Source organism: Pseudomonas sp. NFXW11, from assembly GCF_049887815.1.
Taxonomy (GTDB): Bacteria; Pseudomonadota; Gammaproteobacteria; order Pseudomonadales; family Pseudomonadaceae; genus Aquipseudomonas.
Genome location: NZ_JAGEKI010000031.1, coordinates 1 through 44,765, shown reverse-complemented (window position 1 = coordinate 44,765; position 44,765 = coordinate 1). Strand labels below are relative to the sequence as shown.

General features: G+C 64.1%; 42 protein-coding genes. 17 read left to right on the top strand and 25 right to left on the bottom strand.

Translation table 11 applies throughout. The features are described from left to right. Positions 1–140: 140 nt before the first annotated feature. The 9 genes from tssE to J4P02_RS29925 all read left to right on the top strand — a co-directional run bounded on the left by tssE (position 141) and on the right by J4P02_RS29925 (position 14,341). Positions 141–656 (top strand): type VI secretion system baseplate subunit TssE, encoded by a 516-nt coding sequence (tssE, locus tag J4P02_RS29965; RefSeq protein WP_426197256.1) that lies wholly within the window; start codon positions 141–143, stop codon positions 654–656. Beyond that, positions 653–2,512, top strand: a complete 1,860-nt coding sequence (gene tssF / locus J4P02_RS29960) for a type VI secretion system baseplate subunit TssF (RefSeq protein ID WP_426197254.1) — start codon at positions 653–655, stop codon at positions 2,510–2,512. The genes tssE and tssF overlap by 4 nt, the downstream gene beginning before the upstream one ends. Continuing rightward, entirely contained in the window at positions 2,476–3,528 is a 1,053-nt protein-coding gene (gene tssG, locus J4P02_RS29955; protein ID WP_426197252.1) for a type VI secretion system baseplate subunit TssG, read from the top strand. Before tssF ends, tssG begins: the two co-directional genes overlap by 37 nt. After that, positions 3,521–6,196: a type VI secretion system ATPase TssH gene (gene tssH / locus J4P02_RS29950; protein ID WP_426197250.1), complete on the top strand. Its 2,676-nt coding sequence runs from the start codon at positions 3,521–3,523 to the stop codon at positions 6,194–6,196. Before tssG ends, tssH begins: the two co-directional genes overlap by 8 nt. A 70-nt stretch (positions 6,197–6,266) precedes the next feature. Then, on the top strand, positions 6,267–8,204 hold the full coding sequence (locus tag J4P02_RS29945) for a type VI secretion system Vgr family protein (RefSeq protein WP_426197247.1): 1,938 nt from the start codon (positions 6,267–6,269) through the stop codon (positions 8,202–8,204). A gap of 18 nt (positions 8,205–8,222) precedes the next feature. Next, entirely contained in the window at positions 8,223–8,645 is a 423-nt protein-coding gene (locus J4P02_RS29940; RefSeq protein ID WP_426197245.1) for a DcrB-related protein, read from the top strand. Between the two features lie 9 nt (positions 8,646–8,654). Then, entirely contained in the window at positions 8,655–13,088 is a 4,434-nt protein-coding gene (locus J4P02_RS29935; RefSeq protein ID WP_426197243.1) for an RHS repeat-associated core domain-containing protein, read from the top strand. Positions 13,089–13,103: 15 nt separating this feature from the next. Beyond that, positions 13,104–13,730 carry a hypothetical protein gene (locus J4P02_RS29930; protein WP_426197241.1) on the top strand — a complete coding sequence of 209 codons (627 nt, stop codon included), beginning with the start codon at positions 13,104–13,106 and terminating at the stop codon, positions 13,728–13,730. Between the two features lie 5 nt (positions 13,731–13,735). Continuing rightward, positions 13,736–14,341 (top strand): imm11 family protein, encoded by a 606-nt coding sequence (locus tag J4P02_RS29925; RefSeq protein ID WP_426197239.1) that lies wholly within the window; start codon positions 13,736–13,738, stop codon positions 14,339–14,341. An 18-nt stretch (positions 14,342–14,359) separates the two neighbouring features. Here the strand turns inward: J4P02_RS29925 and J4P02_RS29920 are convergent, their stop codons facing one another. The 9 genes from J4P02_RS29920 to J4P02_RS29880 form a co-directional block, all read right to left on the bottom strand. Continuing rightward, positions 14,360–14,623, bottom strand: a complete 264-nt coding sequence (locus tag J4P02_RS29920; RefSeq protein ID WP_426197237.1) for a hypothetical protein — start codon at positions 14,621–14,623, stop codon at positions 14,360–14,362. A 54-nt stretch (positions 14,624–14,677) separates the two neighbouring features. Then, positions 14,678–15,010 carry a hypothetical protein gene (locus J4P02_RS29915; RefSeq protein ID WP_426197235.1) on the bottom strand — a complete coding sequence of 111 codons (333 nt, stop codon included), beginning with the start codon at positions 15,008–15,010 and terminating at the stop codon, positions 14,678–14,680. Continuing rightward, entirely contained in the window at positions 15,003–16,214 is a 1,212-nt protein-coding gene (locus J4P02_RS29910; RefSeq protein WP_426197233.1) for a PAAR domain-containing protein, read from the bottom strand. Before J4P02_RS29910 ends, J4P02_RS29915 begins: the two co-directional genes overlap by 8 nt. A 21-nt stretch (positions 16,215–16,235) precedes the next feature. Next, complete coding sequence (locus J4P02_RS29905) at positions 16,236–16,670, bottom strand: DcrB-related protein (RefSeq protein WP_426197231.1); 435 nt, start codon at positions 16,668–16,670, stop codon at positions 16,236–16,238. A gap of 124 nt (positions 16,671–16,794) precedes the next feature. Further along, entirely contained in the window at positions 16,795–17,172 is a 378-nt protein-coding gene (locus J4P02_RS29900) for a hypothetical protein (protein ID WP_426197229.1), read from the bottom strand. After that, positions 17,160–17,663 carry a hypothetical protein gene (locus J4P02_RS29895; RefSeq protein ID WP_426197227.1) on the bottom strand — a complete coding sequence of 168 codons (504 nt, stop codon included), beginning with the start codon at positions 17,661–17,663 and terminating at the stop codon, positions 17,160–17,162. The genes J4P02_RS29900 and J4P02_RS29895 overlap by 13 nt, the downstream gene beginning before the upstream one ends. A gap of 164 nt (positions 17,664–17,827) precedes the next feature. Beyond that, complete coding sequence (locus tag J4P02_RS29890; RefSeq protein WP_068577601.1) at positions 17,828–18,103, bottom strand: HU family DNA-binding protein; 276 nt, start codon at positions 18,101–18,103, stop codon at positions 17,828–17,830. Positions 18,104–18,292: 189 nt separating this feature from the next. Next, positions 18,293–19,441 carry an NAD(P)/FAD-dependent oxidoreductase gene (locus tag J4P02_RS29885; RefSeq protein ID WP_426197224.1) on the bottom strand — a complete coding sequence of 383 codons (1,149 nt, stop codon included), beginning with the start codon at positions 19,439–19,441 and terminating at the stop codon, positions 18,293–18,295. 43 nt (positions 19,442–19,484) lie between these two features. Next, on the bottom strand, positions 19,485–19,652 hold the full coding sequence (locus tag J4P02_RS29880) for a rubredoxin (RefSeq protein WP_426197222.1): 168 nt from the start codon (positions 19,650–19,652) through the stop codon (positions 19,485–19,487). Positions 19,653–19,868: 216 nt separating this feature from the next. On the opposite strand from J4P02_RS29880, the gene J4P02_RS29875 reads away from it, so the two are divergent. Both J4P02_RS29875 and ubiA read left to right on the top strand, forming a co-directional pair. Then, complete coding sequence (locus J4P02_RS29875; protein ID WP_426197220.1) at positions 19,869–20,432, top strand: chorismate--pyruvate lyase family protein; 564 nt, start codon at positions 19,869–19,871, stop codon at positions 20,430–20,432. Beyond that, entirely contained in the window at positions 20,432–21,322 is an 891-nt protein-coding gene (gene ubiA, locus J4P02_RS29870; RefSeq protein ID WP_426197218.1) for a 4-hydroxybenzoate octaprenyltransferase, read from the top strand. Before J4P02_RS29875 ends, ubiA begins: the two co-directional genes overlap by 1 nt. A gap of 54 nt (positions 21,323–21,376) precedes the next feature. Here ubiA and J4P02_RS29865 read toward each other — a convergent pair whose 3' ends face one another. Beyond that, positions 21,377–21,760: a COG4315 family predicted lipoprotein gene (locus J4P02_RS29865; protein WP_426197216.1), complete on the bottom strand. Its 384-nt coding sequence runs from the start codon at positions 21,758–21,760 to the stop codon at positions 21,377–21,379. A gap of 151 nt (positions 21,761–21,911) precedes the next feature. On the opposite strand from J4P02_RS29865, the gene phoB reads away from it, so the two are divergent. From phoB to J4P02_RS29850, 3 genes are all read left to right on the top strand, one after another. Further along, the gene (phoB, locus tag J4P02_RS29860) at positions 21,912–22,601 is read left to right on the top strand and encodes a phosphate regulon transcriptional regulator PhoB (RefSeq protein ID WP_003177195.1); all 690 of its coding nucleotides are present in this window, start codon (positions 21,912–21,914) and stop codon (positions 22,599–22,601) included. 143 nt (positions 22,602–22,744) lie between these two features. Next, the gene (gene phoR, locus J4P02_RS29855; protein WP_426197260.1) at positions 22,745–24,037 is read left to right on the top strand and encodes a phosphate regulon sensor histidine kinase PhoR; all 1,293 of its coding nucleotides are present in this window, start codon (positions 22,745–22,747) and stop codon (positions 24,035–24,037) included. Between the two features lie 106 nt (positions 24,038–24,143). After that, positions 24,144–25,484: a hemolysin family protein gene (locus J4P02_RS29850; protein ID WP_426197213.1), complete on the top strand. Its 1,341-nt coding sequence runs from the start codon at positions 24,144–24,146 to the stop codon at positions 25,482–25,484. A gap of 71 nt (positions 25,485–25,555) precedes the next feature. Here the strand turns inward: J4P02_RS29850 and J4P02_RS29845 are convergent, their stop codons facing one another. The 10 genes from J4P02_RS29845 to J4P02_RS29800 form a co-directional block, all read right to left on the bottom strand. Continuing rightward, on the bottom strand, positions 25,556–26,452 hold the full coding sequence (locus J4P02_RS29845) for a peptidoglycan DD-metalloendopeptidase family protein (protein WP_426197211.1): 897 nt from the start codon (positions 26,450–26,452) through the stop codon (positions 25,556–25,558). A 61-nt stretch (positions 26,453–26,513) separates the two neighbouring features. Beyond that, positions 26,514–26,831 carry a helix-turn-helix domain-containing protein gene (locus tag J4P02_RS29840; protein WP_426197209.1) on the bottom strand — a complete coding sequence of 106 codons (318 nt, stop codon included), beginning with the start codon at positions 26,829–26,831 and terminating at the stop codon, positions 26,514–26,516. Next, positions 26,821–27,159, bottom strand: coding sequence for a type II toxin-antitoxin system RelE/ParE family toxin (locus J4P02_RS29835; RefSeq protein ID WP_426197207.1), 339 nt, complete (start codon positions 27,157–27,159; stop codon positions 26,821–26,823). The genes J4P02_RS29840 and J4P02_RS29835 overlap by 11 nt, the downstream gene beginning before the upstream one ends. Before the next feature lie 404 nt (positions 27,160–27,563). Beyond that, entirely contained in the window at positions 27,564–28,520 is a 957-nt protein-coding gene (locus tag J4P02_RS29830; protein WP_426197205.1) for a response regulator, read from the bottom strand. A gap of 166 nt (positions 28,521–28,686) precedes the next feature. Next, entirely contained in the window at positions 28,687–29,448 is a 762-nt protein-coding gene (gene phoU / locus J4P02_RS29825; protein ID WP_426197203.1) for a phosphate signaling complex protein PhoU, read from the bottom strand. 121 nt (positions 29,449–29,569) lie between these two features. After that, on the bottom strand, positions 29,570–30,403 hold the full coding sequence (pstB, locus tag J4P02_RS29820; RefSeq protein WP_016964959.1) for a phosphate ABC transporter ATP-binding protein PstB: 834 nt from the start codon (positions 30,401–30,403) through the stop codon (positions 29,570–29,572). A gap of 170 nt (positions 30,404–30,573) precedes the next feature. After that, positions 30,574–32,244 (bottom strand): phosphate ABC transporter permease PstA, encoded by a 1,671-nt coding sequence (gene pstA, locus J4P02_RS29815; RefSeq protein ID WP_426197200.1) that lies wholly within the window; start codon positions 32,242–32,244, stop codon positions 30,574–30,576. A 14-nt stretch (positions 32,245–32,258) separates the two neighbouring features. Next, a complete protein-coding gene (locus J4P02_RS29810) occupies positions 32,259–34,292 on the bottom strand; it encodes an ABC transporter permease subunit (RefSeq protein WP_426197258.1) in 2,034 nt (677 codons plus the stop codon). 472 nt (positions 34,293–34,764) lie between these two features. Further along, a complete protein-coding gene (locus J4P02_RS29805) occupies positions 34,765–35,763 on the bottom strand; it encodes a phosphate ABC transporter substrate-binding protein PstS (protein WP_426197198.1) in 999 nt (332 codons plus the stop codon). Between the two features lie 164 nt (positions 35,764–35,927). Further along, entirely contained in the window at positions 35,928–37,226 is a 1,299-nt protein-coding gene (locus J4P02_RS29800) for an MFS transporter (RefSeq protein ID WP_426197196.1), read from the bottom strand. A 349-nt stretch (positions 37,227–37,575) separates the two neighbouring features. On the opposite strand from J4P02_RS29800, the gene J4P02_RS29795 reads away from it, so the two are divergent. Together J4P02_RS29795 and J4P02_RS29790 are read left to right on the top strand one after the other, a co-directional pair. Next, entirely contained in the window at positions 37,576–37,980 is a 405-nt protein-coding gene (locus J4P02_RS29795; protein WP_003229628.1) for an acyl-CoA thioesterase, read from the top strand. A gap of 43 nt (positions 37,981–38,023) precedes the next feature. Then, the gene (locus J4P02_RS29790) at positions 38,024–38,923 is read left to right on the top strand and encodes a D-hexose-6-phosphate mutarotase (RefSeq protein ID WP_426197194.1); all 900 of its coding nucleotides are present in this window, start codon (positions 38,024–38,026) and stop codon (positions 38,921–38,923) included. A 180-nt stretch (positions 38,924–39,103) separates the two neighbouring features. Here J4P02_RS29790 and J4P02_RS29785 read toward each other — a convergent pair whose 3' ends face one another. The 5 genes from J4P02_RS29785 to J4P02_RS29765 all read right to left on the bottom strand — a co-directional run bounded on the left by J4P02_RS29785 (position 39,104) and on the right by J4P02_RS29765 (position 42,931). Then, positions 39,104–39,640, bottom strand: coding sequence for a DUF3299 domain-containing protein (locus J4P02_RS29785; protein ID WP_426197192.1), 537 nt, complete (start codon positions 39,638–39,640; stop codon positions 39,104–39,106). 137 nt (positions 39,641–39,777) lie between these two features. Next, on the bottom strand, positions 39,778–40,023 hold the full coding sequence (locus J4P02_RS29780; RefSeq protein ID WP_426197190.1) for a GlsB/YeaQ/YmgE family stress response membrane protein: 246 nt from the start codon (positions 40,021–40,023) through the stop codon (positions 39,778–39,780). 108 nt (positions 40,024–40,131) lie between these two features. Next, the gene (locus tag J4P02_RS29775; protein WP_426197188.1) at positions 40,132–41,214 is read right to left on the bottom strand and encodes a 5-(carboxyamino)imidazole ribonucleotide synthase; all 1,083 of its coding nucleotides are present in this window, start codon (positions 41,212–41,214) and stop codon (positions 40,132–40,134) included. 11 nt (positions 41,215–41,225) lie between these two features. Beyond that, positions 41,226–41,717, bottom strand: a complete 492-nt coding sequence (gene purE / locus J4P02_RS29770) for a 5-(carboxyamino)imidazole ribonucleotide mutase (protein ID WP_426197185.1) — start codon at positions 41,715–41,717, stop codon at positions 41,226–41,228. 296 nt (positions 41,718–42,013) lie between these two features. Continuing rightward, positions 42,014–42,931: a LysR substrate-binding domain-containing protein gene (locus tag J4P02_RS29765; protein WP_426197182.1), complete on the bottom strand. Its 918-nt coding sequence runs from the start codon at positions 42,929–42,931 to the stop codon at positions 42,014–42,016. Between the two features lie 181 nt (positions 42,932–43,112). Here J4P02_RS29765 and aspA point away from each other — a divergent pair, with 181 nt between their 5' ends. After that, the gene (gene aspA / locus J4P02_RS29760) at positions 43,113–44,537 is read left to right on the top strand and encodes an aspartate ammonia-lyase (RefSeq protein WP_426197180.1); all 1,425 of its coding nucleotides are present in this window, start codon (positions 43,113–43,115) and stop codon (positions 44,535–44,537) included. The last annotated feature ends 228 nt before the right edge of the window (positions 44,538–44,765 follow it).

The following is a 44,765-nucleotide window of genomic DNA, read 5'->3' as shown; positions in this document are numbered from 1 at the left end:
GCGGGGCGCGGGGCCGCCCACCGACCCGCCCCGCGCGCCGAGCGTGGGGACGGGTGGCGAGGAATCCGTCCTCGCAAGTCTTTGGTTGTGCCCCTTTTCGTGACGTCACGCCTGCGCCATTCGATCCTGGAGCGAACCCTTTGGTCACCGACATCGCCGCCCGCGATCGCTTGCAACCTTCACTGCTGGATCGTCTGACCGACGATGAACCCGGCAACCTGAAAGAAAGCCCGGACAAACGCGTACTCTCCCTGAGCCAGCTCAAGGCCTCGGTACTGCGGGACCTGGCCTGGCTGCTCAACACCACTTCCCTGCTCGAAGCCGATGCCACCCTGCACACTGCCGCCGGCACCTCGGTGGTCAACTACGGCCTACCGGCCCTGGCCGGGTACAGCGCTTCGAGCATCGATATACCGGCCCTGGAGGCGCTGATCCACCAGGCCATCGCCACCTTCGAACCGCGCATCCTGCGCAGCAGCCTGCGGGTTCGCGCGCGCACCGCGCCCGGCGAGATGAACCACAACGCCCTGAGCTTCGAGATCGAGGGTGACCTGTGGGCCCAGCCGATGCCCCTGCGCCTGCTGCTGCAAACCGACATGGACCTGGAATCCGGCCATGTGCGGGTGGTGCATGCCGATTCCCGGAGGCGCGCATGAACCCGCGCCTGCTGGAGCTGTACAACCAGGAACTGCACCACGTGCGCGAAAGCGCCGCGGAGTTCGCCAAGGAATACCCGAAGATCGCCAGCCGCCTGACCCTGTCGGGCATGGACTGCGCCGACCCCTATGTCGAGCGCCTGCTGGAAGGCTTCGCCTACCTCACCGCGCGGGTGCAGCTGAAACTCGACGCCGAGTACCCGACCTTCACCCATAACCTGCTGGAGATCGCCTACCCGCACTACCTGGCGCCGACCCCGTCGATGACCGTGGTGCAGTTGCAGGCCGATCCCGACGAAGGTTCCCTGAGCAGCGGCTTCACCCTGGAGCGCGACACCAGCCTGCGCGCCGCCCTCGGTCGCGACACCCAGACCTGCTGCGAATACCGCACCGCGCACCCGGTCACCCTGTGGCCGCTGCAAGTGGCCCAGGCCGAATACTTCGGCAACCCGGCGGCGGTGCTCGGGCGCCTGGCCGCCAGCGAGCCCAAGGCCAAGGCAGGGCTGCGCCTGACCTTGCGCACCGGCGCCGAGCTGCCGTTCAACAGCCTGGCGCTGAACGAGCTGCCGCTGTACCTGAATGGCAATGACGAGCTGCCGTTTCGCCTCTACGAACAACTGCTGGGCAATGCCTGCGCAGTGTTCGCCCGGGCCCCGGGTGGCGACTGGGTCGAGCGCCTGCCCCAGGACGCCCTGCGCTCCCGGGGTTTCGATGACCGCGACGCCGCGCTGCCGGTGGTGCCCCAGGCCTTCCAGGGCTATCGCCTGTTGCAGGAATACTTCGCCCTGCCCAACCGCTTCCTGTTCGTCGAATTCGCCCAGCTGGGCCGCGCGGTGCAGCGCTGCTCCGGACAGGAACTGGAGCTGATCGTGCTGTTCGAGCGCTTCGAGCAGAGCCTGGAAGGCAGCGTGGGCGCGGCCCAGTTCGTGCCCTTCTGCACCCCGGCGATCAACCTGTTTCCCAAACGCCTGGACCGCATCCACCTGTCCGACCGGGTCAACGAGCACCATGTGATCGCCGACCGCACCCGGCCGATGGATTTCGAGGTGCACTCGCTGACCAGCCTCAGCGGCCACGGCACCGGGCCGGAACAGCCGTTCCTGCCGTTCTACGCGGTGCGCGATCCGTCGCGCTACGGCCGCGACCAGGCCTACTACATGGTCCGGCGCGAGCCGCGGGTGCTGTCCAGCGACCAGCGCCGCAATGGCCCGCGCTCCACCTATATCGGCAGCGAGTCGTTCGTCAGCCTGGTGGACAGCCAGCAGGCGCCCTATCGCCACGACCTGCGCCAGCTCGGGGTCAGCGCCCTGTGCACCAACCGCGACCTGCCGCTGTTCATGAATACCGGCAACGGCAAGACCGACTTCACCCTGGCCGACAGCGCCCCGGTGCAGGCCATCCGCTGCCTGGCCGGCCCCAGCCGACCGCGGCCCAGCCATGCCCACGACGGCAAGGCCTGGCGCCTGATCAGCCAGCTGTCGCTGAACTACCTGTCGCTCAGCGAACAGGGCCAGGGCGCGGCGGCCCTGCGCGAGCTGCTGCGGTTGTACGGCGACAGCAACGACGCGGCCCTGCAGTTGCAGATCGAGGGCCTGCGGGAAGTCAGCAGCAAGGCGGTGACCCGGCGCCTGCCGATGCCCGGGCCGATCGTCTTCGGCCGCGGCCTGGAGATCACCCTGGAATTCGATGAAAACGCGTTTCGCGGTACCGGGGTGTTCCTCCTCGGCGCCGTGTTCGAGCGCTTCCTGGCACGCTACGTGTCGATCAACAGTTTTACCGAGACGGTGGTGCGCACCACCGAGCGCGGCGAGATCATGCGATGGAAAGCCAAGCCCGGACGGCGTCCGACTCTTTGAATACGCTGGCGGCGATGCACGCCGAGCCCTGGGAGTACGACTTCTTCCAGGCCTTGCGGCGCATCGAATGCCTGTCGCCACAACTGCCGCGCTTCGGCCACTCGCTGCGCCTGGCAGACGACCCGTTGCGCCTTGGCCAGCAGGCCGACTGCAGCTTCGCCCCGGCCACCCTGGCCGCAGTCACCCCCGGCAGCGACGGCGCCGCCAGCCGCCTGGAGCAGTTCTTCTTCGGCCTCGGCGGGCCCAACGGCCCGCTGCCGCTGCACCTCACCGAATACGTGCGCGAGCGCCAGCGCAACAATGCCGACAGCACCAGCAAGCGCTTTCTCGATGTGTTCCATCACCGTCTGCTGAGCCTGTTCTACCGGGCCTGGGCCGAAGCCCGGCCCACCGTGAGCCACGACCGCCCGAACGACGACTACTGGTCGGCGCGGCTGGCGGCCTTGAGTGGCCGGGGTATGCCCAGCCTGCTCAAGCAGGGGTTGATAGCCGACACCGCCAAGCTCCACTACAGCGGCCACCTGGCGGCCCAGACCCGCTACCCCGACGGCCTGCGGGCGATCATCAGCGAGTATTTCGGCCTGCCGGTGGAGATCGAGGAATACGTCGGCCAGTGGCTGGAACTGCCGGAGCGCAGCCGCCTCGGGGTGCGCTCGCACCAGCTGGGGGTGGACTTCTGCCTGGGCAGCCATGTCTGGGACCGCCAGCACAAATTCCGCATCCGCCTCGGCCCGCTGAAGCTCGACGCCTACCTGGGCATGCTGCCCGATGGCCCGCAGTTCAAGGAACTGGTGGCCTGGGTCGCCGAGTACCTGGGCCATGAACTGGACTGGGACCTGAACCTGGTCCTGCAGCAGGACGAAGTGCCCAAGCTGCAACTCAACGGCCGCCAGCGCCTGGGTTTCAACACCTGGCTCGGCCAACCCGGCAGCGATGCCAAGGACCTAATACTGGCCCGGCATTACGCCGATCAGGCCACTACCGCACAAACACCAAGGAGCACAGAGCATGGGTGAAATCAGTCGCGCGGCGCTGTTCGGCAAACTCAACAGCGTTGCCTACAAGGCCATCGAAGCCGCCACGGTCTTCTGCAAGTTGCGGGGCAATCCCTATGTGGAGCTGGCCCACTGGCTGCACCAGTTGCTGCAGCTGCAAGACTCGGACCTGCACCGCATCATCCGCCAGTTCAACCTGGAGCCGGCGCGCCTGGCCAAGGACCTGACGGAAACCCTGGACCGCCTGCCCCGGGGCTCGACCTCGATCACCGACCTGTCGTCCCACGTCGAGGAAGCGGTGGAGCGCGGCTGGGTCTACGGCAGCCTGATGTTCGGCGAAAGCCAGGTGCGCACCGGCTACCTGGTGATCGGCATTCTCAAGACCCCAAGCCTGCGCCATGCGCTGCTGGGGCTGTCCCGGGAGTTCGACAAGGTCAAGGTCGAGACCCTGTGCGAGCGCTTTGACGAGTACGTCGGCGACTCGCCGGAAAACGCCCTGGCCGCCAGCGACGGCTTCAATGCCGGCGCGGTGCCCGGCGAGGCCAGCGGCGCCATGGCCCCCAGTGCCCTGGGCAAGCAGGAAGCCCTCAAGCGCTTCACCGTCGACCTCACCGAGCAGGCCCGCAGCGGCAAGCTCGACCCCATAGTCGGCCGTGACGAAGAGATCCGGCAGTTGGTGGACATCCTCATGCGCCGCCGGCAGAACAACCCGATCCTCACCGGCGAGGCCGGGGTGGGCAAGACCGCGGTGGTGGAAGGCTTCGCCCTGCGCATCGTCGCCGGCGACGTGCCGCCGGCGCTCAAGGACGTGGAACTGCGCAGCCTGGACGTGGGCCTGCTACAGGCCGGCGCCAGCATGAAGGGCGAGTTCGAACAGCGCCTGCGCCAGGTCATCGAGGACGTCCAGGCCTCGCCCAAGCCGATCATCCTGTTTATCGACGAAGCCCACACCCTGGTGGGTGCCGGTGGCGCCGCCGGCACCGGCGACGCGGCCAACCTGCTGAAACCCGCCCTGGCCCGCGGCACCCTGCGCACCGTGGCCGCCACCACCTGGGCCGAGTACAAGAAGCACATCGAGAAAGACCCGGCCCTGACCCGGCGCTTCCAGGTGGTGCAAGTGGCCGAGCCGTCGGAAGACAAGGCCCTGCTGATGATGCGTGGCGTGGCCTCGACCATGGAGCAGCATCACCAGGTGCAGATCCTCGACGAAGCCCTGGAGGCGGCGGTCAAGCTGTCCCATCGCTACATTCCGGCGCGCCAGTTGCCGGACAAATCCGTCAGCCTGCTGGACACCGCCTGCGCCCGCGTGGCCATCAGCCTGCACGCGGTGCCGGCCGAAGTGGACGACAGCCGCCGGCGCATCGAAGCTCTGGAAACCGAGTTGCAGATCATTGCCCGGGAACAGGCGATCGGCGTGGCCATCGGCCAACGCCAGGTCAACAGCGACAACCTGCTGGCCGCCGAGCGTGAGCGCCTGGCCGAACTGGAAAGCCGCTGGGCGCAAGAGAAGACCCTGGTGGACGAGCTGCTGGCGACCCGTGCCCAACTGCGGGAAAACGTCGGCCTGGTGGACAGCGACGTGGGCGATGAAAGCCACGGCCTGCGGGAAAAACTGGTGGACCTGCAACAGCGCCTCAGCGCCCTGCAAGGCGAAAGCCCGCTGATCCTGCCCACCGTGGACTACCAGGCAGTGGCCTCGGTGGTGGCCGACTGGACCGGCATCCCGGTGGGCCGCATGGCCCGCAACGAACTGGAAACCGTGCTCAACCTCGACCAGCACCTGAAGAAGCGCATCATCGGCCAGGACCACGCCCTGCAGATGATCGCCAAGCGCATCCAGACTTCCCGCGCCGGCCTCGACAACCCCAACAAGCCGATCGGCGTGTTCATGCTGGCGGGCACCTCCGGGGTGGGCAAGACCGAAACCGCCCTGGCCCTGGCCGAAGCCATGTACGGCGGCGAGCAGAACGTCATCACCATCAACATGAGCGAGTTCCAGGAAGCCCATACCGTGTCCACCCTCAAGGGTGCCCCGCCAGGCTACGTGGGTTACGGCGAAGGCGGAGTGCTGACCGAGGCGGTACGGCGCAAGCCCTACAGCGTGGTGCTGCTGGACGAGGTGGAAAAAGCCCACCCGGACGTGCACGAGATGTTCTTCCAGGTGTTCGACAAGGGCGTCATGGAAGACGGCGAAGGGCGCATGATCGACTTCAAGAACACCCTGATCCTGCTTACCACCAACGCCGGTACCGAGTTGATCGCCAACGTCTGCAAGAACCCCCAGGACGTGCCCGAACCCGAGGAAATCGCCAAGGCCCTGCGCCAGCCGCTGCTGGAGATCTTCCCGCCGGCGCTGCTCGGGCGCCTGGTGACCATCCCCTACTACCCGCTGAGCGACGAGATGCTCAAGGCCATCACCCGCCTGCAACTGGGGCGGATCAAGAAGCGCGTGGAGAGCACCCACAAGGTGCCGTTCGACTTCGACGACGGGGTGATCGACCTGATCGTTTCGCGCTGCACCGAAACCGAGAGCGGTGGCCGCATGATCGACGCCATCCTCACCAACAGCCTGTTGCCGGACATGAGCCGCGAGTTCCTCACCCGCATGCTCGAAGGCCAGGCCCTAGCCGGGGTGCGCATCAGCCAGCGGGACAACGAACTGCACTACGACTTCAGCGAGCAGGCCTGAGAGTCAGCGGCAAGCTTGTAGCTAGAAACTTGCAGCTTGCCACTGCCTTTATCCTTTAACGAGACTGACGATGTTATTTCAGCAATCCACACGACTGGCACAGGTCAATTGCCCCCTGGGCCCGGATGTCCTGCTGCTCAAGAACATGGGCGGCGGCGAGGAACTGGGGCGCCTGTTCGACTATCAGCTGCAACTGACTTCCACCGACGCCAACATCGATCTCAACCAACTGCTGGGCAAGCCCATGGGCCTCAGCGTGCAGTTGGACGGCGGCGGCCAGCGCTATTTCCACGGCATAGTCGCGCGCTGCAGCCAGAACGTCGACAGCGGCCAGTTCGCCAGCTACCAGGTCACCCTGCGGCCCTGGCTGTGGCTGCTGAGCCGCACCTCCGACTGCCGGATTTTCCAGAACCTGAGCATTCCGCAGATCATCAAGCAGGTGTTCCGCGACCTGGGCTTTTCCGATTTCGAAGACGCCCTGAGCCGCCCCTACCGCGAGTGGGAATACTGCGTGCAGTACCGCGAGACCAGCTTCGATTTCGTCAGCCGGCTGATGGAACAGGAAGGCATCTACTACTTCTTCCGCCACGAGAAAGACCGCCACGTGCTGGTGCTGGCCGACGCCTATGGCGCCCACAGCAGCGTGCCGGGCTACGCCTCGGTGCCCTACTACCCGCGGGACGAACAGCAGCGCGAACGCGACCACATGTTCGACTGGCACCTGGCCCAGGAGGTGCAGCCCGGGTCGCTGGAGCTCAATGACTACGACTTCCAGCGCCCCAGCGCGCGCATCGATGTGCGCTCGGCCATGCCGCGCCCGCATACGGCCGGCGACTACCCGCTCTACGACTACCCCGGCACCTACGTGCAGAGCAGCGATGGCGAGCACTATGCGCAAACCCGTATCGAGGCCCTGCAAAGCCTGCATGAGCGTATCGAGCTCAGCGGCAACGCCCGTGGCCTCGGGGCCGGTAACCTGTTCAGCCTTACCGGCTTCAGCCGCCGTGACCAGAACCGCGAGTACCTGATCGTCGGCATCCGCTACTACCTGGTCCAGGAAAGCCTGGAAAGCGGCGCCGGTGGCGGCTCGGCACAGTTCGAGAGCCAGCTGACCTGCATCGATGCGCAGCAGAGCTTCCGGCCCCTGCCCAGCACCCACAAGCCGCTGGTCCAGGGCCCGCAGACCGCGCGGGTGGTGGGCCCGGCCGGGGAAGAGATCTGGACCGACCAGTACGGCCGGGTCAAGGTGCACTTCCATTGGGACCGGCATGACCAGTCCAACGAAAACAGCTCCTGCTGGATTCGCGTGTCCCAGGCCTGGGCCGGCAAGAACTGGGGTTCGATGCAGATCCCGCGGATCGGCCAGGAAGTCATCGTCAGCTTCCTGGAAGGCGATCCCGACCGCCCGATCATCACCGGCCGGGTGTACAACGCCGAGCAGACCGTGCCCTACGACCTGCCGGCCAATGCCACCCAGAGCGGCATGAAGAGCCGTTCGAGCAAGGGCGGCAGCCCGGCCAACTTCAACGAAATCCGCATGGAGGACAAGAAGGGCGCCGAGCAGCTGTACATCCACGCCGAGCGCAACCAGGACATTGTGGTGGAGGTGAATGAAAGCCACTCGGTGGGCAACAACCGGGTGAAAAGCATCGGCCACGACGAGTACGTGACCATCGGCAACAAGCGCACGCGCTTCGTCCAGCATGTGGATGAACTGAATGTGGGCGAGAAGAAAACCGACAGCATCGGCCAGAGCTATGTGATCGAGGTCGGCGAGCGCCTGCGCCTGGTGTGCGGCGCCAGCATCCTGGAGCTCAACGCCAGCGGCCAGATCAACCTGTGCGGGGTCAATATCAGCGTGCATGCCTCGGGCGATGCCGAGATCAATACCGGCGGCGTGCTGCACCTGAACAACGGCGGCGGCCCGGGCACCACCACCGAGGGCCAGGGCGTGCAGGGCGCCATCAGCGCCAAGGCCAAGGCCCCTTTCTCCGCGCCCAAGGGCTAATGCAAGGATTCTGACCCCATGACCTATCGCCTCAATGAATTGCAGTTCCAACTGCCGGCCAGCGAACTGCAGGACGCTTCGATCAATATCCTCAAGTTCCCCAAGCTTGGCACTTCGCTGATCGTCAGCCGCAGCCTGCTGGCCGAGGGCGAAACCCTGGACAGCAGCCTGGAAAGCCAGCTGCAACGGCTGCAGCAGCAGGTGCAGGAACTGCGCTTCCAGGCCCCGCAGCCGGTGCTGCTGGGCCCGGCGCAGGTGCCGGGCCTGGAGCTGCGCAGCCAGTTCCACAAGGGCAGCGAGCAAGTGTTCCAGTTCCAGCTGGCGCTGGTGCTGCCAGGCACTCGGCAGATGCTCGCCATGAGCTACGTCAAGGCGCAGAAGCTCGGCGCCGCCGAGGCCGCGCACTGGACCCAGATCAAGAACAGCCTGGCCCTGGGCTGAGGACCGCGCATGTCTGACGCACTCTGGGCCGCCCGCCTGGGCGACGGGCTGGAACACACCTCGATGATGGCCGACATCCTTGGCGGGGTGCTGGAAGTAGCAGCGACCATCGCCATCGGCACCCTGGCCACCATGGCGGTGGCCGCGGCGGTGGGCATCAGCCTGGCCACCGGCGGCCTCGGTGCCTGCGTGCTGGGGCTGGTGGTGAGCATTGCGGTCGGCGTGGCGATGAGCAAGACCGGAGCCGACAAGGGCCTGAGCAGTTTATGCGAGGGCCTGGCCAATGCCCTGTTCCCGCCCTCGATCCAGGCCACCATTGCCAGTGGCTCGACCAAGGTGCTGACCAACAACAAACCGGCCGCCCGCGCCGCCGGCACCGCGCCGCCCTCGCACATCAGCGGCGACGGCGCCGAGGAAGGCGAAGCCACCGATACGCCTTCGGCGACCCCCGAGGAAGAGTCCGGCTTTATCGACATGGCCAAGGAGTTCTTTGCCCAGATGTGGCGGCCCACCGTGGCCTCCCCCGCGCCGGGAAGCACCCCCAAGGAACTGGACCTGGTGACCTGCACCAAGCACCCGCCGATGCCGCCGCAGTACCTGGCCGAGGGCTCGGAGAAGGTCAGCATCGACGGCCAGCCGGCGGTGCGCAGCGGCGACCGCAGCACTTGCGACGCCAAGGTGGTGTCCGCCGGGCCGATCTCCGCCAACGTAACCATTGGCGGCGGTTCGGTGGTGGTGCGCGAGATCCGCAGCGGCAAGACCCCCGGCGTGGGCCTGGCGATGACCGCGCTGTTGATGCTCAAGGGCGGCAAGGGCAAGTTCTGGAGCAACCTGCCGTGCATGCTGATGTCGGGGGTCAATGCCTTTGTCGTCGGCCAGGCCACCGGCGCCCTGACCCAGGCCATCGCCGGTTCGCCCAACCCGGTGCATGCCGCCACCGGGGCCAAGGTACTGGGGGATGACGATGACCGGGACTTCACCCTGCCAGGGCTGATGCCCATCGAATGGCAACGGGTCTACAACAGTCGCGACGAACGCCGGGACGGCCTGTTTGGGGCCGGCTGGAGCCTGCCTTACGAAGTTGCCGTGGAAATCCAGCCACACCCCGAAGGGGGTGAACGCCTGCTCTACATCGACGAACAGGCACGCCGCATCGACATGGGGGCCATTGCCCTGGGCGGCGCGGTGTTCAGCCCCGGTGAAGGCTTGAGCGTGCGGCGCAATCACAACGGGCAGTTGCTGATCGAAAGCCACGACGGTCTCTACCGTCTGTTCGAACCGCTGCCGGCCGACCCTGCGCGGCTGCGCCTGAGCCAGCTGGGCGACCGCAACGACAACCGGCTGCACCTGGACTACGACGAGTCCGGGCGACTTTCGCGGCTGCGCGACAGCTTTGACCGGGTGCAAGTGGAATTGACCTACAGCGTGCAATGGCCTGGCCGGCTGGCCGAGGTCGAGCGCCTGTACCCCGATCAGCAACGGGAAGTGCTGGTCAGCTACAGCTACGATGCCGCGGGGGACCTGGCCCAGGTGCGGGATGCCGCCGGCCAGGTACAACGTCGCTTCGCCTATGACCCGGGCCGCCGCATGAGCGAGCACCAGTTGGCCAGCGGCCTGCGCTGCTTCTACCAGTGGGCGCAGTTCGCCGATCAGCAATGGCGGGTCATCCGTCACTGGACCGACGAGGGCGACGCCTACCAGTTCGACTATGACCTGGACGCCGGCATCACCCGGATCACCGACAGCCTGCAACGGCTCAGCAGCCGGCGCTGGAACAGTCAGCAGCAGATCGTCGAGTACCGCGACAACCTCGACCAGGCATGGGCTTTCGAGTGGAATGACGAGCGCCAGTTGCTCAGCGCCACCGACCCGCTGGGAGGGCGCTACACATACAGCTACGACGAGGCCGGCAACCTGATCGGCGAAACCGATCCACTGGGGCGCAACCACTCGACCTTGTGGCTGGAGCATTGGTCGCTGCCCCTGGTACAGACCGATGCCGCCGGCAATAGCTGGCGCATGCGCTACGACCCACGGGGCAATTGCATTGCCGAAACCGACCCGCTGGGCCATGTCACCCAGTATCGCCATGACGCTCACGGCCAGGTGGTGGAAATCATCGATGCCGCCGGCAGAAGCCGCAAACTGCGCTGGAACGCGTTCGGGCAACTGCTCGAGCATCTGGACTGCTCGGGCTATCCGACCCGATTCAGCTACGACCGACGGGGCAACGTTGCGGCCATCATCGATGCCCTCGGCGAGCACACGCGATTCGATTACGACGTCCAGGGACGGCTGCTCAGCAGCCAGTTGCCCGACGGCCGTACCGAGCAGTATCAACGGGGCGCCAGCGGCCAGCTGCTGGGCTACACCGACCCGGCCGGCTACACCACGCACTATCAGTACGACCGCCGCGGCCAGGTTCGTCAGCGCACCGATGCGCGCGGTCGCAACGTGCTGTTCAACTACGACGCCTACGGGCGCCTGCAGACGCTGACCAACGAAAACGGCGAAAGCTACCGCTTCGCCTGGGACCTCGCGGACCGCCTGAGCGAGCAGCAGGGCCTGGATGGCAGTGCCAGGCGCTATCGCTATGACCCACTGAACAACGTCGTCGAACTCCAGGCCATCGCCCGGCCGAACGTGGCGCCAGCAGCGCCTGCGGCCTCGATCGTCCACAGGTTCGAGCGCGATGCCATGGGCCGACTACTGGCCAAGGTCACCGACGATGGCCGCACGCAGTATGCCTACGACCCACTGGACCAATTGACCGCCGCGAGCTTCACCGACCACCTCGGCAACCCGCAGACGCTGGGGTTCGCCTATGACGCCCTGGGCCAGTTGCTGGAGGAGCGCAGCGCTGCCGGCAGCCTGAAGCACCTGTACGACGAACTGGGCAACCTGACCCAGAGCCAGCTACCGGACGGACGCTGGCTCAACCGCCTCTACTACGGCAGTGGCCACTTGCACCAGTTGAACCTCGACGGCCAGGTGATCAGCGACTTCGAGCGTGACCGCCTGCACCGCGAAGTGCTGCGCACCCAGGGGCAGATCAGCACCCGCAGCGAATACGACCGTTGCGGCCGCCTGCGCACGGCCAGCCAAGCATCGAGCAGGCTGCCGACAACGGTGGAAAAACACCTGGAGTACGACAACAGCGACAACCTGGTGGGCCTGGTCGATCGACATGAGCAAGGCCAGCATCGGCAACTGTTCCACTACGACGCAACGGGGCGCATCCTCGCCAGCCAGGACGGCCTGCAAGGCCAGAAAGAAACCTTCGCCTACGACGCCGCCGCCAATCTGCTTGATGGACCGCCCAACGGCGCCGGCCTGGTACAGCACAACCAACTGCTGACCTACCAGGACAAGCGCTACCGCTACGACGGCTTCGGCCGGATGATTGAAAAACGCAGCAGCCGGCACGGCGTCCAGCACTTTGCCTACGATGCCGAGCACCGCTTGATCGAAGTCCGCAAGCAGACGGCCAACGGTGAAACGCTGGTCCGCATGAGCTATGACGCCCTGGGACGGCGGGTCGGCAAAAGCCAGCACGACAGCCAAGGCAAGCTGTTGAGCGAAACCCGCTTTGCCTGGGATGGCTTGCGACTGTTGCAGGAACAGTGCAACCAACAGGTCAGCGTCTACATCTATGAAGACGAGGGCCACGCACCGCTGGCTCGAGTGGACGGTTCGGGAGCGGCACAGAAAATCCGCTACTACCACAGCGACCTCAACGGCCTGCCTCAGCAACTGTCCGAACACGATGGGCACAGGGTCTGGCAGGCTCGTTATCAGGTCTGGGGCAACAGTGTCGAAGAAGTGCGCGAGCCCTACTACATCGAAGAACAGAACCTCAGGTTCCAGGGCCAATACCTGGACCGCGAGACCGGCCTGCACTTCAATACCTTCCGTTTCTACGATCCGGATATCGGTCGCTTCACCACCCCGGACCCCATAGGCCTGGCCGGCGGCCTGAACCTCTACCAGTACGCGGTCAATCCGATCGGCTGGATCGACCCCCTGGGCTGGATCTGCAAGTCGGCCTACAGCGGCAGGCGGGGCACGATCAAGGCCAAGGCCGACCTCAAGCGCAACGGCTTCACCGTGGTCGGGGAAGAGTTGACCATGAAGGTGAAAAACCCGCTGACCAACAAGTCCTACCGGATCAGGGCCGATATCGTGGCCAAGGACAAGGCCGGCAACTACCACATTTTCGAGGTCAAGAACGGCAGCGGGAAACTCACCAAGAACCAACAAGGCACCGGGATGTTCGACATGAACAATCCGGCCAACACCAACGGCGGGTTTGGCGGCGGCCTGATCAGGCCTTCGGCCACCACCCAAGGCCAATTCGAAGTAGCGACCAAGGGCGCCAGGGGCACCCAGTTCGGTGGCAACGGGGCACAGCACCCGGCAAACTTCTGGCTGCTTCGCTATTGAATGAGTAATCGAGAAATGACGGACAACAGCAAAGAACTGCGCAGCAACTTTGAAAAGCAACTCCAGGCTTTTCTCAAGGACGGGCTCTCGGGTCGGCCCGGAATAAAAGTCACCAAGAACAAGGTGACCATCAGTCAAAAAGAGTCGGGGGCGGTGGCGACCCTGAACTTTGCCTACCTGAGCAACAGCCGCGCCTACGAAACGATCATTCTCGTCGAGGCCCCGTCATTGCAGGCCGAGCTCGAGCGCATCAAACCGCCCTATCCGTCGAACCTGCCAAACCCGAAGTTCGTCTACAGCATGTCGACCGTCAGCGAACAGGATGCCTGCCCACTCCTGCCCGTCACGGAGCAGGGCATTGCTACAACCTGCCAGTTGATCCTGAAGCGGATCGTGGATGTCTACCTGCCGCTGATCAACAAACTCCTGAGTCTCCACCCTGGATTGGTCGAGGATGTGCTAAGCCGTCCCCAGTACTATTGCTACCCGGTTCCGCTGATCTTTCTGGCCTTGAATCACAGCGGCGCGCGACCGGACCAGGCGACCCTGGCCAGGATTCTCAGCGAGCAGACCCTGGGCTATACCAATCACCTGGAACTGAAGACGTCGTTCAACCAGCAACTGCTGGCAACGCTTGCTTGATGATCTTGAGCTGGAAACCCCCGGTCCAATACAACCCGAAGCTGATCGGTTCCTACGACGTCGAGAGCGGCGCCTACGAAACCCCGGGCTCCAGTTTCGACTACCTGGCCCTGCTCGCCGGGCAGCCGTATCCGAAGGCGATGGACACGCCGCCGGTGTTTTTCCAGTGCAAGGCGAAGAAGCTGCTGGAGCACGATTGCCTGTGGCTGCTGGGGGGCATTCCCCTGGTTTCGGCGCGCCTGGCGGACTTTCTCCGCCAGCAGGCGCCGGCCGACGTCGAGCTGATCCAGCCCTTGCGCCTGGTGGCCGATCACCAGGAGGTCAGCCAGCCGTACTACATCGTCAACGCCATCCAGCCCGTCAAGGCCATCGACCACACGCGCTCCGAAGCGGAACGGACGGACGACGGCACCCTTCTCTACTTCAACAAGACCTGGTTCCTCGACAGCGCCACCGGGATGGAGCAGATCGCCAGGGAACCGGATTCGGGGGACCTGCTGATCTCGGGAGCCCTGGCCGATGGCCTGATCGACACAGGCTTCAAGGGCGATAAAGGCCTGGGCCTCTACCGGGCCGAAGGTCGCTTCATGCCTTACCGCTACCAGGCCTGATGCCAAGGCAAGCCCGGGTCAGATCGCCGTGCCGCGATTCGGGCCCGGCTGGATGATCAGCAACCGATCCAGCTCGCGCTTTCTGGCGCGGGTGACAAACTCCAGCGCGGCTTGCAGGTCCTGCTCGAACCACTCGAAGGTCGCCTGGTCGATGGCGTAGTACTCCTCGTAATCCACCACTCCAATGCTGACCGGGAAGGCCAGGTAATACTGGCCGGAGATGGCCTCGACCCCCATCGAAAACATCTCTTCACGGCTGACGAACAGGTCGTTGAATTTCATCTTGGCCCCGTCTAAGGCCGCATCTGGCGAGTCGCGGCCTGCTGACGCAATCGATCAGACCTCAACCAGGTGATAACGCCCTGGTTCTTTCCAGGACACCCTGATGAACTTGCCGCCCAGCAGGTTCATGTCGCGCAGGTATTCGAAGACCTCGGCCGGGCACCATTCCCTACCGTCGGAAAACGCCACTCCGAGCGTGCGCAGGGCATCGAACAGCACCGCCTTTTGCCCATCGTCCGCCACATCCATGGCGTATACATCCGGCTCGAAGGTTGCCACGAACCCCAGTGCGGTCACGGCCGCAGCCAGCGTGGCATCCAGGACGCGCAGGCGCACGGTGTCGCCATCGGCCTTTGCCACATAGGCTTTCAATTGTTGATCAATCACTTACAAACACCTCAGTTAAGGTTCTGACCCCATCCATATCTTTGGTCGGGATCGATTCGACCACCATCTCCGGCGCACCTCCCGGCAAGTGCTTGCCCGGGCCGAGGAAGTAGTCGTTGCCCTCCATGGGACTGCGCGGCATGCGCTCCGCGATGTTGTCGACCTGACGGATCTTGAAGCCGTCCTTCAACGACCCCTCCTCCAGACCGAAGGCGCGTTCCATTTTTGCCGCCTTCTCGCTGCTGATGGTGACTTTGGAACGCCCGGAAAAATCGCCAATCACATCGGTGACGCCTCGTTTATCGGAAACATAGGTGCCATTGCGGCCGATGGCCGGGTATTTGTCCCAGCCTACCGGACTGACGTTGAAGCCTCGATTGTCCTTGAGCATCTGCGCCTGTCGCCGCTGGGCGATCAGGGTTCGCTGCGAGACCGTCAGCGGAGTGCGCGCCAGTTTCGGGCCCAGGCCCAGCAAGGCCATGCCGGCCACGCCCTGCAGCAGGTCACGATAGCCTGGGCCCAGGCGATCGCCCAGGTCACCCAGCAGGGACATTCCCCCATACATCGCCCCACCGATGGCCAGGGCGCCGAAAAATGCCGCCGCTCCGGCGCAGGCCGCCAATACCAGGGCGCCGCCGGCCGCCAGCAGCCCCAGGGCCTCGAGCCCGGTGTGCATCCAGCCTTCGATATCCAGGACGAAGGCCACCTGCACCGTGGGCCCGCCGATAAAGGTGTTTTCACTGCCGGTCTTGATATGCGCGCCGCAGACCATCTTGCTTTGCAGGCGGGCCGCCGGCTTGCCGTTGATGGTGACTTTGGCGCTGCCCTCAGCGATCAACACCGGGAACGGCCAGATCGGGTGGTTCAGCGGCAGGCCGCTGCACGAGGACGAATGATCCTGCCCCGCGCGCATGGCGTTGCGCAGGTTGATACGGACATTGAAACTGCCCTCCACCAGCACCCCCGTGCTGGGCTCGGGCAGGTTGAAGATGGTGCTCAGGCCCTTGACGATCTGGAACATCGACAGGCCGCCAGCAGCCACCGAGCCGGCGATAATGGCAATCGCCACGCCGCCCGTGGCCACAGTCGCCGCCACCACCGCGGCGCCGATCAAGGCACCGACAACGGCCCCCGCCACCATCGCCGCGACGCCGAAACCATGGGCGATCTCATCCCCCAGGCGCGCTGCTGCCAACATATCCATGATGGTTACCCGAGCGGCGGATCAGCCCTGGGAAGGCTGGGGCTTGAGGCTTTGCATGGCCTGTTTCCAGGCCGGCTCGTGCTGTGCCAGGTCGTTGGCGGTGGTGGTCAGGGTGGTGATCAGCACCGCCGGCTTGCGCTCGACAAACACCTGGCGCAGCAGCAGTTCGCGGCCTTCGCGCTTCCAGCTGTAGTCCAGCAGCACTGCAGCGTGGCCGTGCATGTCGAAGTCCCAGCGCTTGATCAGCTTGAACTCCGGCAACTGCTGTTCGGCGGCATTCAGTTGATTGGCCACATAGTCGGCAAAGGGCGTGTCGCCCTGGCTACGGTCGCGACTGATGACGAAGCTGGCTTCCTGGGCGCCATTGACCGCCGGCAGCTTGAAGATATTGATGCTCTGGTCCTGCCAGGCGTCAGGAATATCGAGGTCGGCTTCTTGAATGCGATAAGAGGACAAGAGGTTCGCGTTCCATGCAGAAAAGGGGGGTCGGGCAGCGGCAGATCTTCAGGCAACGGCGGGCAACAATCAAGGAACCCGTCGGCAATTTCGCAACGCGGTCGAGCGCTGCGGGGGCTGGAATTCAGCCGGCCTTTTTCTTCAGGCAGCTGGCGTAGTCCTGGGCAAAACGCCGGTCGAACTTCAGCGCCTCGGGCTCCTCGGGATCGATGCTGACATTCCACAGCGCCTGTTCGGCCACGTCATAGCGGACCCAGCCAATACTTCCGCTACCGGAGGTTTCATAGAAGAGTTGCAGGCTCAGCTGGTCGCCATCGTCCCGGTCGATCAACAGCTTGAGGCGCTTGGCGGTGGTGAATTCACGGTAGGGAAAGTCGCTGCTCCTGACCATTTCGGTGAGGTAGCCGTAGCAGCCTTCGCCCGGGGCCGGTTCGTCGGCCTGGACGTTGAGCGTGGCACAGCCGAGCAGCAAGCCCAGGCCGGCAAGTTTCAGGTTCCGCATGATTGCCCCTTGAGGGTCAGGGTTTCGATCTGGTCGGCGATCTCGACATGTGCCAGCACCTGGCGGTCGTGAGATTCCTGGTATTCGCTGAAGTTGTTGCGCTTGAGTATGTCCAGGGTCACCCGGATACGGGCGCCGGCGTTCTGATACTCGCTGCGCTTGGGGCCCTGGGTGCCGCCGGTGAGCTCCACCAGCTGGCCGCCGGTCTTGAGGTAGAGGTAGCGTTCATCCACTTCCACCAGCAGGCGCGGGGCCTTGGAGGCCACGCTGTAGTCCTCACGGGCCAGGGAATAGCCGCAGAGCCAAGCGCCGGAGCTGGCGTAATTCTGGCTGTGGAACCAGTTGAGGGCCTCGCGATAGCCGATCTGGGCGAGCCGCGAATCACTCCCCAGCGCAGTCGACGACCAGCCCAGGGCAAGCATGCAACCCATGGCCAGGATGGCGCTGAGCAGGGCTACCAATGCCGGCGGTTTGTCTGTGGGGTGGGTCATCCTTGGCCTTAGATCGCGTGTCGAACAAGCGCGCATCCTAGCCACGGGGCCACGCCTGCGCAAGCGGCTACAACAGCAAACGGCGGGCAAAAAAATAGGCACCCGATGCGCTCGGCGTGCCTATTTTCCCCTGCGCGCCCCCGAGGCGGGAGCCCGCGTAATGCTTATGGGTTGACGCTGTCTTTCAGCGACTTGCCCGGTTTGAATGCCACGGTGTTGCTGGCCTTGATCTTTACCGGCTCGCCGGTTTGCGGGTTCTTGCCGGTGCGGGCGCCACGGTGGCGTTGCAGGAAGGTGCCAAAACCGACCAGGGTGACGCTGTCTTTGCGGTGCAGGGCCCCGGTGATTTCTTCAAGGATGGCGTTGAGCACGCGACTGGCCTGCTCTTTGGTCAGGTCCGCTTTTTCAGCAATGGCTGCGGCGAGTTCTGGTTTACGCATAGTGTGAAGCCTCTTTGACGGTTTTTTGTTGTTATGTCCGTGCTGTTCACGGGAACAGCGCCCAAGGCGCCGCAGGCTCTACGCTGCGGCAGACGGGTGTGAGGATGGCACGCGCCGGGGAGAGGCGCCAGTCTCCCCGCGACCTTTGTAGGGGCCAGACCCCGCTTATTCCGACAGAACGACCGGTATTTAGGCCAGCAGCGGCGGAAGCTCCTTGTTCAGGGCCAGTTTTTCCATCACCGCAGCCCCGGTCAGGGCATAGCCCAGCAGCTGGCCGCTGGCATCCCGGCACAGCACCTTGATGTCGGCGCCCTGCCCTTCGGCGCTCCAGACACCTTCACGGCCCCGTGGCGGTGGCGATACCACCAGTGGGCAGGCCGGGGTCTTGACGGTGATCGGCATGGGCCCGTAGCTGACAGTCGTTGGCTTGCCGGCCAGGGTTTGCGCCAGGGCCCGGGCGCAGCTCATCAATGGCATCACGTACAGCAGGTTGAGGCCGTCGACCTCGGCGCAATCGCCCAGAGCGTAGATATTGGCGTGGGACGTCTTGAGCTGGCGGTCCACCACCACGCCGCGGTTGACCAGCAGCCCGGCGGCGGCGGCCAGGTCGATGCGCGGACGCAGGCCAATGGCCGAGACCACCAGGTCGCAGGCAATCACCTGGCCATCGGACAGGTGCGCCTCCAGGCCATCGGCACCGCGTTGCAGGCGGTTGAGCACCGGCCCCAGGTGGAATCGCGCGCCCAGGCTTTCCAGCCCGGCCTGGACCGCGGCAGCGGCGGCCGGGTGCAGCAAGGTCGGCATCACCTGTTCGCAGGGCGCCACCAGGTCCACGCTGTAGCCGCCGAGGATCAGGTCGTTGGCGAATTCGCAGCCGATCAGGCCGGCCCCGAGCAACAGCACCCGGCGCTGGCCGGCGGCCGCCGCGCGAAAGCGTGCGTAGTCTTCCAGGTCGTTGATGGGGAAGATCAGCTCGGCGGCATCGCCCTGCACCGGTACCCGCACGGTTTCCGCGCCCCAGGCCAGGATCAGGTCGCGGTAGGCCAGCGCTTCCTCGCCGATCCACAGGCGCTTGTGGCCCGGGTCGATGCCGCTGATGCGGGTGTGGGTGCGCACCTCGGCCTTGAGCTGCTCGGCCATGGCCCCGGGCTCGGCCATGCTCAGGCCGTCGGCATCCTTGTTCTTGCCAAAGCCGGTGGACAGCATCGGCTTGGAGTAGGAACGACCATCGTCGGCGGTGATCAGCAGCAACGGCGTCTCGCCATCGAGCTTGCGAAACTCCCGGGCCAGGTTGTAACCCGCCAGCCCCGTACCCACGATCACCACTGGTGCGCTCATTCCCTGCTCCTTGTTATTTGAGTGTTGTATCGACGCTTGGCGATCAAGCGATCTCGATCATTTCGAAGTCCATCTTGCCCACGCCGCAATCCGGGCACAGCCAGTCTTCAGGGACATCTTCCCAGCGGGTGCCCGGCAGGATTCCGTCGTCCGGCCAACCGTCCGCTTCGCTGTAAATCAGACCGCAGACCACACATTGCCACTTTTTCATTGATGCATTTCCTCGGGGGTTCAGGCGTTGCCGATGGGTCGGTCGATGGATCGACTCTGAAGTTGACGCAGGTCAGCGTCCGGCACTGGGGGTTTTTTACTGATCAGTACCGGCAGATGCAAGCACGTTCGTAACCGCCTGGCGCCCTGGATCAATCAAAACCCCAGGTGGGCATGCTAAGCTCGCCGCCTCATTTGCTGCCAATATCGACTCACCGTGCCGCACTCAATGTCCCCCGCACCGGCCCCGAACTGGCTGGTGCAAAGCCATCTGTCCCCCTTCCCTGGCGCACTGATCGCCAACTGGCTGTTCGATGAAGGTTCGCTAACCCGACGCCTGACCCGGCTCTCGCGCAATGGCTTCAGCATCACGCCGCTGGTGGAGGAATGGCAAACCCTGCGCAGCGACGAATGTGCCGCCCTCGATCTGCCCGAACACAGCCAGGGCTGGGTGCGCGAGACCTACCTGCAAGGCCAGGGCGAAGCCTGGGTGTTTGCCCGCAGCGTGGCCGCCCGCAGCGCCCTGGAAGAAGGCGGGCTGAATATCGACGAACTGGGCACCCGCTCCCTGGGGGAGCTGCTGTTCTGCGACGACGCCTTTACCCGTCGGCCCATCGAGGTCTGCCGTTATCCTCAGGCGTGGTTGCCGGCCGCCGTTGCCAGCGCCGAACTCTGGGGCCGCCGTTCGCGCTTCGACCGCGGCCCCCTGAGCCTGCTGGTTGCCGAAGTCTTCCTGCCTAGCCTGTGGAGTGCCGTCGACGCCCAACCGGAGGCCTGCTGATGTACCTCAACCTGCTCAAATCCCTGAACCACCTGCACCCCCGGGCCTGGGACTTCCTGCAGCTGATGCGCATGGACAAGCCGATCGGCATCTACCTGCTGCTGTGGCCGACCCTGGTGGCACTGTGGATCGCCGCCGACGGCCAACCGTCCCTGAGCCATGTGCTGATCTTCGGCTTCGGCGTGGTGCTGACCCGGGCCGGTGGCTGCGCGATCAACGACTTCGCCGACCGCAAGGTCGACGGCCAGGTCAAGCGCACCGACCAGCGCCCCCTGGCCACCGGCAAGGTCAGCGCCCGGGAAGCCCTGGCGCTGTTCGCCCTGCTGATGGGCGCGGCCTTCCTGCTGGTGCTGTGCACCAATGCCACCACGGTCTGGCTGTCGTTCGGCGCCCTGGCCCTGGCCGCCTGCTACCCCTTCATGAAGCGCTACACCTACTACCCCCAGGTGGTACTGGGCGCGGCCTATTCCTGGGGCATCCCGATGGCCTTCACCGCGCAGAACGGCGAGCTGCCGGCCAGCGCCTGGCTGCTGTACATCGCCAACCTGCTGTGGACCGTGGGCTACGACACCTACTACGCCATGACCGACCGTGACGACGACCTGCGGATCGGCGTCAAGTCCACGGCGATCCTGTTTGGCGACGCCGATCGGGCGATCATCCTCGCCTTGCAGCTGCTGTCGCTGGGCTGCCTGCTGCTGGCAGGGGCGCGCTTCGAGCTGGGGGGCTGGTTCCACCTGGGGCTGGCGACCGCGGCGGGGTGTTTTGCCTGGGAGTACTGGTACACCCGGGATCGCGACCGGATGAAGTGTTTCAAGGCCTTCCTGCACAACCACTGGGCAGGCATGGCGATCTTTATCGGTGTGGTGCTGGATTACGCGTTGCGCTGAAATCCCCTACAAGAAAGTGGCCGCCACCCGGGTAGCGGCCACGCGAAGTACGACCTAGTCGGCCTTGGCGACCTTCCAGGCGCCGTCCATCTTGCCGTCGCCGGTCATGTCGCCGGCCTGCTTGTCCATCACGAAGCTGTACAGCGGCTTGCCTTCATAGGCCCACTGCATCTTGCCGTCGTCGCGCTTGATCACCGTCCACTTGCCCATGGCCTTGTCGCTGCCCTCGGCCATCAGCGGCGGCCAGTTGGCGGCGCACTTGTCGTTGCACATCGATTTGCCCCCCGCGTCCTTGGCGAAGGTGTAGAGGGTCATGCCCTGGTGGTTGACCAGCACGCCGTCCTTGCTCATGGCCGGGTCGGCCGCCAGGGCAAAGGTTGGCAGGGCCAGGGCGGCGCCCACCAGCAGGACTTTCAGGGATTGCTTGAACAGAGTCATGGAAACCTTCTTCGGTGGTTGTCAGGAATCGGACTCAAAGCTTAGTAGACGCAACCGCACCTCGCCCTACGACCTGAAATACTGTCACACGACTGCAATAATTCCGTTATCTAATGCGGCGCAAGACAGTTAAATGACAAGAGGTTCAAGCATGGTTGGCAGAAGCATTCTGATCGTTGACGACGAAGCGCCTATTCGCGAAATGATCGCCGTTGCGTTGGAAATGGCCGGCTATGACTGCATGGAGGCAGAGAACTCCCAGCAGGCCCATGCCATCATCGTCGACCGCAAGCCGGACCTGATCCTGCTGGACTGGATGCTCCCCGGCACCTCCGGCATCGAGCTGGCGCGGCGCCTCAAGCGTGACGAGCTGACCGGGGATATCCCGATCATCATGCTCACCGCCAAGGGCGAAGAGGACAACAAGATCCAGGGCCTGGAAGTCGGCGCCGACGACTACATCACCAAGCCGTTCTCACCCCGCGAGCTGGTGGCACGCCTCAAGGCCGTGCTGCGCCGCGCCGGCCCTACCGATGGCGAAGCGCCGATCGAAGTCGGCGGCCTGCTGCTGGACCCCATCAGCCACCGGGTGACCATCGACGGCAAGCCGGCGGAAATGGGCCCCACCGAATACCGCCTGCTGCAATTCTTCATGACCCACCAGGAACGCGCCTACACCCGCGGCCAACTGCTGGACCAGGTTTGGGGCGGCAATGTCTATGTCGAGGAACGCACCGTGGACGTGCACATCCGCCGCCTGCGCAAGGCCCTGGGTGATGCCTACGAAAATCTGGTACAAACCGTGCGCGGCACCGGCTATCGTTTTTCCACCAAAGCCTGAGAAGCAGCGGCAAGCTTCAAGCTGCAAGCGGCAAGGATGAACCGCTTGAAACTTGCCGCTTGAGACTTGCAGCTTGGAGCTGCCCCCCTCCCATGGATGTGTTTTAAGTGAATCAAAACTGGCATGGCACCCTGATTCGCCACATGTTGTTGCTGGTTACCGGCTGCCTGCTGGTGGGCCTGATCAGCGGCTACTACGGCTGGAGCCTGGCCGCCGGCCTGGGTATCTACCTGGCCTGGACCCTCAAGCAGCTGCTGCGCCTGCATGAATGGCTGCGCCTGCACCAGCCCGACGAAGCACCGCCTGATGGCTACGGCCTGTGGGGCGAGGTGTTCGACAGCATCTACCACCTGCAACGCCGCGACCAGCGGGTGCGCGGGCGCCTGCAAGCGGTGATCGACCGGGTCCAGGAATCCACTGCGGCGCTCAAAGACGCGGTGATCATGCTCGACAGCGACGGCAACCTGGAATGGTGGAACCGCGCCGCGGAAACCCTGCTGGGCCTCAAGACCCCACAGGACAGCGGCCAGCCGGTGACCAACCTGGTGCGCCATCCGCGCTTCAAGGAATACTTCGAACAGGACAACTACGCCGAGCCGCTGGAAATCCCCTCGCCGGCCAATGACCGGGTGCGCATCCAGCTGTACATCACCCGCTACGGCAACAACGAGCACCTGATGCTGGTGCGCGACGTGACCCGCATCCACCAGCTGGAACAGATGCGCAAGGACTTCATCGCCAACGTTTCCCACGAGCTGCGCACCCCGCTGACGGTGATCTGCGGCTACCTGGAAACCCTGCTGGACAACGTCGAGGAAGTGAACCCGCGGTGGAACCGGGCCCTGCAGCAGATGCAGCAGCAAGGCGGGCGCATGCAGACCCTGCTCAACGACCTGCTGCTGCTGGCCAAGCTGGAAGCCACCGACTACCCCTCGGACAACCACCCGGTGCCCATCGACGTGCTGCTGCAATCGATCAAGAGCGACGCCCAGGCGCTGTCCGGGGAGCGCAACCAGCGCATCAGCCTGGAAGCCGATGCCACGGTGCAGCTCAAGGGCAGCGAGGCGGAGTTGCGCAGCGCCTTCTCCAACCTGGTGTTCAACGCGGTGAAGTACACCCCGGCCGAGGGCAATATCCGCATCCGCTGGTGGGGCGACGAACAGGGCGCGCACCTCAGCGTGCAGGATTCCGGCATCGGCATCGACAACAAGCACCTGCCGCGCCTCACCGAACGCTTCTACCGCGTGGACTCCAGCCGCAACTCCAATACCGGCGGCACCGGCCTGGGCCTGGCCATCGTCAAGCACGTGCTGCTGCGCCACCGCGCGCGCCTGGAAATCAGCAGCGTACTGGGTCATGGCAGCACCTTTACCTGCCATTTCGCCCCGGCCCAGGTGAAGAAAAGCCGCGTCGAGAGCCTCACCGACCAGCGCTGACACTAGGCAATTGCCGTGTCAGCCGCTACATTGCGTAGCTTGATTTGGCCTTCCCGGCCGCGCAATTTCTTCTTTTTCGCCTACACGGAACCCGCAAAACCCCATCATGGACCCTTCCCCTGGTTTTACCCTCGCGTCTCTGTTCGCCGACTTCGGCATGATTCTTTTTGCTCTGATCCTGGTTCTGCTCAACGGCTTTTTCGTGGCCGCCGAGTTCGCCATGGTCAAGCTGCGCTCGACCCGGGTCGAGGCCATCGCCCACAAGAACGGCTGGCGCGGGCAGATCCTGCGCACCGTGCACAACCAGCTGGACGCCTACCTCTCGGCCTGCCAGCTGGGCATCACCCTGGCTTCCCTGGGCCTGGGCTGGGTCGGTGAGCCGGCCTTCGCCCACCTGCTGGAGCCACTGCTGGGCGCCGTGGGCGTGAACTCCCCGGAAGTGATCCGCGGCGTCTCGTTCTTCACCGCCTTCTTCATCATTTCCTACCTGCACATCGTGGTCGGCGAGCTGGCGCCCAAGTCCTGGGCGATCCGCAAGCCCGAGCTGCTGTCGCTGTGGACGGCGGTGCCGCTGTACCTGTTCTACTGGCTGATGTACCCGGCCATCTACCTGCTCAACGCCAGCGCCAACACCATCCTGCGCATCGCCGGCCAAGGCGAGCCCGGCCCGCACCACGAGCACCACTACAGCCGCGAAGAGCTCAAGCTGATCCTGCACTCCAGCCGCGGCCAGGACCCCAGCGACCAGGGCATGCGCGTACTGGCCTCGGCGGTGGAGATGGGCGAACTGGAAGTGGTGGACTGGGCCAACTCCCGGGAAGACCTGATCAGCGTCGAGGCCAACGCGCCGCTCAAGGAAGTGCTGGCCCTGTTCCGTCGCCACAAGTTCAGCCGTTATCCGGTCTACGACAGCGAGCGCAACGAATTCGTCGGCCTGCTGCACATCAAGGACCTGCTGCTGGAACTGGCGGCCCTGGACCACATCCCCGAGTCGTTCAACCTGGCCGAGCTGACCCGCCCGCTGGAGCGCATCTCGCGGCATATGCCGCTGTCGCAGTTGCTGGAACAGTTCCGCAAGGGCGGCTCGCACTTCGCCCTGGTGGAAGAAGCCGACGGCAAGGTGATCGGCTACCTGACCATGGAAGACGTGCTGGAAGTACTGGTGGGCGATATCCAGGACGAACACCGCAAGACCGAGCGCGGCATCCTCGCCTATCAGCCAGGCAAGCTGCTGGTACGCGGTGATACGCCGCTGTTCAAGGTCGAGCGCCTGCTGGGCATCGACCTGGACCATATCGAAGCCGAAACCCTGGCCGGCCTGGTGTACGAAACCCTGAAGCGGGTGCCGGAAGAGGAAGAGGTGCTGGAGGTCGAAGGCCTGCGCATCATCATCAAGAAGATGAAAGGGCCGAAAATCATCCTGGCCAAGGTGTTGATGCTGGATTGATCGGGCATTGGCATGCGGCCCGTTCGCCGGCAAGCCGGCTCCTGCAGTAGGAGCCGGCTTGCCGGCGAATCTCACGGTTTGCCCAGGGCAAAGTTCGGCAGATCCCCCAGCGGCTGGTTGAACTGGTAGGGAATCGACACCAGCCCCAACCCGGTATTGCGCTGCACCACGAAATGCAGGTGCGGCCCGCTGCTGTTGCCGGTATTGCCCGACAGGCCAAGCGGGCTGCCCACCGTCACCCTTTGCCCTTCCCTGACGCTCACCGAACCCTGCTTCAGATGCAGGTACACGCCCATGGTGCCGTCGTCGTGCAGCACCCGCACGAAGTTGCCCGCCGGGTTGTCGCCGCGGCCGTTCTGGGCATTCTCGGTCTTCACCACCACCCCGCCCCGCGCGGCAATGATCGGCGTACCCACGGGCATGGCGATGTCCATGGCATAGCGGCTTTTGCGGCCGAAATGGCTGTACTGGCCGTTGGCACCCTGGGTCAGGCGGAACGGCCCGCCACGCCAGGGCAACGGGTAGCGGTAGGCCTGCACGGCCCCTGCCGGGTCGCCCAGGGAATAGCGGAACCTGGGCACGTAGTTCATCGGCTGGTCGGCCCGGGTGGCCGTGAGCAGCGCCAGGCGCTGTCGGCTGCGGGCCGGCAGCACCCGGCGGATCGGCTGCCCGGGTGCGCCGCTGACATTGCTCAAGCCGGCAAAACCCAGCTCGATTTCCACTGGCGCATGCAGGTCGTTGCGCACGTACAACGCATCCACCCCCCGGTGCTTCTGGATATCCAGGCGCACCTGGCGTTCCAGGTGCTCTTCCATGCGCTCGCGGAACACGAAGGCCTGGGCCCCGGGCGACGGCCGGTCGCTATAGGACACCACGCCATCGGCGTCGATGGACTTGTAGACCGTCATCGCCGCCAGCGTCGGGGCCAGCAGCGACAGTCCGCAACACAGCAACAGGCGCACAAGCATTGGGCAGTTTCTTGGCTGAATGAAACACCAGGCTAGCAAACGGATATGGAGCTTGTGTGAATCAGGCCGGGGCCAGGGGCGGCTCCACGCCTGGCGCATCGAAACGCACCTGCAACCCCAGGCGTGCCGCCTCGGAGAGGTTGACCAGGGCATCGAGGGAAAACTTGTTGATCTTGCCGCTGAGCAGGTCGTTGAGCCGCGGCTGGGTGATCCCCAGGCGCTTGGCGGCATCCTTCTGGGAGAGGCCCCAGGCCTGCACCGTATTGCCCAGTTCCTGCATGAACTTGGCCCGCAGGCGCAGGTTGGCGGCTTCCTGGGGAGTGTCCTCGAGGGCATCCCAGACGCTGGCGAAACGTTGTTCGAGTGGTTTATCGGTCATGGCGTGAACCTGTTTCCTGGAATCTGGCGCGAGCCAGTTCGATATCCCGCGCTTCGGTCTTGCGCGTGGTCTTGCGTACCGCGTGCAGCACATAGATGGCCGCTGGCCGCCGCACCACATAGAACACCCGAAACGCCCCTGAATCCTCGCTGATGCGAATTTCGAAAACCCCCGGGCCTATGGTCTTCATCGACCGGCAATCGTAGGGCGACTTGCCCTGCTGCAGCAGATCCAGCTGAAACCCCGCAGCCCGGCGGGCATCTTCAGGAAAAGCCCGAAGATCCCTGAGGGCACTGCCGACAAACACCACATCCTTGTGCCTGAACATTGCAGCTCTCCTGTTGCCAACCAGGAGCCAGGCTAATCAAGACCCGCGCGATAAACCCCGGCGGGTTGTTTCAAGGCGTGGCTAGATGCGGTGAATGACCTGCAGTGCCACCTGCAATCTATATCCAAACAGATATAAATCAAGCGCAACGACTCGCAATCGGACGTGCGGCAGCAAAAGCCGTGAAGCCGGCTCCAAGCCTTGTTTCTCCTGCGCTGTAGCGGGTGCTCGGTAACTTGGGGAAAGCTCCGCCAGGCTCGGGCGAAGCCGTCTGGCGAGGGTCTAGGGATGGGCAAGAGCCCGGGGGCGGGAAAGTCTTTGCAGCAGATTACCTGGGCTGGCGATGCCAGCGCACAGGAGCGGTCGGGGCAGGAACCGGGCTGGTCCTTGCCCCGACCCAGGCCTCAGCCTGCCCCTGGAACGAAGTGCTTCTGCGCTGTGCCGCGGGCAATCAGGCGCGAGATGTAGTCGAGCTTCTGCGCGTCCTGGTCGACGAAGCGGAAGGTCAGTTGCAGCCATTCGCTGTCCGGCTTCGGTTCCAGCGCCACCACAGCATGCAGGTAGCCATTGAGGCGTGCCACTTCGGCATTGTCGCCCTGCTCCAGGTCCAGCACCGCGCTTTCCAGCACCTGAGGCAGGTTCTCGCCGCGCTTCACCACCAGCAAGGCCTCCTTGATGCTCAGGGCCTTGATCACGCATTGCTGGTTGCCGCTGGACAAGCGCAGCTGCCCCTGGCCACGGCCACCACCGGCCGCCGCAGGAGCCGGGGCCTTGACCGGTGGGCTGTTGAGCAGGCCACGGGCTGGCGCCGCCGCGCTGGGGGCCGGGGCCGCAGCGGCCGCTGGCTTGGCGAACGGGTTGACCGGAGCCGCAGCAGCGCCGACCACCGCCGGCTTGCCGCCGGTCAGGGCGCTCAGGGAATCGTTGCCGAACGCCGAGTTCATCTTGGTCGGCGCGCTGTTCATCAGGGTGTCGAGCTTGCCGACCTTGTTCAGCGCCTGCTTGACCTTGGTCAGCAGCTGCTCGTTGGTGAACGGCTTGCTCACATAGCCGGACACCCCGGCCTGGATCGCCTGCACCACGTTTTCCTTGTCGCCACGGCTGGTGACCATGACGAACGGCATGGTTTTCATCGCTTCTTGCTCACGGCACCAGGTCAGGAGTTCCAGACCGGACATCTCCGGCATCTCCCAATCGCACAACACCAGGTCGAAGGCTTCACGGGCGAGCATCGCCTGGGCCTTCTTGCCGTTGACCGCGTCTTCGATCTTGATGCCGGGGAAGTAGTTGCGCAGGCACTTCTTCACCAGGTCACGAATGAACGAAGCGTCGTCCACCACCAACACACTTACCTTACTCATCGACCACCCCTCTAAAAATCCCGGCAAGCATAACGCTGGCTGATGGCACTTTGCCAAAACTCTTCAGTCACGCCGGGACTTTTCGTTCGCGGGTGCTGCTTTTCAACTCCAGGCGCCGCAAACAAAAACGCCCGACCAAAAGGCCGGGCGCGCTTTTCGGGCACTCTTACTTATCGTCAGCTTGATCCGGAACATTAGCCGATTCAGCGCTCGTGCCTTCAACTTCTTCCTTCATGCGCTTGAGCCCGAGATGGCGCACATCGGTGCCACGCACCAGGTAAATCACCAGCTCGGAAATGTTGCGCGCGTGATCGCCGATCCGCTCCAGCGAGCGCAGCACCCAGATAATGCTCAAAACCCGCGAGATAGAGCGGGGGTCTTCCATCATGTAGGTGGCCAGCTCACGCAGCGCAGTCTTGTATTCGCGGTCGATGATCTTGTCGTACTGGGCCACGGAAAGTGCCAGGTCGGCATCGAAACGGGCAAAGGCATCCAATGCATCGCGCACCATGTTGCGCACTTGATCGCCAATATGCCGCACTTCCACGTAGCCGCGCGGGGCCTCGCCCTCTTCGCAGAGCTGGATGGCCCGACGGGCGATCTTGGTGGCTTCGTCGCCGATGCGCTCCAGGTCGATCACCGACTTGGAAATACTGATGATCAGGCGCAAGTCGGAGGCGGCCGGCTGGCGGCGGGCGAGGATGCGCAGGCATTCCTCGTCGATATTGCGCTCCATCTGGTTGATCTGTTCGTCGATCTCGCGCACCTGCTGGGCCAGCCCGGAGTCGGCCTCGATCAGCGCGGTGACCGCGTCGTTGACTTGCTTCTCCACCAGCCCGCCCATGGCCAGCAGGTGACTGCGCACCTCTTCCAGCTCGGCATTGAACTGCTGGGAGATGTGATGGGTAAGGCCTTCCTTCGAAATCATCGTGTTCGCTCCGCGAAAGTTGCAAGCTTCAAGCCGCAAGCTTCAAGCAGTTAAATATTGATCCGGATGTCGCGCACCGCTTCTGTCTTGCCGCTTGAAGCTTGCGGCTTGCAGCTGCTGCCTAGCCGTATCGGCCCGTGATGTAGTCTTCGGTCTGCTTCTTGGCCGGGTTGGTGAACAGGGTGTCGGTATCGCCGAACTCCACCAGTTTGCCCATGTACATGAACGCGGTGTAGTCGGAAACCCGCGCCGCCTGCTGCATGTTGTGGGTCACGATAACGATGGTGAACTTGGATTTCAGTTCGTAGATCAGCTCTTCCACCTTCAGCGTCGAGATCGGGTCCAGGGCCGAGCAGGGTTCGTCCAGCAACAGCACCTCCGGCTCCACGGCGATGGTCCGGGCAATCACCAGACGCTGCTGCTGACCACCGGACAGGCCCAGGGCCGAATCGTGCAGGCGATCCTTGACCTCATCCCACAGCGCCGCGCCCTTGAGCGCCCACTCAACGGCTTCGTCGAGCACGCGCTTCTTGTTGATGCCCTGGATGCGCAGGCCGTAGACCACGTTCTCGTAGATGGTCTTGGGGAACGGGTTAGGCTTCTGGAACACCATGCCCACCCGGCGCCGCAGTTCGGCCACATCCTCGCCCTTGCGGTAGATGTTGTTGCCGTAGAGGTTGATCGCACCCTCTACGCGGCAGCCGTCCACCAGGTCGTTCATGCGGTTGAAGGTGCGCAGCAGGGTCGACTTGCCGCAGCCCGACGGGCCGATAAAGGCCGTCACGCGCTGCTTGGGGATATTCATGCTGACATCGAACAGCGCTTGTTTCTCGCCGTAGAACAGGCTCAGGCCGGGCACTTCGATAGCCACGGTTTCCTGTTCCAGGCTCAGGCTCTGCTTGTCGCGGCCCAGGGCGGACATGTTGATGCCGTGGGTATGAGTTTCGTGTTGCATGGGATGCTCCCTGTGCTACCAATTCGTTTGTCGTGAACCGCAGGCGCCTGGCCTACGGTGACTTCATTCTGTTCTGTAGGAGCCGGCTTGCCGGCGAAGGGGCCTGTAAGCCTTGCATTGCCCTGGCTGACGCCTTCGCTGGCAAGCCAGCTCCTACACAAGCCCGCCGATCAACTGTCTAGAGCCTTGTATTTCTCGCGCAGGTGGTTACGGATCCATACCGCCGACAAGTTCAGGGTGGCGATCACCAGCACCAGCAGCAGCGCGGTGGCGTACACCAGCGGCCGCGCGGCCTCGACGTTGGGGCTCTGGAAGCCGACGTCGTAGATGTGGAAGCCCAGGTGCATGATCTTCTGGTCCAGGTGCAGGTACGGGTAGTTGCCGTCCACCGGCAGCGACGGCGCCAGTTTCACCACGCCCACCAGCATCAACGGGGCCACTTCACCGGCGGCGCGGGCCACCGCGAGGATCATCCCGGTCATCATCGCCGGGCTGGCCATCGGCAGCACGATCTTCCACAGGGTCTCGGCCTTGGTCGCGCCCAGGGCCAGGGAGCCCTCGCGCACGGTGCGGGGAATCCGCGCCAGGCCTTCTTCGGTGGCCACGATCACCACCGGCACTGCCAGCAGCGCCAGGGTCAGCGAGGCCCACAGCAAGCCCGGAGTACCGAAGGTCGGCGCCGGCAGGGCCTCGGGGAAGAACAGCCGGTCCAGCGAGCCGCCCAGCACATAGACGAAGAAGCCCAGGCCGAACACGCCATAGACGATGGCCGGAACCCCCGCCAGGTTGTTCACGGCGATGCGGATCACCCGGGTCAGGGCGTTCTGCTTGGCGTATTCACGCAGGTAGACCGCCGCCAGCACGCCGAACGGGGTGACGATCATGGCCATGATCAGGGTCATCATCACGGTGCCGAAGATCGCCGGGAAAATCCCGCCTTCGGTGTTGGCTTCACGGGGGTCGTCGCTGAGGAATTCCCAGACCTTGCTGAAATAGAAACCGATCTTGGTGAAGGTGCCCATGGCGTTCGGCTGATAGGCGTGCACCACCTTGCCCAGGCCGATTTCCACTTCCTTGCCGTTGGCATCGCGGGCGGTCAGGCTGTCGCGGTTGAACTGCGCGTGCAACTCACTCAGGCGCGCCTCGACTTCCTGGTAGCGGGCGTTGAGTTCGGCGCGCTCGGCGTCCATATCGGCCTGGGCCGCGGCGTTCATCTTGCCGTCCAGCTCCAGCTTGCGACCGTGCAGGCGGATGCGCTCCAGGCCGGCGTTGATCGCGCCGATATCGCTCTTCTCCAGGCTCTTGAGCTGGGCTGCGAGCTTGTTCACCCGGTCGATCCGCGCTTGCAGCTCGGGCCAGGCGGCTTCGCCCTCGGCCACCACCTTGCCGCCTTCCTTGACGTTCACCAGGTAGCCATAGAAGTTGCCCCACTCACGGCGCTCGATAGCCATCAGCTCCTTGGGGTAGCTCTGGTTGGTCAGCCACTCGCCGACGATCCAGGTGAAGTCGTTGCCGTTCAGGTCACGGTTGCCGACCTTGATCAGCTCCCGGGTCATGAACTCCGGGCCCTGGTCGGGCACCGGCAGGCCGGCGCTCTTCAGGCGTGCCCGGGGCACTTCTTCCTTCTGTACCACTTCACCAACCACCAGGTGGTTGGCCTGGCCCGGCACGTCGTAGCTGGCATGCACCAGGTCGGCCGGCCAGAAGTGGCCGAGGCCGCGCACGGCGATCACCGCCAGCAGGCCGATGGTCATGATGACCGCGAGGGACACCGCGCCACCGCTGATCCAGACGCCCGGGGCGCCGCTCTTGAACCAGTCTTTTAGGGAGTTCTGTTTCACAGACTTCTACCTTCTCAAAGCGACGAGTATTTCTTGCGCAGACGCTGACGGATCAGCTCGGCGAGGGTGTTCATGACGAAGGTGAACAGCAGCAGCACCAGCGCCGAGAGGAACAGCACGCGGTAGTGGCTGCCGCCGACTTCCGACTCGGGCATTTCCACCGCGACGTTGGCCGCCAGGGTGCGCAGGCCTTCGAACAGGTTCATTTCCATGACCGGGGTGTTGCCGGTGGCCATCAGCACGATCATGGTCTCGCCCACGGCGCGGCCCATGCCGATCATCAGCGCCGAGAAGATCCCCGGGCTGGCGGTGAGGATCACCACCCGGGTCATGGTCTGCCACGGCGTGGCGCCCAGGGCCAGGGAGCCCAGGGTCAGGCCGCGGGGCACGCTGAACACGGCGTCCTCGGCGATCGAGTAGATGTTCGGGATCACCGCAAAACCCATGGCCAGGCCCACCACCAGTGCGTTGCGCTGGTCGTAGGTGATGCCCAGGTCGTGGGAGATCCACATGCGCATGTCACCGCCGAAGAACCAGTTCTCCATGAACGGGCTCATGTACAGCGAGAGGAAGCCCACCAGGATGATCACCGGGATCAGGATCGCGCTTTCCCAGCCATCCGGCACCTTCAGGCGCAGGGACTCGGGCAGGCGGCTCCAGGCGAAACCGGCCACCAGGATGCCGATCGGCAACAGGATCAGCAGGCTGAAGATGCCCGGCAAATGGCCTTCGACATAGGGCGCGAGGAACAGGCCGGCGAAGAAACCGAGGATCACCGTCGGCATCGCTTCCATCAGCTCGATCACCGGCTTGACCTTGCGGCGCATGCCCGGGGCCATGAAGTAGGCGGTGTAGATGGCCGCGGCCACCGCCAGCGGCGCCGCCAGCAACATGGCGTAGAACGCAGCCTTCAGGGTGCCGAAGGTCAGGGGCGAAAGGCTCAGCTTGGGTTCGAAATCGGTGTTGGCCGCGGTGGATTGCCAGACGTATTTAGGCTCGTCGTAGTTCTCGTACCAGACCTTGCTCCACAGCGCGCTCCAGGACACTTCCGGGTGCGGGTTGTCGAGCAGCAGCGGTTGCAGCTTGCCACCGGCCTCGACAATCACCCGGTTGGCCCGTGGCGACAGGCCGAACAGGCCCTGGCCGTCCACCACCTGGTCCACCAGCAGGGTGCGGTGCGCGGTGCTGTGGAACACCCCGAGCTTGCCGGCGGCGTCCAGCGCGACAAAGCCCTTGCGGCGCTCTTCGGCGGTGATTTCGACGATAGGCGCGGTGCCCATCTGGAAGGTGCGGATCTGCTTCAGGCGCAGCTCGCCGTCCGGGTCGCGGGCCATGAACCACTGGGCCAGGCCGCCCTTGGACGTACCGATGATCAGCGAGATGCCGCCCACCAGCTGGGTGCTGGCGGTGACTTCGGTATTGGCGTCTTCCAGCAGTTTGTAGCGGCCGTTGAGGCTCTTGTCCCGCAGGCTGAACACATCGGCCTGGGCCCGGCCATTGATCACATACAGCCATTGCTGGCGCGGATCGATGTACATGGCCTTGACCGGCTCGGTCATCTGCGGCAGCTCGATGCGGCTCTGCTCGCTGGTGACTTCACCGGTCATCATGTTTTCTTCGCGGGTCAGCTTCAGCACATGCAGCTGCGCACCGCTGGAACCGGCGACGATCAACGACGAATCGGTGGCATTGAGGTTCACATGCTCCAGCGCCCCGCCCTGCTCGTTGAGGCTGATGGGCGCTTCGCCGTAGGGGTACTCGATGGCCGGCGAGATGGTCTTCTTGCCGTCCGGGTAGCTGACCTTGTAGGTGTGGCGGAACACCAGGGCCTGGCCATTGGACAGGCCCACCACCACCAGCGGATTGCCGGGCTGGTCCTTGCCGATGGCAGTGACACTGGCGCCTGCGGGGATCGGCAGGTCGACCTTGCGCAGCTCGGTGCCGTTGTCGATGTCGAAGAACAGCGCCTGGCCCTTGTCGGAAACCCGCATGCCGACCTGGTTCTGCTCTTCCAGAGAGAACATCAGCGGCTTGCCGGCGTCCTGCATCCAGGCGGGGGTCAGCGGGTCCTTGGCGGTGAGTTCGGCCCCCTGGAACAGCGGCGCGACTACATAGGCGAGGAAGAAGAAGATCAGGGTGATCGCACCCAGTACGGCCAGGCCGCCCACCAGGACGTACCAGCGGGTCAGGCGGTCTTTGAGCGCGCGAATGCGCCGCTTGCGTTGCAGCTCAGGCGTATTGAAATCAATGCGCTTGGGGGGAGAAGTCGTAGTCATGGTGGAGTTGGCCAGATCATTCATGCGCACACCCTAGCGATCCTGTATGACAGAAAGATGACAATGCAGTGACGCAACAAATCCGCCGCCTAGCGAGGCTGGCAGCGAATCGGAAATTGGGGGGTGTAGGAACGAGCCAGCTCGCGAATCGAGGGCGAATCCGACGCAGCCTGTGGGCCTGGGAGATCGCCATCGCGAGCAAGCTCGCTCCTACAGAGCCCGGGTCAAACCCGGGCCTAAGGTATTACTTCTTAGCGACGTTGCCGCTTTCCTGCAGACCCAGGTCAGCCAGGGCCTTGGCGGCCACCTTGGCTGGCAGCGGGATGTAGCCGTCTTTCACTACCACTTCCTGGCCTTGTTTCGACAGGACCAGTTTCACGAACTCGGCTTCCAGCGGGGCCAGAGGCTTGTTCGGGGCCTTGTTGACGTAGACGTAAAGGAAGCGCGACAGCGGGTACTTGCCGTTCAGGGCGTTTTCTTCGGTGTCTTCGATGAAGTCGCTGCTGCCTTTCTTGGCCAGGGCCACGGTCTTCACGCTGGCGGTCTTGTAGCCGATGCCCGAGTAGCCGATGCCGTTCAGCGAGGAGCTGATGGACTGCACCACCGACGCCGAACCTGGCTGTTCGTTGACGTTAGGCTTGTAGTCGCCTTTGCACAGGGCTTCTTCCTTGAAGTAGCCGTAGGTGCCGGATACCGAGTTACGACCGAAGAGTTGCACTGGCTTGTTGGCCAGGTCGCCCTTCACGCCCAGGTCGCCCCAGGTCTTCACTTCTTCCTTGGCGCCGCACAGACGAGTCGAGGAGAAAATCGCGTCGACCTGCTCCATGGTCAGGTGCTGGATCGGGTTGTCCTTGTGCACGAACACTGCCAGGGCGTCCACGGCCACCGGGATAGCGGTTGGCTTGTAGCCGTACTTCTGCTCGAAGGCCGCCAGTTCGGTGTCCTTCATCTTGCGGCTCATAGGGCCCAGGTTGGAGGTGCCTTCGGTCAGCGCGGGTGGCGCGGTGGCGGAGCCGGCGGCCTGAATCTGGATGTTGACGTTCGGGTATTCTTTTTTGTAGTTCTCGGCCCACAGGGTCATCAGGTTCGCCAAGGTATCGGAACCGACGCTGGACAGGTTGCCCGACACACCAGTGGTCTTGGTGTAGCTCGGGATAGCAGGGTCAACAGCGGCAACCGCGTGGGCAGTCGCAACGCCAGCGGCGACAAAGGTCATTGCCGCCATCAAACGCTTCAGTTTCATGCCTTACTCCTAGCAGATAGGGTGTGTTAAGTCGGGGCCAAGTATCTGTAGGCCGTGTGAACACTCTATGTCCGGAATATGACAATTAGATGAAAGGCCAGCATTCCTTGAAGGCAGGCTGGCCTGGGTTCGATGTGCGGCGAAACCCCTTGCGGGCCGGGCCCTCAGCGGCCCTTCTTCCACAGGTACAGGCCAACCAGCAGGCCGATGCCGCAAATAATCGCAACATAATAGGCCGGGCCCATGGGGCTTTCCTTGAGCAGCCAGGTCACCACCATGGGCGTCAGGCCGCCGAAGATGGCGTACGCCAGGTTGTAGGAAAACGACAGGCCACTGAAGCGCACCACGGCCGGGAAGGCCTTGACCATCACATAGGGCACCGCGCCGATGGTGCCGACGAACAGGCCGGTCAGGGCATACATCGGGAACAGCCACTGCGGGTTGTCCTGCAGGCCGTGATAGAAGGTCCAGGAGGTGGCCAGCAGCAAGGCGCTGCCGAAGACGAACACCTTGCCGGCGCCGAAACGGTCCGCCAGCACCCCGGAAATCACGCAGCCCAGGCTCAGGAACACGATGGCCAGGCTGTTGGCCTCAAGGGCGGTGATGGCCGGGAATTTGTACACGGTCTGCAGCACTGTCGGGGTCATCAGGATCACCACGATGATCCCGGCCGACAGCAGCCAGGTCAGCAGCATGGAAATCACGATAGCGCCGCGGTGGTCACGCAGCACTGCCCGCAGCGGCAGCTCTTCGGCCAGGGCCTTGCGCAATTGCAGCTCGGCGAACACCGGGGTTTCGTGCAGCAGGCGCCGCAGGTACACCGAGAACAGGCCGAACACCCCGCCCAGCAGGAACGGGATCCGCCAGGCGTAGTCCGCCACTTCCACCGGGGAATAGATGCTGTTGATTGCGGTAGCCACCAGCGAGCCCAGGAGAATGCCGGCGGTCAGGCCGGACGTCAGGGTGCCGCAGGCATAGCCGATATGCCGCTGGGGCACGTGCTCGGAAACGAACACCCAGGCCCCGGGCACCTCGCCACCGATGGCCGCGCCCTGGATCACCCGCATCACCAGCAGCAGGATCGGCGCCCACAGGCCAATCTGCGCGTAGGTGGGCAACAGGCCCATGATCAGGGTCGGCACCGCCATCATGAAGATGCTCAGGGTGAACATCTTCTTGCGCCCCAGCAGGTCGCCGAAGTGCGCCATCACGATCCCCCCCAGGGGCCGCGCCAGGTAGCCGGCGGCGAAGATGCCGAAGGTCTGCATCAGGCGCAGCCACTCGGGCATGTCCGCGGGGAAGAACAGCTTGCCGACCACAGTGGCGAAGAATACGAAAATGATGAAATCGTAGAATTCCAGCGCACCGCCCAGGGCAGACAGCGACAGAGTCTTGTAATCACTACGGGTCAGCGGACGGGCGGGCTGCGCAGATTGCGCGGCGCTCGAGGGCACAGTGGTCATGGCAAGGGCTTCTCTTATTAGTCGGTTCTGGAAGCCGCAACAGCGCTGGTTGGGGCCTGGCAGGTTCGGCACGATAGCAAATTGTTCGAAGCGGTATACAGCGCCACACAAATGACGCACAAATTTGCGAACTCGGTGGGTCGTCGCGGAGTCTATCGACCGATATACTCGCAGGCCTCGGAGCGCAAAGCCGTTCCTGGCAAGGGTTGCTGTGCGATGCAGAGTTTCCCTAGAGCCCGCCTTAGAAAGAACGTGACGAACGCGGTATGTTCGGGCTGAATCGTTTTTCCTGAAGACGGCTATTCACCTGAAGTACTCATGAAGCGTCACGGGTCAGAGGCCCCCCGGCATGATAGAACTCGAACAAGAAGACCCCATCCCGCAAGGCGACCTGGCCCTGCAAATCACCGCATTGCCCCGTGAAACCAACGGCTTTGGCGATATTTTCGGCGGCTGGCTGGTGGCCCAGATGGACCTGGCGGGCACCGCCATGGCCAGCCGTGTCGCCGGTGGCCGGGTGGCCACGGTGGCCATCGACCGCATGGCCTTCCTGGTGCCGGTGGCGGTGGGCGCGCAACTGTCCTTCTATACCCAGACCCTGGAAATCGGCCGCAGCTCGATCCAGATGATGGTGGAAGTGTGGAGCGACGACCCGTTGTCCAGCGAATGGCGCAAGGTCACCGAAGCGGTATTCGTGTTCGTCGCCATCGATGGCAGCGGCCGCACCCGCTCGGTACCGCCCCGGGCACGTTGAACCCGGCGCTCACGCCCCAAGCCTACTGAACGAGAACAGCAGCATGCCCACGCCCCACGTTGAAACGCTGAAACTGGACGAACTGAACTGCTGGCGCATCCGCCACGGTGAAGCCGAACTGCTGCTGGCCCAACAGGGCGCGCATATCCTCAGTTATCAGGTGGCCGGGCAACAGCCGCTGATCTGGCTCAACGACGAGGCGGTGTTCAAGACCGGCAAGAATATCCGCGCCGGTGTACCGGTGTGCTGGCCCTGGTTTGGCAACCTGGCGCGCAACCCGCACAGCGTGCAGGCCATGCGCCAGAGCGCCGAGCCGGCACCGGCCCACGGCCTGGTACGGGCCGCCGACTGGCAACTGCAAGGCATCGAAAGCGAAGGCGACAGCCTGCTGGTGCAACTGCGCCTGCCCTGCCCCGCTGGCGGCTTTCCCGGCTGGCCGCACCAGGTAGAACCGAGCCTGAGCATCCGCCTCGACGAGCAACTGCATATCAGCCTCACCAGCCATAACCTGGGCAATGAAAGCGTCAGCATCAGCCAGGCGTTGCACAGCTACTTCGCGGTCAGCGATGTGCGCCAGGTGCAGGTCGAGGGCCTGGACGGGCTGAACTACATCGAGACCCTGGAAGACTGGAAGACCAAGGTCCAGGCCGGCAACCTGCACTTCGCCGGGGAAACCGACCGCATCTACCTGGATGTTCCCGAGCAGTTGGAGATCGTCGACCCGGACTGGCAACGGCGGATTCGCCTGACCAGCGCCGGTTCGCGCACCGCGGTGATCTGGAACCCCTGGATCGACCGCGCCGCCCAGTTCAGCGACATGGCCGACGATGGCTGGCAGCGCATGCTGTGCATCGAGACCGCCAACGTGCTGGACGACGTCGTCACCCTGGCCCCGGGCGCCCGTCACACCCTGAGCGTGAGCATCAGCGCCACCCCGCTCTAACGGTGGCGAGGGAGCTTGCTCCCGCTCGGACGCGTAGCGGTCGTAAACCCTGAGTCCACGGATCATCTGTTGGAACGCATGGGTCGCCATTGGGGCCGCTGCGCGACCCAGCGGGAGCAAGCTCCCTCACCACAACAGCCCCCCTAGCCCCAAACTCCTGGCTGATCCTGCCTGTCGCGATTACAGGTCCGAATCCTCGACCACCCGCACCTTCGCCGCATCCAGGGCATAGGCCGCATCGGCCAGGTCATTGTTGACCGTCTCGATCTTCAGGGTGCCGGTCACCCACAGCGGCGTGTAGATATCGTCCAGCTTCAAGCCCTTGGGAAAACGCACCAGCACCAACTGGTTGGGCGGCGGTGGCGGTACGTGGATGCAGGCGCCCGGGTACGGCACCAGGAAGAACAGCGTGCTGCGGCCCTTGGCATCGGCCTCCAGCGGCACCGGATAACCACCGAGGCGGATCTGCTTGCCGTTCATGGCCGCCACCGTCTTGGTGGAATACATCACCGCCGGCAAGCCCTTGCTCTGCTTCAGGCCACCCTTGGCGGTGAAGGTGCCATTGGCTTCGGGGGAGTTGTGGTCGATTTCCGGCATCTGCTCCAGGGCCTTCTGGTCCGACTTGGGCATCAGCTCCAGCCAATCGGTTTCCGGCAGCTCGGCAGCCTGGGCCAGGCTGCAGCCCAGCAGAACGAGGGTCAATAAAAGACGACGCATGAGGGTGGGGCTCGGTCAAAAAGGAAGGACGGACAAACCCCGGCATTCTAGTGCCCAAGGCGTGGTCAGGGTTGAAGTTTCAGATGAAGAAAATGGCTCCCCTCCACCCGGGCGGCGGAGGGGGCTTGGAGCAGGGCTCAGCTCTTCTTGACGAAGCCGTAGATCACCAGCAGGACGATCGCGCCCACCAGCGCGCCGATGAAACCGGCACCCTGACCCGCGTGATAGATACCCAGCGCCTGACCGCCATAAGTGGCGGCGAAGGAGCCGGCGATACCCAGCAGGATGGTCATGATCCAGCCCATGCTGTCGTCTCCCGGCTTGAGGAAACGCGCCAGCAGACCAACGATCAAGCCGATGAAAATGGTTCCGAGAATGCCCATGGCTGTTCCTCTGAAAAGGGGGGATCAAGCCAAAGCCTAGTCAGCGCCTTGGCATCCTGCTATCAGAGAACGGCGGGAAACGAAGGTTCCCGCCAGCCGGTGGATTTGTTAGCGGGAGATCAGTGCTTCGACCTTGCCGATCTGCACTTGCAGGGTCGCCTGGTCGGCGCAGCGCAGGTTGGCGTGACCGACCTTGCGCCCGACCTTGAAGGCCTTGCCGTAGTGATGCAGGTGGCAGTCGTCGATGGCGATCACCTGATCCACCGGCGGCACTTCACCGATGAAGTTGATCATGGCGCTCTCGCCCACCTTGGCGGTGGAACCCAGGGGCAGGCCGGCGACCGCCCGCAGGTGGTTCTCGAACTGGCTGCACTCGGCGCCTTCGGTGGTCCAGTGCCCGGAGTTGTGCACCCGCGGCGCAATCTCGTTGGCCTTGAGGCCACCGTCCACTTCGAAGAACTCGAAGGCCATCACGCCCACGTAGTCCAGCTGCTTGAGCACGCGGCCCGAGTAATCCTCGGCCAGGGCCTGCAGCGGGTGATCGCTGCTGGCCACCGACAGGCGCAGGATGCCGCTGTCGTGGGTGTTGTGCACCAGCGGGTAGAAACGGGTTTCACCGTCACGGGCGCGCACGGCGATCAGCGAGACTTCGCCAGTGAAGGGCACGAAGCCTTCCAGCAGGCAAGGCACGCTGCCCAGCTCGGCAAAGGTGCCTGTCACGTCGGCGGCGCTGCGCAGCACTTTCTGGCCCTTGCCGTCGTAGCCCAGGGTGCGGGTCTTGAGCACGGCCGGCAGGCCGATACGGGCCACGGCGGCGTCGAGGTCGGCCTGGGACTGGATGTCGGCGAACTCAGGGGTGGGAATCCCCAGGTCCTTGAACATGCTCTTCTCGAACCAGCGATCACGGGCGATGCGCAGGGCTTCGGCACTCGGGTACACCGGCACGAACTGCGAGAGGAAGGCCACGGTTTCCGCCGGCACGCTCTCGAATTCGAAGGTCACCAGGTCCACCTCGTCGGCCAGCTGGCGCAGGTGGTCCTGGTCGCCGTAATCGGCCCGCAGGTGTTCACCCAGGGCAGCGGCGCAGGCATCAGGCGCCGGGTCGAGGAAAGCGAAGTTCATTCCCAGCGGAGTTCCCGCCAGGGCCAACATGCGGCCCAGCTGGCCGCCACCGATTACACCGATCTTCATCGTCAACAACCTCAGGCGACGCGTGGGTCTGGATTGTCCAGAACGCTGTCTGTCTGCTCAGCACGGAATTTTTTCAGCACTTCGTGGAACTGCGGGTGCTTGGCGCCCAGGATACTCGCCGAGAGCAGGGCCGCGTTGATCGCCCCGGCCTTGCCGATGGCCAGGGTAGCCACCGGGATGCCGGCCGGCATCTGCACGATGGACAGCAGCGAATCCACGCCCGAGAGCATCGACGACTGCACCGGCACGCCCAGCACCGGCAGGTGGGTCTTGGCCGCGCACATGCCCGGCAAGTGCGCCGCGCCGCCGGCACCGGCGATGATCACCTCGATGCCTCGCGCCTCAGCCTCTTCGGCGTACTGGAACAGCAGGTCCGGGGTGCGGTGTGCGGAAACCACCTTCACCTCGTAAGGGATGCCGAGCTTTTCCAGCATATCGGCGGTGTGGCTAAGGGTGGACCAATCGGACTTGGAGCCCATGATCACGCCAACCAGTGCACTCATCGTCGTGCCTCTTCTCTCTGGGCGCCCGCGGGCGCGTCAAAAACAACAAGCCACGCGAAATGCGTGGCTTGAATTGTACGAATTATGGCCAGGCGAACCGGCCGAAGGCCGCGCAGTATACCGAAAAAGCCGCGCGACACGCACTTTCGCCGACCATCTGTCGAACAAAGTATTTGCGGCGCAAAACCCCGGTTTTATTGACTCCGAGGTCAATCAAAACCCTCGCCACACCCCACCCGTAGGAGCTGGCTTGCCAGCGAAGAGGCCAGCCCTGCCCACCTCACCCAGGCCAACGCCTACGGTGCCCCGTTGCCTTGCGCCGCAGCCCCTTCCAGCTTGCGCCACAACAAACGCACGTTGGCCTTGCGCACCAGGGCGCAGCGGTACAGGCGTATCTCCAGCGGCACATGCCATTGCGCACCGCCACACACCACCAGTTCACCCCGGCCCAGCTCGGCGCGCACGCTCAGCTGCGGCACCCAGGCAATGCCCAGCCCTTCCAGGGCCATGCTCTTGAGGCTGTCGGCCATGGCGGTCTCATAGACAGTGGTGAAGCGCAGGTTGCGCTGGCGCAGCAACAGATTCACCGAACGGCCAAGGAAAGCCCCGGCACTGTAGGCCAGCAGTGGCACGCTGGCCTCGCCTTCCAGGTCGAACAGCGGCTTGCCCTGGGCATCGGCGGCGCACACCGGAAGCATCTCGGTGTGCCCCAGGTGCAGCGAGGGGAAGATTTCCGAGTCCATTTGCAGGGCCGCATCCGGGTCATAGAACGCCAGCATCAGGTCGCAACCGCCTTCGCGCAGGGCGTGCACCGCATCACCGACGTTGGTCGCCACCAGCCGCGTGGCGATGTTCAAGCCTTCGTTGCGCAGTTGCGCGATCCAGCGCGGGAAGAAGCCCAGCGCCAGGGAGTGGGCCGCCGCCACCTGCATCACCTCGCCCTGCCCGCCTTCCAGATGATGCAGGTGACGCACCACCTCGCCGAGCTGCTCGACCACGGTGCGCGCAGTCACCAGGAACAGCTGCCCCGCCGCGGTCAACTCCACCGGGGTGCGCGAGCGATTCACCAGGGTCAGGCCCAGGGCCGCCTCCAGGCTGCGGATGCGCCGGCTGAACGCCGGCTGGGTCACGAAGCGGCGCTCGGCAGCCTGGGAAAAACTGCGGGTGGCGGCCAAGGCACTGAAGTCCTCGAGCCATTTGCTTTCCAGATTCATCACGTCCTCCCGGGAACGCACCATTTTAGGTCACACGCTCGCCGGCAAAGCGGCGTCACACCGCCATTATGCCGAATATGCATAGGCCAGTGTTTAACAGCATTGGCCCAAAAATCCCCTTCAGCCTAGGATTCGCAGCGTTCCCGGCACAGACCGGGTCCCTACCGAGATGATCTCCGTCATGTCCTCCGCTGCATCTTTCCGCACCGAAAAAGACCTGCTTGGCGTACTCGAAGTACCTGCTCAAGCGTATTACGGCATCCAGACCCTGCGAGCGGTGAACAACTTCCGTCTCTCCGGCGTTCCGATTTCGCACTACCCAAAACTGGTCGTGGCCCTGGCAATGGTCAAGCAGGCAGCTGCTGACGCCAACCGCGAACTGGGTCATCTGAGCGAAGCCAAGCATGCAGCCATCAGCGAGGCCTGTGCCCGCCTGGTGCGCGGCGACTTCCACGAAGAATTCGTGGTGGACATGATTCAAGGCGGCGCTGGCACTTCAACCAACATGAATGCCAACGAAGTCATCGCCAACATCGCGCTGGAGGCCATGGGCCACAGCAAGGGCGAATACCAGTACCTGCACCCGAACAACGACGTGAACATGGCGCAGTCCACCAACGACGCCTACCCGACCGCGATCCGCCTGGGTCTGCTGCTGGGTCACGACGCGCTGCTGGCCAGCCTCGACAGCCTGATCCAGTCGTTCGCCGCCAAGGGTGAAGAATTCAGCCACGTCCTGAAGATGGGCCGTACCCAGCTGCAAGACGCCGTGCCCATGACCCTCGGTCAAGAATTCCGCGCCTTCGCCACCACCCTGAGCGAAGACCTGGCCCGCCTGAAAACCCTGGCCCCGGAAGTGCTGAGCGAAGTCAACCTGGGCGGCACCGCCATCGGCACCGGCATCAACGCCGACCCGCGCTACCAGGCCCTGGCCGTACAACGCCTGGCCACCATCAGCGGCCAGCCGCTGGTGCCAGCCGCCGACCTGATCGAAGCCACCTCCGACATGGGCGCCTTCGTACTGTTCTCCGGCATGCTCAAGCGCACCGCGGTCAAGCTGTCGAAGATCTGCAACGACCTGCGCCTGCTGTCCAGCGGCCCACGCACCGGCATCAACGAAATCAACCTGCCAGCGCGTCAGCCCGGCAGCTCGATCATGCCCGGCAAGGTCAACCCGGTAATCCCGGAAGCGGTCAACCAGGTGGCGTTCCAGATCATCGGCAACGACCTGGCCCTGACCATGGCCGCCGAAGGTGGCCAGCTGCAGCTGAACGTGATGGAGCCTTTGATCGCCTTCAAGATCTTCGACTCGATCCGCCTGCTGCAACGCGCCATGGACATGCTGCGCGAGCACTGCATCACCGGCATCACCGCCAACGAAGCCCGCTGCCGCGAACTGGTGGAGCACTCCATCGGCCTGGTGACCGCGCTGAACCCGTACATCGGCTATGAAAACGCCACCCGTATCGCCCGCATCGCCCTCGAAAGCGGCCGCGGCGTACTGGAACTGGTGCGCGAAGAAGGCCTGCTGGACGACGCCATGCTCGACGACATCCTGCGTCCGGAAAACATGATTGCCCCGCGCCTGGTTCCGCTGAAGGCGTAACAGGCGCAACACCGAAACATGCAACACCGCTCACCAGGTTGAGGGACTAGACACCTCTCACCTTTTGAGGGCTTGGAGATTCGTCTCCAGGCCCTTTTTTTTGGTTCTTCACGGAATCCCGGGAAACTCAGAAACAAAAACGCCGATTTGATAGATGATGTTCGTGCGAGCAAACAGATCTAAAAAACCGGCGTTCTTATGCGTGATATTAATACTTTCCTTCCTTTT

Coding starts and splice junctions, on each gene's coding strand:
- tssF (WP_426197254.1), top strand. CDS start 653: ATGAACCCGCGCCTGCTGGAGCTGTACAACCAGGAACTGCACCACGTG.
- tssG (WP_426197252.1), top strand. CDS start 2,476: ATGGAAAGCCAAGCCCGGACGGCGTCCGACTCTTTGAATACGCTGGCG.
- tssH (WP_426197250.1), top strand. CDS start 3,521: ATGGGTGAAATCAGTCGCGCGGCGCTGTTCGGCAAACTCAACAGCGTT.
- J4P02_RS29945 (WP_426197247.1), top strand. CDS start 6,267: ATGTTATTTCAGCAATCCACACGACTGGCACAGGTCAATTGCCCCCTG.
- J4P02_RS29940 (WP_426197245.1), top strand. CDS start 8,223: ATGACCTATCGCCTCAATGAATTGCAGTTCCAACTGCCGGCCAGCGAA.
- J4P02_RS29935 (WP_426197243.1), top strand. CDS start 8,655: ATGTCTGACGCACTCTGGGCCGCCCGCCTGGGCGACGGGCTGGAACAC.
- J4P02_RS29930 (WP_426197241.1), top strand. CDS start 13,104: ATGACGGACAACAGCAAAGAACTGCGCAGCAACTTTGAAAAGCAACTC.
- J4P02_RS29920 (WP_426197237.1), bottom strand. CDS start 14,623: ATGAAATTCAACGACCTGTTCGTCAGCCGTGAAGAGATGTTTTCGATG.
- J4P02_RS29910 (WP_426197233.1), bottom strand. CDS start 16,214: ATGGATATGTTGGCAGCAGCGCGCCTGGGGGATGAGATCGCCCATGGT.
- J4P02_RS29900 (WP_426197229.1), bottom strand. CDS start 17,172: ATGCGGAACCTGAAACTTGCCGGCCTGGGCTTGCTGCTCGGCTGTGCC.
- J4P02_RS29895 (WP_426197227.1), bottom strand. CDS start 17,663: ATGACCCACCCCACAGACAAACCGCCGGCATTGGTAGCCCTGCTCAGC.
- J4P02_RS29890 (WP_068577601.1), bottom strand. CDS start 18,103: ATGCGTAAACCAGAACTCGCCGCAGCCATTGCTGAAAAAGCGGACCTG.
- J4P02_RS29885 (WP_426197224.1), bottom strand. CDS start 19,441: ATGAGCGCACCAGTGGTGATCGTGGGTACGGGGCTGGCGGGTTACAAC.
- J4P02_RS29880 (WP_426197222.1), bottom strand. CDS start 19,652: ATGAAAAAGTGGCAATGTGTGGTCTGCGGTCTGATTTACAGCGAAGCG.
- ubiA (WP_426197218.1), top strand. CDS start 20,432: ATGTACCTCAACCTGCTCAAATCCCTGAACCACCTGCACCCCCGGGCC.
- J4P02_RS29865 (WP_426197216.1), bottom strand. CDS start 21,760: ATGACTCTGTTCAAGCAATCCCTGAAAGTCCTGCTGGTGGGCGCCGCC.
- phoB (WP_003177195.1), top strand. CDS start 21,912: ATGGTTGGCAGAAGCATTCTGATCGTTGACGACGAAGCGCCTATTCGC.
- phoR (WP_426197260.1), top strand. CDS start 22,745: ATGTTGTTGCTGGTTACCGGCTGCCTGCTGGTGGGCCTGATCAGCGGC.
- J4P02_RS29850 (WP_426197213.1), top strand. CDS start 24,144: ATGGACCCTTCCCCTGGTTTTACCCTCGCGTCTCTGTTCGCCGACTTC.
- J4P02_RS29845 (WP_426197211.1), bottom strand. CDS start 26,452: ATGCTTGTGCGCCTGTTGCTGTGTTGCGGACTGTCGCTGCTGGCCCCG.
- J4P02_RS29840 (WP_426197209.1), bottom strand. CDS start 26,831: ATGACCGATAAACCACTCGAACAACGTTTCGCCAGCGTCTGGGATGCC.
- J4P02_RS29835 (WP_426197207.1), bottom strand. CDS start 27,159: ATGTTCAGGCACAAGGATGTGGTGTTTGTCGGCAGTGCCCTCAGGGAT.
- J4P02_RS29830 (WP_426197205.1), bottom strand. CDS start 28,520: ATGAGTAAGGTAAGTGTGTTGGTGGTGGACGACGCTTCGTTCATTCGT.
- phoU (WP_426197203.1), bottom strand. CDS start 29,448: ATGATTTCGAAGGAAGGCCTTACCCATCACATCTCCCAGCAGTTCAAT.
- pstB (WP_016964959.1), bottom strand. CDS start 30,403: ATGCAACACGAAACTCATACCCACGGCATCAACATGTCCGCCCTGGGC.
- J4P02_RS29810 (WP_426197258.1), bottom strand. CDS start 34,292: ATGCAGGACGCCGGCAAGCCGCTGATGTTCTCTCTGGAAGAGCAGAAC.
- J4P02_RS29805 (WP_426197198.1), bottom strand. CDS start 35,763: ATGAAACTGAAGCGTTTGATGGCGGCAATGACCTTTGTCGCCGCTGGC.
- J4P02_RS29800 (WP_426197196.1), bottom strand. CDS start 37,226: ATGACCACTGTGCCCTCGAGCGCCGCGCAATCTGCGCAGCCCGCCCGT.
- J4P02_RS29795 (WP_003229628.1), top strand. CDS start 37,576: ATGATAGAACTCGAACAAGAAGACCCCATCCCGCAAGGCGACCTGGCC.
- J4P02_RS29790 (WP_426197194.1), top strand. CDS start 38,024: ATGCCCACGCCCCACGTTGAAACGCTGAAACTGGACGAACTGAACTGC.
- J4P02_RS29785 (WP_426197192.1), bottom strand. CDS start 39,640: ATGCGTCGTCTTTTATTGACCCTCGTTCTGCTGGGCTGCAGCCTGGCC.
- J4P02_RS29780 (WP_426197190.1), bottom strand. CDS start 40,023: ATGGGCATTCTCGGAACCATTTTCATCGGCTTGATCGTTGGTCTGCTG.
- J4P02_RS29775 (WP_426197188.1), bottom strand. CDS start 41,214: ATGAAGATCGGTGTAATCGGTGGCGGCCAGCTGGGCCGCATGTTGGCC.
- purE (WP_426197185.1), bottom strand. CDS start 41,717: ATGAGTGCACTGGTTGGCGTGATCATGGGCTCCAAGTCCGATTGGTCC.
- J4P02_RS29765 (WP_426197182.1), bottom strand. CDS start 42,931: ATGAATCTGGAAAGCAAATGGCTCGAGGACTTCAGTGCCTTGGCCGCC.
- aspA (WP_426197180.1), top strand. CDS start 43,113: ATGTCCTCCGCTGCATCTTTCCGCACCGAAAAAGACCTGCTTGGCGTA.